Source organism: Methylobacterium sp. GC_Met_3, assembly GCF_026540775.1.
Taxonomy (GTDB): domain Bacteria; phylum Pseudomonadota; class Alphaproteobacteria; order Rhizobiales; family Beijerinckiaceae; genus Methylobacterium.
Map to the genome: position 1 here is coordinate 56,537 of NZ_JALNUL010000003.1, position 54,546 is coordinate 111,082.

Genomic DNA, 54,546 nt, shown 5'->3' on the forward strand with positions numbered 1-54,546 from the left:
GGCGGGCGGCCATGGTGGGTGCCGATGTCCTCCACGGCCATGGCGCGAAGGGTGGCGCCTATGCTAGGCTCGCCCGGAGCAGCGCAGCGATCCGCAGCTACACGCCCCATGGCGGCAGCTACAACTATCGGCCCGGCACCGCGTTGCACCGCCTCTACATGGGCGCCGAAGCGGTCCTGGCCCGCCGGACCGACGCGTTCCTGTTCGAGAGCGAGTACGTCGCCGGTCGCCACCGACGCTTCGTCGGCGGCCCGGAACAGGTGACGCGCATCGTCCATAACGGCCTCGCCGACGCCGAGTTCGAACTCGTAGCGCGGGTCGAGGACCCCTTCGATCTGCTCTACGTCGGTGAGCTGCGGGAGGCGAAGGGCCTGCCCTACCTGCTCGAGGCCCTCGTTCAGCTTCGGGCGGAAGGCCGGGCGTTGCGCCTGCTGATGGTCGGGTCCGGGCCGGACGCCGAGATCCTGCGGCAGAACGTCGACCGTCTCGGATTGGGTGAGGCCGTCTCGTTCGAGCCGCCGCAGGCGATCCGATCCGTCTTGGCGCGGGGCCGGATCCTGGTGGTCCCCTCCCTCGCGGAATCGCTGCCCTACGTGGTTCTGGAGGCCGCCGCCGCTGGGCAGCCGCTGGTCGCCACCCGGGTCGGCGGGATCCCCGAGATCTTCGGGCAGGCGGCGGGCGATCTCATTCCGCCTCGCGACCCCGAGGGCCTCGCCTCCGGCATCCGTCGGGTCCTCGATGAAGCGCCGGAAGCGCTCGACGCCCGGGTGCAGGCGCTCAGCACGTCGGTTCACCAACGCTTCTCCCTGGAGCGCATGGGCATCGAAGTGATCTCGGGCTACGCCGCCGCGTTCCAGGCCCGCGCCGACCGTCGCACCGTCAAGGTTCCGGAACTCGCGGCGCCACGGACAGCCTGACCCGCGGACTGGGTCTGCGTGACCAGCCACCCGCGCCCCGACGATCAATAACGTCGCGGGTGGCGTGGTCTTAAGTCTTCCGACAATGCCCCGTGCCACGCTGTGATTGAGGAAACCGCCGGCTGGCGCGGAAGAGGGCCGTTCGATGAGTGCGTTCGACATCCGCGATCTTCTCGAGGCCGCCACTCCTCTTGAAGCGCAACCCCACCATCGCGCCGACGCTGTGGTGCCGCTGGCCGAGACAGCCGTTCCGGGCCGCACTGCGATCTCGCCGGTCGTGGTTGCCGGGCTGGTCCGTGCGCTGGAAGGTGCCCTGATCTACGGCCTCGGTGCGTTGCTCCACCTCGTCATGCTGTATGGGCGGGTGGCCTTCGGCGTGACCTATGCCGGGGCGATCGGGTGTATCGCCGTGATCACGGTCGCCCTGCTCCAGACCGCGGGTTGTTACCGGGTCGCCGCGTTCCGCACCTTCTTCAAGAGCGCGATCCGGATCACCACCGCGTGGTCGCTGACCTTCCTGGTGGTGGCGGCGGGCTTGGTGCTCGCCAAAGTCGCCGACCATTACTCACGGCTGTGGCTGGCGACCTTTTACGGCACGGGGCTCGGCGCGCTGCTGATCGGGCGCTTCATCCTCTTTCGGGTCGTCGAGGCGCAGACCCGCGCGGGCCGGTTCGACCGGCGCACCGCGATCGTGGGCGGCGGCAAGCCGGCGGAGGACCTGATCGCAGCCCTTGAGGCGCAGAGCGACAGCGGTATCCGCATCGTCGGCGTCTTCGACGACCGCAACACGGACCGATCGTCGGACGTGGTGGCGGGCCATCCGAAGCTCGGCAATGTCGACGACCTTGTGGCCTACGCGCGGCATGCGCGGCTCGACCTGATCGTTTTCACCATTCCCATCACCGCCGAAGCGCGCATCCTGCAGATGCTCGCCAAGCTCTGGGTGCTCCCGATCGACATCCGGCTCTCGGCCCATGCGGCCAAGCTGCGTCTGCGGCCGCGCAGCTACTCCTATCTCGGCTCGGTGCCGGTGCTCGACGTGTTCGACAAGCCGATTGCGGATTGGGATGTCGTGGTCAAAGCGCTGTTCGACCGCTGCGTCGGCCTGCTGATGCTGCTCGCCTTGTCGCCGGTGATGATGAGCGTGGCGCTCGCCGTGCGCCTCAGCTCGCGCGGGCCGGTGCTGTTCCGGCAGAAGCGCCATGGCTTCAACAACGAGTTGATCGAGGTGTTCAAGTTCCGCTCGATGTATGTCGATCAGTGCGACGCGGGAGCCTCAAAGATGGTGACCCGTGGCGACCCGCGCGTCACGCCGGTGGGCCGCTTCATCCGCAAGACCTCGCTCGATGAGCTGCCGCAGCTGTTCAACGTTCTGAAGGGTGATCTCTCGCTCGTCGGCCCGCGGCCGCACGCCCTGCAAGCTAAGGCGGCCAACACCCTGTATGACCAAGTTGTCGACGGTTACTTCGCCCGCCACAAGGTGAAGCCCGGCATCACTGGCTGGGCTCAGGTCAACGGCTGGCGCGGCGAGACCGACACGTCCGAGAAACTACAGCGGCGGGTCGAGCACGACCTCTACTACATCGAGAACTGGTCGGTACTCCTCGACCTCCAGATCCTGGCAACCACGCCTTTCGCGCTGCTCAAGACCGAGAACGCCTATTGAGCGCGCCGACACGCGGCCCCGACCGAAATCCGGTCGGGGCCGCGTCATGCTTGCGACTACGGCAGCGCGCCGGCCTTCTCCTTGGCCTTCATGATCGTGTCGCGGCAGCCCTGTGCGTCGCCGGCCTTGTCCTGCTCACCTGCTTTGGCGACCAGCTTCTTGGCTTCCTCGACGCCTGCGGCGGTCGGCTTCACGGCCGCGTCCGACTGGGTCAGGGCCGGCGGCTTATCGAGCGCCTTCGGTGAATCCGAGGAGGTCACGCCGCCGGGCGGAGTCTTGCCCGTCACCATGGCCGCGCCGGCGCTATCGAGCCGCCGCTGCAGGGTGCTGACCTCGTCGGCGCAGGGTGTCGCGAGGGCGGGCGTGGCTGCGGCGAGGGTTAGGGCTGCGACGGCAAAACGGAACATCATCGAGACAGGTCTCCAGGCATTGCGGTTCGTTCGGCGCGCGAGCTCCGACAAGGGCTCAGCCGACTCACCGAGGAGACTCCGGGCGCACTGGCCCGTTCCCGAGACAGGAGGCCGCACGGCGACCTCCAAACGCAGACGGGCGCCCCGCGCGGCCCGAAGACCGCGGGAGGCGCCCGCCCCTGTCGCTTGTGGTGTCAGTACTTGCGGATGATCGGCTCCGGCGCCATCGGCACCGGATCGGCACCGAAGCGATAGGTCAGGCCGGCATAGACCGAGAGCGGCTGGGCCAGGGTCGTGGTCCGCGGGTCGTTAATCGACAGGTTGCCGGCGATCGATCCCCGCTCTGCGAAGGTGCCGAACGTCGCATAGCGGTTATTGGTCAGGTTGGTGATCAGCCCGAAGATCTCCAGGTTCTTGGTGACCTGATACTTCGTCGTCAGGTTCATCACGTAGTAGGCCGGCAGCTTGCGGTTCAGGTTCGATTCGTCGCCGCGGAAGTAGGACGACGAGAAGGCCGAGACGTTGAGGCCGAACCGCCAGTTCGGGGTGATGTTGTACTCGAACCCGGTCTTGATCTGATGATCCGGGATCAGGGGCAGCTTGTTACCCTTGCGGACATTGATGGCCCCGTCATCGGAGAACGGGTTGTTGGGCGAGGACAGCGTCTGGTTGAACTGGTAGGTGGCGTCTATCAGCGCGTAGTTGGCGTAGACCAGCAGCTCGGGGGTCACGACATATTCGGTGCTGACCTCGATGCCCTGCCGCCGGGTCGAAGGTACGTTCACGAAGTAGGCCCGCGCGGCGTTGCCGGCGACGGCGATTTGGATGATGTCGTTGGTCAGGTCGGTGCGGAAGACGCCGGCCTTGTAGGTCAGGGCGCCACCCGAGAGGAAGCTCGGGATCACGCCGCGGAAGCCGACCTCGTAGGTCTGGCCGGTGACCTGCTTGAGCGGCGGGTCGGCCACCAGCGAGTTCGGCAGCAGGCAGGGCCGATCGGGATTGGCGCAGGCGAGTTCGAGCGGCGTCGGTGCCCGGTTCGACTCGGAGTAGCTGCCGTAGAGATTGAGCGCCGGGTCGAACTGGTAGGTCAGGCCCGCCAACGGGTTGACCTTGGTGAACTCGTGCGTGCCCGTGACATCCGGCGAGAAGCCGGTTTGATCGACCGAGCGGATATGCGCGTAGTTGAGCCGGAAGCCCGCGGTGAGCGACAGGCGGTCGGTCAGGTCGAGCGTGTCGGTGGCGTAGAGCCCGAGATACAGGTTCGAGCCCTGCACCGAGCTGGGGGCGATGCCGAGTGCGCCGGCCGTCCGGATGTAAGGCGTGCCGAGACTCGGAATGGTGCCGTAATACGGGTTGTTCGGGTCCGTCGTGATCGAGAGATTCGGGTTGATCACCCCGAGGGTGCTCGACGACTTGAACGAGTAATCGGCCGCATCGACGCTGCCGCCGATCACGAAGCTGTTGGGCAGGCCGAAGATCCGGTCACGGTTGGCCGCCTGCAGCGAGCCGCCATAGCCCTGCGATTCCGTCTGCGTGGTGTCGATCGTCCCGTACGGGATGCCGGCCCGGAACGGGATCCGTTGGTTCTGCTGGCCGAGCAGCAGGAACTGGTTGCGGAACGCGTTCTGCGACTGGCCGGCGGACGGGCTGAAGCCGTCATCCTCGTAGCACAGGGAGCCGCGGAAGCTGGAGCGTGAACTGCAATTCTCGAAGTTGCCGTCGTTGCCGTCGACGTAGCGCTCGCTGAAGCGCCGGTAATACGCATTGCCGGCGAGGTCCCAAGTCGGCGAGATGTCGACCCGGCCAGTCAATTGCAGCGAACCGACCTGCGTGGTCTGCGTCTGCGGATTGGTGAAGATCGCCCGGGGATCGACATGGGTGAAATCCACCGGGGTCGCGGCCGCCGCGCCGTAGAAGCTGCGGGCGGCGAGCCCGATCAGGTGGAACTCCGAATCCTGCGAGCGGTAGCCCAGATCCGCGTAGAGTCGCCCGATCGTGCTCGGGTTCTCGTAGCGCCAGCCGCGGTCGTTCAGGCCGTCGCCGGTGAAGTAGAAGCTCCAGTTGTCCGACACCTTGCCGTATTGCAGGTAGCCGGCGGTACGCGCATCGGATCCGCCCCAGGCCGAGATCTCGGTGCCCTGCCAGGTGAAGCCGTTCTTCATCTGGATGTTAACCGCGCCGCCGATGGCGTTGAGGCCGAAGACCGGGTTGCCGGTGACCACGTCGATGCGCTGGATCGCCTGCGGCGGGATCAGGTCGAAATTGACGACGTCGCCGAAGGCCTCGTTGATGCGGATGCCGTTCTGATAGACGGCGAGACCCTGCGGCACGCCCTGCACCGGGGAGGCGGTGAAGCCGCGGTAATTGAGATCCGCGCGGTTGCTGTTGCCCTGCGAGTCGCTGATGTTCACGCCGGGGGTCGCACGGGCGAAGGTGGCGAGGATGTTGTCGGTGCCGCGGTCGACGTCGATCTGGCGGGGCGTTACCGTTTGAACTGTGCTGGGGATCTTGTTGAGCGGCTGCTCGGAGCCACGCAGGCGGATCGGGCCGGCGGGCGCGGTCGGCACGATCTGGCCGAGCGTGTTGAGGTTCTGAGCGCCGCTCGAATTGCCACCGCCCGCCCCGACCGGTGATGTCGAGACGACGCTGATCTCGCCCAGCGTTACCGATTGCTGAGCCTGTACTGCACCCGGGGCGACCGAAAGCGCCAACACTGAAGCAGACGCGAGCAAGCCGCTCCGAAGCGCCCGACGTGACATTGCATTTCCCCTGCCTTGAGATCAGCTACCGGTTGTCCCGGGCTTGGCAATACTCATGGCGGGTCGATCGGACGTTCACAATCGGACCTGATGGTCCGCGAGGCCTTTTCGGATCCATTTCGGTGCCGGGATCGTGGAACGCCCCGGCCCGTGGCGTAGTCGCAACACTTTTTCTTGATTTTTCAGCGACTTACGGACAATTCGGCAAGCCTAGGCGGGAGTATTCGGCAAAGCCGCCGGGCTCCTGATCGACCGATCAGAGCTTCGCCTGAATCATCCGAGCAATCTCACCCAATCGCTGCTCCAGCAGTTGCGGCACCTCGCACACATAGGTGAGCGACTGGCTGCGCTCCTGGAAGATGCGGCGGTCCCAGGCGAACTTCGTCTCGAGCTCCGATTGGTCCTTGGGCAGTTCGGTGGCATCCGTGGCGCTTGGCGCATCCTTGGTCTGGCTGATCTTGTCGGCCTCGTCGCGGATCCGCTCGGCCATCCGGCGCTGGCCCTGGGCATAACGCGCGATGCCGCCCACAACCTTGTCGCGTTCGCCGTTAAGTACCTCGAAGACGCCTGCGTAGACCCGGGTCAGGGCCTTGTCCTTGGCATCCTTGTCGGCGCCGAACGTGTTGGCGAAGTCATCCAGAAGCGGACCGACCTGCGACAGCTCGGTGCGGCGCGAGGCGATCTTCTGCGCCAGCACGGCGGCGTTGTTGTCGCTGCCCCAATCGCCGGCTGCCGCAACATCGGGCCCGGTCCAAAACTGGCCGGGGCTGAGCGACGAAACCTTGCGCTGGACGCAGGGCCAATCCGGGTCGGTCTTGGGCTGAGCCAGGGCCGGTCCGGCCAGGAGCGATAGGCCGAGAGCGGTGCCCAGAAGATGGCAGGCGATACGGTTCATCAAAACGGGCTCCATCAGGGGGTCTCGCCAGCCGGGCCGCCGCGCCGGGCCATGATGCCGCGGCCGGGGTCGTAGGCGACCACCGCCATGCCGAAAAACGCGAGCGTCACGCCCACAACCACGGCGCAGGCGACGGGCTCGAACTGGACGTAGAGGGCGAAACGGACGAGCTGGACCGCGTGGCTGAACGGGTTCAGCTCGCAGATCCAGTAAAGGGTCTCGGAGGATTCCCGGATCCGCCACAGGGGGTAGAGGGCCGAGGAGGCGAAGAACATCGGGAAGATCACGAAGTTCATCACGCTGGCGAAGTTCTCAAGCTGGCGCACCAGCGAGGACAGGAACAGGCCGATCGCCCCGAGCATCAGCCCCGAGGCCAGGAAGGCCGGGAGTGCCGTCAGGTAGCCGAGCGGCGGGATATCGGTCTCCCAGAAATACGCGACCGCCAGGAACGCATAGGCCTGAACGACCGAGACGGCGACGCCCGCGATCAGCTTGGCGAGCAACAGCAGCCAGCGCGGATAGGGCGAGGTCAGCAGCACCTTCATGGAGCCGACCTCGCGGTCGTAGACCATCGAGAGCGACGATTGCATGCCGTTGAACAGCTGGATCATCACGGCCAGCCCAGGCACCACGTAGACCTCGTAGAGCACGTAGGTCTGGTAGGGCGGCTCGATCGAGACGCCGAGCGTGTTACGGAAGCCCGCCGCGAAGATGAACAGCCACACGAGCGGCCGGACCAAAGCCGAGAAGAACCGTTCCTTCTGATTGAAGAAGCGCAGCAGTTCGCGGCGGACGATGCCGCCGAGGCAGATCAGGTAGCCGACTGAATCGAGGCGGCCGATCCGGGCCGAAGCGGCTCGGTCGATCACCGGCGCGACCGGCGTTGAGACGTGCGTCGGCGCCGTCATGGATGCCGTCCTCGATCCTGCGGCACGTCGCCCATCTGCATCCTCACGCCGCCACCCTCCCCGGCTCCGCCACGATGCGGCGGAACGCGTCGGCGAGCGCTTCCCCGGGCGCGCCGATATCGCCGGCCCGGCCGCGGGCGACGATCCGGCCGCGATGGAGAACGATCGCGTCGTCGTCAGGCAAAATCTCTTCGAAGATATGGGTCGCCCAGAGGACCGACAGGCCCTCCTCGCGCACCAGAGCGCGCACGATCGCGACGATATCGGCGCGCGATTCGAGATCAAGGCCGACCGTCGGCTCGTCGAGCAACAGCAGGTCCGGCCGGTGGATCAGCGAGCGCGCAATCTCGATTCGGCGCGACTGCCCGCCCGAAAGCGTACGAACCTTGTCGTGCCGCCGATCAGCGAGCCCGACCCGATCGAGGAGCACGCCGACCCGCTCCTTCCCGGCGCTGCGGGCAATGCCGTGCAGGCTCGCATGGTACAGGAGGTTCTGCTCGACGGTCAGATCGGTATCGAGCGTACGCGCTTGGAACACCACGCCGAGCCGCGCGAGCGCCCGAGAGGGCTCGCGGTCGAGCGCGTGGCCGAAGATCGAAACCCGCCCGGTCTGGTTGTTGTAGAGACGGGTAATCACCGAGAACAGCGTGGTCTTGCCCGCCCCGTTCGGCCCGAGTAGGGCCGCGAAGCGTCCGCGCCCCACGTCGAGCGATACGTCGTCCAGCGCCGCCCGGGTGCCGAAGCGGTGGCCGACCTGCTCGACCCGAAGGGCCGCCTCGGCACTCATCGGCCGAGCACCTTCCGGGCTTCGGCGACGGCGTCGAGGCACTCGTCGAATTCGCCCTCCTTCTGCTCCCGCTCGGCGACGCGCAGGGCCTTGCGGAGCTTGGGCAGTGCGGCTTCGGGCGGGTTCAGCGCCAGGGCGTCGCGAATCATCGCGATGCCTTCAGCGCAGGTTGAGGCATCATCGGCGGCGAACGCGGGTCCGGCGAGGATCAGGGTCGAGGCAAACAGGATCGCACGCATCACTTCACCGTCAACGTGCCAGTCATGCCCTTCGACTCGAGGCCGTGCGCCGTCCAGATGTAGGTGCCCGGCTTGATTGCCACGAACTCGATGGCGATCTCACCCGGATCGTCGAACTCCAAGTGATCGGGCGGGCCGCCGCCGTGGATCTCCTTGTGCTCGATCACGATCTGATTGAACCAGATGAACCGGAAGAACTCGGGCGCGTAGAATTTGTACTCCTGATGCCCCTTGGCGACGATCCGCAGACGATAGGCCTTGCCGGATTCGAGCGTGATGTCCTTGTTCTCGACGGCGAAATCATTGCCCTGATCGTCGCCGAGGACGAGATCGGGCAGGTTCTCGCGCTTCTTGGTCAGATCCAGCGCGAGGGCCGGACCGGCCGCGAGCAGCCCGGCGCCGGCGAGGGCCGCCAATCGAAACATCCGCATCGTGTCGCTTCCCACCCTCTTTGAGGACCGTGCCCGATCGCTTTGCAATAATGCGCGGCTCTTAGCGCTTTTTATTGCGCGGTCTCTTGCGCCGAACCGGTGTCCATTAATGTGGTCTCGGATCAATTCGGCGAGATCGCCACGCCCCACGGCAGCAGGCCGACCGGGATGCTCTTGATCACCTTCTCGGAGGCCACGTCGATCACCGAGACATCGTTCGAGGTGCCGTTCGTGGTGAACAGCTGCTTCTGGTCCGGCGTTAAGGCGAGCTGCCAGACACGTTGGCCCACTGGGAGATACTTCTCGACCGTGTAGGTCTTGGCGTCGATCACCGCGACCCGGTTGGCGGGGCCGAGCGCCACGAAGGCCTTGGTCCCGTCCTTGGTGATCCGGATACCGACGGGCTGGATCGCCTCGTCATTCACGCTCGGGATCTTGAAGGTGATCTTCTTGATCACTCGGCGCTGGGCCACGTCGATCACGCTGACCGTGCCGCCGACCTCGGCCGAGACCCACAGGAACTTCCCGTCGGCCGTGAACTCAGCGAAGCGCGGCCGCGCATCCACCAGCACGTTGTCGATGACCTGGAAGGTCTTCGTGTCGATGAAGTGGGCCATGTTGGTCGTCTCGGAGGTGTTGACCAGGATCTTCCCGTCCGGCGACAGGCCCATCCCCTCCGGCTCGACGCCGACCGGCACCTCGGCCAGCACCTTGTTCTTCTCGATGTCGATGATCGTGACCTGGCTGTCGTCCTCGTTGGCGACGTAGAGCGGGTTGCCCGAGGCATCGAGGATGAACTGCTCCGGATCCGGCCCCGAGCGGAGCGAGCGCACCACCTTGCCGGTGCTGGTGTCGAGCACGTCGATCCGGTCGTCGTCGCTCGCGCAGACGAACAGCTCCTTGCCGTCCTTGGACACGGTAACGCCGCGGGGGCGCCGGCCGACCTTCCACGTGGCGGTCACCGCCATCGTGTTGGCGTCGATGACGCTGACCGAGTTGCCCTTTTCGTTGGTAACATACGCGGTGAAGGCGGCGGCCGGCCCGCATAGGGCGAACCATGTACCGAGGGCGACAACGCTCAGTCCTGCCTCGATGCGGCGGCTCATGCCATTCCCTTCCCTTGCGTCGTCCCGGCGCCCCGTGTGAGCGCTCTGCCCGGGGACGTTCTCGCGGGCCAATAGTAGTGCGATATCCGCGCGTTGCGAGGGTCCGGCGCGCTCGTCAACGCCGCAGGCGCTCGGTCACTTGAACTTGCAGGTGGTCTCCGGAAGATCCACACCCAGCGTATCGAGCGGCGTTCGCTGGTGCAGGAAACCCTGCTCGGGCGCCACTGAGACCAGCGCCTTCGGCTGCACCACGATGATCGCCTGCCGCAGCTGATGGTCCCAGGGGCGGAAGCTCAGCGGCACGCCCTTGTAGGCTGGCAGGGTGAATGCGGGCTCCGCGAGGTACGGCGCGATCACCGCCGGATCGTTGGTCTTCCTGGCGGTCACGGCCTCGCCCACCGTCCGCACCGCAGCCCAGACCTGATAGTCGAGCGGCCGCATCAGCCGTCCGGCGAGCCTGCGGAACCGGTTTTGCGCCTGCGCGGCCCCCCAGGTCTCGAGAACCGGGGACCACGTGGTCGGAGTCAGTGCCTGCGTGCCACCGACCGGCCGCGGGTCGACCGTGCGATAGGGAACGTAGTCGCCCCAATCACCCTCTTCGTCGGCCACGATCGCCATGTCGTAGTCGAGGCCCCGGGTGAAGACCATCGCTTCCGCGCGGGTCGGGGTGTCGCCTCGCGCCTTGGCCAGGGGCCCGAAAGTCCACGGTTTTTCCGCCGTGATCTTGAGGGCGAATTTTCGCGCGGAGTTGCGCACGGCGTCCGCGTAGGCCTTGTCGGCATCGGTCGGGCCGACGATCAGGAAGATTTTCCGCCAGCGCATGGCCGTGAGGTATTGCGCCAAGGCATCGGTGAGCATCGCCCGGGACGGGAGGATGTGGAACACGTTGGCCCGGCAATCGGCACCGCGCAGCCGGTCGTCGGCGGCGCCGGCATTGAGCACCACGGCGCCCGTGTCCTTCACCGCGTCGGACACTGCCAATACCGCGTCGGCCGGCAGAGCCAGGACGAGGTAGCGGATGCCTTTCCCGACGAGGTCCCTGGCGGCGGCGATCGGATCTGGCTTGTCGTCCGTCAGCGCCACGTCGTCGAGGACGTAGGTCTGCTTGGTGAAGCGGCCGGTCGTATTGTTGTCGGCGATGCCCATCTTGGCGCCGGCGAGCCCCTCGTCCTCGGGCGCGGCCTCCGCGTCGTACGAGGATGGGGCGGGCTGAGGCCGGTAGATCAGGCCAATATGGGTCTCGATGGATTCCGTCGCCGGCTTCTGCGCCCGGGCCGCGAACGGCATCAGCGCCAGCAGGGTGAGGCCGGCCCGGAGCCAGCGCCGCCTTGCCGTCCGTCCGACGCGTCTTACGGCTGCAGGATTGTGCATAGGCACGGCCTCTATCAGTTTCCGTCCCAGCCGCTCAATTGCGGCTTGCGGTTGCGCCGTTCACGTTCCCGACGACCGGATGACCGGGTGTACTTAAGCCCGTCGTGGATCAGGCCGACGGGGAAGTACATTGCCAAAGTGTCCCGTCGCCCGACCTATGGCCCGATAGAGGTCGTCCGAAGCGGCCGGATTGTCGAGAGGAACGCCCCGCCCATGCGTCACCTGCCCATCCAAGCGGCCACGGCCTGCGGTCTCCTCGCCGTCGGCACCGTCCTGCCGGCCGCTGCGCTGGCCGCCGAGAAGGCCGCGGTGTTCCCGGTGGAGCTGTTCGAGCCGGGCGCGACCTACGGAGCCAGGGCGCGGCCGGCCGACACCAGGAAGCTGGCGCTCGTCACAGACGAACTGCGCAAGGCGCTGCACGATCAGGCAGGGCTGGAGATCGTCGACACGGCTCCGAAGGCCGACACCGTTGCCAAGGAAGGGCCGCTGTACAAGTGCAACGGGTGCGCGGCGGACATCGGCAAGAGCCTGGGTGCGGACCTCGTCGCGACGGGTTATGTGGAGAAGGGATCGGGTCAGATCTTCAACCTGAACGTCACCATCGCCGAAGCCGAGACCGGCAAGGTGGTGCGCGGCGGGCTGGTCACGATCCGGGCCGACACCGACGATACCTGGGCCCACGCGATGCGCTGGCTGGTGAAGAACCGCCTGCTTGCCGAGCCGCTGCCTGGAAAGTCCTGAGGCCCTTCACACGCTCTTCGAGTCATCCGTGCCCGCGTCCAACGTCCCGCTCAGACCCCTGCCCCGCCTGCTCGTCAGCGTCCGCGATCCGGCGGAGGCCGAGGCCGCACGGCTCGCCGGCGCCGACCTGATCGACGCCAAGGATCCCGAGCGCGGGGCGCTGGGCGCCCTCGATCCGGCTCAGGTCCGCGAGGTCGTGGCCCGCGTGGCCGGCGGGGCGGTGACGAGTGCTGTGGCCGATCCGGAGCCCGCTGCGATCGCCGCCATGGCGGCCACCGGGGTTGATTGGGTGAAAACCGGTCTCGATGCTCTCCGCCGGCGCGAGCCCGCCGCGTTCGCGGCTCTGGCCGCTGCGGCACCGAACCGGTTGATCGCCGTGCTGTTCGCCGAGGACGGTCCCGCGGCCGACCTGATCACGCAGCTGGCACAAGCCGGTTTCGCGGGCGCCATGATCGACACCGCCGGCAAGCATGGGGCACGGCTGCCCGATCTGGCTCCGCCCGGCGACCTCGCGGCCTTCACGCAGGCCTGTCGCGCCCACGGCCTGATGAGCGGCCTCGCGGGTTCGTTGCGGGTCATCGACATCGCGCCCCTGGCCGAACATGGGCCGGATTACCTCGGCTTCCGCGGCGGTCTCTGCCGCGACTTCGACCGCCGCTCAGGCATCGATCCGCTGCGGATCGCCGAGGCGCTGCGGGCGCTTCGCCCCAACCAGCGGGATGCCGCGTGATTTCGGTCATCAAGATCGGCGGCAGCCTGGAGGCGGATCCGCACCGCCGTCGCGTGCTGCTGGCCGAGATCGCGGATGGCGCGTGCGGACGCTGCATCGTCGTTCCGGGCGGGGGCACCTTCGCGGCCCTCGTGCGGGCCGCACAGGCGCGGGAGGGCTTCAGCGACGCCGAGGCGCATCGCCAGGCGCTCGATGCCATGAGCGACGCGGCCGGGATCTTTCGTGGAATCGAGCCGCGCCTCGTCCACACCCTGGAGCCCTGGGCCGAGACTGCGACCGCCACGGCGCGCGTCTGGAACCCGCGCCTGCTGCGCGCCGGGCACCCCGATATCCCGGAAACCTGGGACGTGACGTCCGACAGCCTCGCCCTCTGGCTCGCGGGACGGGTCGCCGCCAAACGCTGCGTACTGGTGAAATCTGTCGATGCGCCGTCGGGGCGTGACGCCGCCGCCCTCGCGTCCGGCGGACTCGTGGATGCAGCCTTCTCGACCTTCGCCGCCCGCTACGGCGGACCGATCGAGATCTGGGGACCGAACCGACGGGTTGCCGTCGAACCGAGGGATGCGGCGTGAGCGCGCCCGAACACATCGTCTTCGTCACCGGCCGCCTCGCCCGTGCGCGGCTGGAAAAGGTCGCGGCCGGCCTCCCCGAAAAATTTCGATGGAGCATCGCGGATGCCGGCGTGAAGGTCGCGGCTTTGATGACCGAGGAGATCATCCGCCGCAGGATCAAGTTGCCCGACGGCGCGACCCGGGTGATCCTGCCGGGCCGCTGTCGGGCCAATCCGGAGCACTTGGCCGCTCACTTCGGCGTCCCGGTGGAGCGGGGCCCCGACGAGGTGGTCGATCTGCCGGCTTGGCTCGGGCTCTCGGCCCGGAAGGTCGATCTCTCCCGACACGATCTTCGGATCTTCTCCGAGATCGTCGACGCCTCGAAGATGAGCGTCGAAGAAATCCTTGCCAAGGGCCAGGATCTGGCCCGGAGGGGCGCGGACGTGATCGATCTCGGCGGCCTGCCCGACACGCCGTTTCCCCATCTCGAAGACGCCGTGCGCGCGATGAAGGATGCCGGGCTCAAGGTCAGCGTCGATTCCTTCTCCCGCGAGGAACTCGCCCGGGGCGCCCAGGCCGGGGCCGACTTTCTGCTGAGCCTTAACGAGGACACCCTCGACCTTGCCTTCGAGACTGATGCGGTGCCCGTGCTGGTGCCGACGCGCCCCGAAGATCTGCCCTCCCTCGATCGGGCGATCGAGCGGATGCTCAAGGCCGGCCGGCCCTTCCTGGCCGATCCGATCCTGGAGCCGATCCATCACGGGTTCGTGGATTCGATCAGCCGGTATCGCGACACCCGCGCCCGCTGGCCCGACATCGCCATGATGATGGGCACCGGCAATCTCACGGAACTGACCGAGGCGGATTCACTGGGTGTCACCGCGCTGCTCGTCGGTATGTGCTCGGAGCTGACGATTCAGAACGTGCTGATCGTGCAGGTCTCCAACCACACCCGCCGCACCGTCGAGGAGCACGATGCAGCGCGGCGGGTGATGTTCGCCGCCAAGGCGGATTCAGCGCTGCCCAAAGGCTACGGCCGAGCGCTGCTGGCGCTTCACGACAAGCGGCCCTTCGTCCAGACGTCCGCCGATATCGTCTCGGCCGCCGCGGAGGTCCGCGATCCGAACTACCGGATCGCCGTCGCGGAGGACGGCATTCACGTCTACAACCGCGACATCCACAGGGTCGGCACCGACGCCATGGCCTTCTTCCCGAACCTGAACGTGGCGAGCGACGGCGCCCACGCCTTCTATCTCGGGGCGGAGCTGGCCAAGGCCGAAACCGCGTGGCGGCTCGGCAAGCGGTACGTGCAGGACGAGCCGCTGGATTGGGGCTGCGCCGCCGATGCCGAGGTCGAGGACGCCACCGCCTTCAAGAAGGTTGGTCACACCCGCCATTCCGGCCCCGACGCGCCGCCCCCCGCTACTCGGGACGCGCGTCTCGTGCAGCCCGACGCCGACGCGGAGCTACCCGAGATGATCCCGGAAACGACGGCCCGCGCCGAGGCGTCGCCGGAACTGCCGCAGGGGCCGAAGACCAAACTTGTCTGTGGCCGGCTCGTGCCGGCCGATCAGGCGTGAGCCGATGCCGCTGATCCTGGAAACCATCGTCACCACGCTCTCTCCCGCGGGCGAATTGCACCTCGTGCCGTTCGGGCTGATCGGCGAGGATGACGGCTACGTGCTGGCACCGTTCCGGCCCTCGCCGACCATCGTCAACCTGGAAGCGAACCCCTGGTTCGCGGCTTCGAGTCCCCGCGATATCCGGGTGATCGCCGGGGCTGTCACGGGGCGGCGCGATTGGCCGACCGTTCCCTGCGCGGTCATCGCGGGCCGGTGCCTCGCCGACAGCTTCGGCCATGCCGAGTTCGAGGTCGCGGTCGTCGAGGATCACGAAACCCGGCCGCGCTTCCGCGGCCGCATGGTTCACAGTGCCGCGAAGGCGCCGTTCATCGGCTATAACCGCGCGCAGGCGGCGGTGTTGGAAGCCGCTATTCTTTCCACCCGGCTCCACATGCTGGAACCCGAGAAAGTCTTGACGGAGATGGCCTACCTCGCCATCGCCGTGGGCAAGACCGCCGGACCCCGCGAACGCGAGGCCTGGGGTTGGATCGAGGACAAGGTCGCGGCGGTCATCGGCCCCGCGGCGCGGATCCTCGGTCGCGACGACCGCTGATCGCGGGAGGAGAAGGACAAGATGAAAAAAATAACCCTGGCCTTGGCGGCCACCGCGGCGCTGGTCGCCGCGACCGCGCAGGCCCATGGCCCGACCCGTCGAAAGATCAACGAGTCGATCGAGATCAACGCTCCAGCCGACAAGGTGTGGGCGGTGATCGGCGACGTGAAGAACGCCGATTGGATGCAGAACGTCACCAAGACCGAGCTGAGCGGCGATCCGGCCGGTAAGTTCAAGCGAGTGCTGACGCTCAAGAACGGCGACCAGATCTCCGAGACCAGCAACAAGTTCAAGCCCGAGGACAAGCTGTTCTCGTACTACATCGACAAGGTCGACGTGAAGGATCTGCCGGCCAACGACTATTCGGCCACGATCACGGTCGAGCCCGCGGGCGATGCCAAGTCGAAGGTCGAGTGGAAGGCCGCCTTCTACCGCGGCTACATGAACAACGATCCCCCGCCCGATCTCAACGACGAGGCGTCCGAGAAGGGCGTCGGCGACTGGATCAAGGCGAGCCTCGCCAACCTGAAGGCCAAGGTCGAGAAGGGCTCGTGAGCCCGGGCCGGGCGGCGCTCGCCGCCGCCCTCGCCCTCACGGTCAGCGTCGCCCGCGCCGAGCCGGCGCGGGAGGCCATCATCACCGCCCAGCTCGGCGGTGCGGTCGAGGTGGTGGACCTCGCTGCCGGCAAGGTGGTGCGCCGCATACCGGTGGATGGGGCCCCGGCCGGGATCGTGCTATCGGCCGATCGCCGGCGTGCCTATGTGACCCGCCCGGAGGGGCACGGCATCGCCGTGATCGATCTCGCTGCCGGCAAGCTTCTCGCCGAGGTGCCTTTGCCCGGTGGGCCGCTCGGCATCGCGGCGGATCCGCAAGGCGGCCGGGTCTACGTGGCCGATTGGTACGGGCGCCGTTTGTTCGTGCTGTCCGAGCATGAGGGCACTCTGGTGCCGGATGGCGAGATCGCCGTCGGGGCCTCCCCCTCGGGGATCGCCATAAGCCCGGACGGGCGGACGCTCTACGTGGCCAATCGCGAGGCCGATACCGTCTCGGTGGTGGACGCGTCGGCCCGTCGCGAGATCAAGACCATCCCGGTGGGCCAGCATCCGTTCGGCATCACCCTCGACGCCGCTTCGGGCCGCGCCTACACGGCGAATGTCACGAGTGACGACGTCTCGGTGATCGACATTCCGGCTGGCCGCGAGATCGGCCGGATCGCCACTGGTCGACGGCCTTACGTCATCGCGCTCAGTGGCGGGCGCGGCTTCGTCACCGACCAATATGCCGGCAGCGTCACCGTCTTCGACCTCACGACGCTCAAGCCGATCACCGATATCGACGTGGGCGATCACCCAGAGGGGATCGAAGCGGATTCAGAGGGCCGTCTCTACGTCGCCAACTGGGGTGACAACACGTTGAGCATCCTCGATGCTGCGACGCTCAAGGTGACGGCAACCATCCCGACTGGTAACGGCCCGCGCGCGTTCGGGACCTTCCTTCGGTGACGATCCCCGGCCCCGAGGCCGCTCAGAGCGATTGGCGCCCCGGCCCCCGCCGATAGGCGACACGGGCGGCAACCAGGGCGCCGCCCACCTGCAGGAAACCGGTCTCGCCGAGGTCGGGTGAGCCAAGATGGGCCTGGATCAGCAGACGCGTGAGCGCGTTCAAGGCAAGCAACGTCAGGCAGAAAGCTGCTGCGGCGAGCAGGCTGGCGACGAACTCGGGCATCGACTCGCTCCCGTTCCGAACGAGACCAACCTAGCAAGCCATGCGCCAAGGCCAAGCTGCTGTGAAATCCGCTCAGCGCCCGCGGGGAGCGGCAGCGGCCGGCTTGGCTTGCGCGGGCGGTTTGGCCTGAACGGCCGGAGCTGGGCGCGGCGTCTCGACGAAAAGCCGCTTCACCGGCCAACCGTCGCTCCAGCGCTCCATATCGGCCAGCCGCGGATTGCTCTTCAGCGCCGTTGCATCCGAGCCCAAAAAGGCCGCTGCGGCTGCGAGATCGAAGGTCTTCCAGAAGCCCAGGTAATCGATCGCATCCACGCGGGCGAGGTTGACCTGCGCGACAAGCGTCTGCTGCTCGCCTGTGAGGGCCATGTCGGCGGACCAGCGGAAGGGCACAGGCTTCGGCCCGTCCTTCGGTGCATCCTTGGGCTCCGCCGCAGGCTTGATGGCGCCGCCATCGTAGGCCGTATCCAGGCCGGCCGGCGACGCCAGGGTCGCGGTGAGCGCCGGGAAGCCGTGATCGTCCGAAAGGACCCGCACGAACAGCTTGCGATCCAGGGGAACCGCGCTCGCCTCGCGCAGCAGACGTTTGGCGGCCATGTCGGCGGCCCGGGTATCCTTGTCGCCCACCATGGCAACGATGATCGTCGCCGGGTCGACCGTCGACAGATCGCCGAGCGTGATGCCCCGCGACTTCGGTCCGCTGGCAATGCCGCCGGGTGTCATGGCGAAGATCAGTTTCGGCACAGGCAGGCCCCGCGCCTTGGCATCGGCGGCGAGATCCAGGGCCAGGGGCGCACCGGCCAGATGGCCGACCATCGCGACGCGGGTGAGATCCGGTTTGGCTTCGGCGTCCGAGGCGAGGTCCGCCAACGCGCTCTTGAGAAGCGTCTCGGCGATCGCCGGCGCATCTGCGGGCCGCGTCCGGTTCACCTCCTGGAAGCGCGGCAGGACCACGAGCCAACCCTGGCGGACCAGATGATCGATCCAGCCGCCGTAGCTCTGAGGATTCACGATCCCCCAGCCATGCAGAAATATCGCGACGGGCCGCCCAGCCTCGGGTGCAGCCCCAGCGGCGAAGAAGGCGTAGCTGCTCGCAGTGCCGCGTCCGAGGAGGCGCTTCACCACATTGGCCTTCCGGTCTCCGACGCCACCCGGCCCTTCGGCGGGTTGGGGTGGCGGCGTGGCTGCCTCGACCGCCGTGGAGCCGGCCAGGATCGTGATCGCGACCGCTGAGAGCGACCCGCGAAGAGCGGTAAGACGCATGAAGGGCTCGATTGAGAAACGCCTGCGCGCGCAGGATTGAGGCCGCTGAATAGCAGATTCTTACGCCTTGGCGACCCGATGCGGCATAGCCGGCCTCTGCTGTGCACCGGGCGTCTTGCATCGTCGACGAGATGAGCACCAGGGAATTCCCTTAACGCGATGGAATCACGCCTGGACCTGGTCGGAGTCCGTCTAAAATTGGTGTATCCACGACGCTATAGTAGGTCTTTAAGATCAATATCGCTGGCCAGTTATAAAGAGAACTAGAGTAAACCCAGCAATGTCAGGTCAGGGTCGTCCGGTGCGCAATGCATCAATCGTTAGCTTGGCGCCTTCTGGCTCTCACGCAATGCAATCGCCGGTGCTCGAATGCACAGAATCGAGTTGGCGGGCCAAAACCGTCAATGAGAGCGGCACCACGGCATCCGCCTCGCCGTAAACGATGCGCAACTCGTCCCGAACCGAATCCAGAACGACTGTTTCAATAGCTTCGTCAGACGCCCACCCACCAGTGCGACTGAGGGAATCGGCGTGATTGGCAGCAACGATCTTCATGGCGACGCCTGTGATCCCTAGTCGTGCAGAGAATGCCGGCGCCGGGTCCGGGTGTGGCGTACAACGACGACCCTGCTTCAAGTTTCCAGGCCGGGGCTGATAATTTTACCACCCGGACCAATAATCGCCGGACCGGTGCCGTCGGAAGGACGACCCGCGGCCTGCTCGACCCAGGCCAGGATGTCCTCGGCGCGCCAGGGCTTCGGGATGAAGGTGGCGGAAACCCTCAGGTCGCTGGGCTGATCACCCGCATCGCCGGATGTCAGGAGAACGCGCACCCGTGGCCAGGTCACGCCGATTATCCGCGCCAGCTCGAAGCCCCCGATCGGACCGGGCGTGCGGACATCCGAGAAGACGACGCTGACCTCGTCCCCGCGATCATTCAGAATGGCGAGCGCGCGGTCGGCGGTTTCGGCCTCGATGACGGTGAAACCGGTATCCTCCAGCAGCGTAGCCGCGAGGAATCGCTCGTCGGGCTGGTCCTCCACGACGAGGATCACGGGCTTCCGGCCTGTCTGTACCGAGTCGTTCATAGGCCAGGACACTCTACAGGGGCTGAACGGCGGCCGACGCAATCGGTTCAACGCTTTATCGCGGCGATGGACCGGAGCCGCGCAGGCACCGAGCCTCCTGTGATCCTTGCACAATAGAGAAGTTGTTTTTGTGTCCTGAGTAACACAGCATTCCAGGAACGCCCGGATACGACCGAGGATTCGGCTTCCGGGCTTCAGGTGCCGGTGTCAGCCGACGCCATGCGCCTTCAGGAAGGCCAACGCCCGCGCCCATCCATCTTCCGCAGCCTCCCGCCGGTAGCTCGGCCGATAATCCGCGTGGAAGCCGTGCGGCGCGTCGGGATAAACGACCAGCTCGACGGTCTTTCCGGCAGCCTTTGCCCGGTCGCGCGCCTCCTCGACCGAGGCGACGGGGATGCCCGTGTCGGCTCCACCATAGAGCGCAAGCAATGGCGCATTGATCTCCGCGGCGACATCGCCGGCCGTGCGCGGCTGGATCTCCGTCCGCTCACCGCCGACGGGGCCGTACCAGGCCACGGCAGCCTTCAGGTCGCGCCGGTGTGCAGCATACAGCCATGCGTCGCGTCCACCTCGGCACCATCCCATGACCCCGAGGCGCTGCGGGTCGCCCTTGGCGGCCGAAACGGCCCAGGCCGCCGCCGCGTCGAGATCGCCGATCCACTGGGCATCCGGCGTCTTCGAGATGACGTCTCGGATAATGATCTTCGGATCCGTCATCGTCGAGAGGTCGCCCTGCCGGGCATAAAGTTCGGGCGCGACCGCGCAGTATCCGGCCTTGGCCAAGCGGCGGCAGATATCCTTGATGTAGTCGTGGACGCCGAAAATCTCCTCGATCACCAGCACGACCGGGAACGGGCCAGCCCCGTCGGGAACGGCGTGATAGGCCGGCATGGGCCCATCGGCGGCCGGAATCTTCACCTCGCCCGCCTCGATGCCGGCCGTGTCGGTGTGAATGACCTGTGCCTCGACCCGGGTGGTCGCGAGCGTCAGCCCACTCATCAGGCTGGTCATGACGAAGCCGCGCCGCGACAGAGGCGCCGTGATCAGCCCCTCAAGCCCTTCGGTGCTACCGGCCGTGCCCTGCTCCGCCATGCTGGTCTCTCCCTGATCACTTTGGGAAGAGGTAACGCGTTTGGTGGCGACCGTCTCGTCGATGGAGGCTTACGCGTCGTCTTGTCCGAGAATCGCGGCCATCATCCTGATCAAGGCCGCCCGCCGCATCACGCGCTCGCGGCACTGAGCGCGCGGATCGCAGGCCTGGACGCGACCCGGCGCGTCGCCGGTGCTTCACGCGGCTGCAGCATGTCGGCCAGGGTCACGAAGGTCTCGGCGGCCGGTGAGACGACTGCGCGGATCCCGTAGCCGAGGGCGAAGGAGCGGATCAGCTCGGCGTCGCGGGCGATGCCGAAGCGGTCGAGGGCAGCAAGGAACGCCTCGCGGAACAGGCTGGGCCGGCACCAGCGCTTCTCGGCCATCTGGAGCGGCCAGTCCCAAAGGCCCTCGGCGCGCCGGCTCGCGAGCGCGTCGCGCGCGATGAAATATCCGGTGTCCCGGTGCTCGATCCCGTCCGCCTGTACGGACCAATCATCGTTGCCGAACAGCTCGGCCTCGGCCACGTCGCTCATCGGGTTCTCCGCGCCGTCCCGGCGTTCCGAAGCATCGGAACAATGCTGGAACATTGGCGCGGATCCCCGCGTTGGTCAAGCCGTTTGTTCCCGGTGCGTTCGCGGTGCGCCCGAGGTGTCAGCGCGCTCGGAAGAGGGCGTGCTCCACGCGGTCTCCGGGCTGAATCCCGAGCTTGGCCGCTGTGCCGGCATTGAGTTCCAGCACGGCGACGACCGGGCCCCCGGAGGGGATGATGGCGGTGGACAGCGGCTCCGTGTCGGCCGCGATGTGGCTGACAGTGCCGTCCGGCCGAATGAAGACCATATCGAGCGGAAGATAGGTGTTCTTCATCCACATCGTGACGGGCTCGTCCCGCTCGAAGTCGAACAGCATTCCATGATCGGCCGCCATGTGCCGACGGAACATCAGGCCGCGCGACCGTCCGGCATCGTCGCGCATCACCTCGACGGCGAACCGCTTCGGTCCCGCCTTCGTGGTGATCGTGAGCGGTTCCGTCTTGGCAGTTGCCGCTTGGACCGGCGCCTGCGCGCAGACCACCGAGACCGGGATGACGGCAATCAAGCCGAGGCCGATTATGGCTGCGGCCGCCGCAAGATGGGACGGGATTCTCACAGGCTGAAGCCTCTCGTGGAGCGATGCGCGGGGGATCTGCGGCTCGGCGCTCACATAGGCCAGGAATGCAGCGGAGGGAATCCGCGGTCACTCAACGGGCGAACGCGGCTTCGCGCTTGAGCGCTCTTCCGCCGATCTAGCCGCTGGTTCGTCGGAAGAGCGCGCGTCAGAACCGAGACTGCGAGCCGGGCTCGGCGCTAGTGCGACGCCGGGAGTGTCCCATCGACCAGTCGGACCTCTGCGGCCATGACGCCCTTCGAGCCGTCTCCGTAGCGTACCAGCACGGCCTCGCCCGGCTTCAGTTCGGCGATCCCGTACCGGCGCAATGTCTCCATGTGGACAAAGATGTCGGGCGTCCCGTCGCCCCGGGTGAGGAAGCCGAAGCCGCGCAGGCGGTTGAACCACTTCACCACGGCGGTCTCCAGCCCGCTGGTCGGCGTCACGGTCACATGCGTCCGCGGCAGCGGCATCTCCGAGGGATGGACCGCCGTCGCCTGATCGAGGGAGATCACCCGGAACGCCTGCCAGCCACGGGGCCGCTCCACCGCCTCCACGACGATGCGCGCGCCCTCGCTCGCGGCCTGGTAACCTTCCCGCCGCAGGCAGGTGACGTGAAGCAGGATATCCGGGGCGCCGTCATCCGGCACGATGAAGCCGAACCCCTTCGCAACGTCGAACCACTTGATGTGTCCGGCGACCTCGATGAGGTCCAGAGCCTCGTCGTCACGCAGGCCCATTTCGGCGCTGCGCGCATTCGTTCCCTGATCGAGGGTTTCCGGCCCGGATCCGCGTTCGTCAGACATGGCCGAAAAACCTACCCTGAATCACGCCGCGCCGGTTCCCGGCAAGATTAACGAAGTCCTGACACGCGGGAAGCCCGTTTCGCCGGCAAGGGAGCTATGCCGAGTTGCAATCTCGGCAGGTGTATGCGCGGCGGCAACAGTCGATCTGTCGCAGTCGGCGCACGCAAACGCGCATCGGCGCCCGCGCCGCCATGCGGAACGCCCGATCGGGCGGCGTCGCCTCACGGTCTATGGGCCAGTCTCGGCTTTGATCACGTTTCCGAGAGGTCGGCTTGCCCCCCGGCGCCACACTTAAGCCCAGTGGTCAGCCCTTGGCAGGTCCCAGACCGCCGTGATTTGGGTTCCCTACCATGTCAGCCGATCCAACCCTCACCGTTCGCTCCATCGCCGCTCCGGCCGAAGCCCGAGGGAATCGTCTGCCGGTCATCGATGCTGCGCGGGCTGCTGCGCTCCTCGCCATGGCGAGCTATCACAGCCTGTGGGACCTCGGGTATCTGCGGCTGACCGCCGAGAATTACGCCGTCACGCCGGGCGGCCATCTGGCCGCCGAGATGATCGCCGGTTGCTTCCTCGTGCTGGTCGGCGTCGGGCTCGTGCTGATGAACGGTCGGGGTATCCGGCCCCGGCCCACCCTGCTGCGGCTCGCCCGCGTCGGGGGCGCCGCCCTCCTGGTGACCCTGGGCACGTGGATCACGTTTCCGGACGCCTATGTGTTCTTCGGCATCCTGCACTGCATCGCCGTGTCGAGCGTGCTGGGGCTCGCCTTCCTGTTCTTACCGGTCCCGGTCACCGCGCTCACGGCGGCGCTGGTGCTCGCGGCACCGCATGTCGTGCAGGCCGCGTTCCTCGATGCGCCCGTCTTGTTCTTCCTGGGCCTCGGCTCCACGATGCCGCGGACCAACGATTACGTGCCGCTGTTTCCGTGGTTCGGGCTGGTGCTCTCCGGAATCGTGCTCGGCCGCATCGGGCTGCCGAGGCTCGCGCGGTCCCGACTCGGCGCTTGGAGCCCACGCTCATCCCTCGCGCGGGCCGCGACCTTTGCGGGGCGCCACAGCCTCGTGGTCTACCTGATCCATCAGCCGCTACTGCTCGCAGCGCTCACGGGCTTGGTGACGGTCACCGGCGCCAATCCGCGCGCGGGCCTGCGGGCGTTCAGGGCCGATTACGTCACGATCTGCACCCGAACCGGCGGCGAGACGCCGCTCTGCCGGATCGCAGCGCGCTGCACGTCGGATGCCTTGCTGCGCGAGGATCTGTTCCGCGAGGACGGACGGCCGTTCAGTCCACCGGAGCGGCTACGGGCACAGGCACTCTCGCAGGGCTGCTACGCAACCCTCGAGAATGCGGCGCACGCACCACGCTGAGATCGGCCGCGGTGGTGCGCGACCGGCTAGGCTCGATCAGTCCTTCGCACGCTCGACGTAGGCCCCGTCGGCGGTCATGACGACGACGCGCGTTCCGGCCGCGATGTGCGGCGGCACGGTCGTGCGGACGCCGTTCGACAGCGTCGCCGGCTTGTAGGACGACGATGCCGTCTGTCCCTTCATGGCCGGCTCGGTCTCGGTGACCTCAAGCGTCACGCGCTGCGGCAGCTCGATCGTCAGCGGCACGTCGTTGTGGACCGAAAGCATGACGGCCATGCCCTCCTGCAGATAGGGGGCGGCGTCGCCGACCACGTCCGCCGGCACGGCGATCTGCTCGTAGCTCTCGGGGTTCATGAAATGGAACCCCTCGCCGTCGCTGTACAGGAAGGTGTGCTCGCGATCTTCTACGAAGGCGCGCTCGACCTGCTCGGTGGTCCGGTAACGCTCGGAGACCTTCACGCCGTCGGTGATCCGGCGCATGTCGAGCTGGGTCACCGGCGTGCCCTTGCCGGGATGGATGTTCTCGGCGAACAGGATCACGTAGAGCTTGCCGTCCTTGTCGACGACGTTGCCCTTGCGGAGCGTTGAGGCGATCACCTTCACGGAATTGCGTCCTGCATTGACATGGGTGGCGGCACGCGCCAAGCGCGGTCGCTGTATTGTCGGACCCCGCCACTATCGCATCTGCGTCCCGGTTTCCAGCGGCCGGCCGAATCGTCGTTGTGAGCCGCCGACGGGCCATGTCGTGTCCGCGCCGGGACGGGAAATGAGAATGGGCCGGATCGAGCCGTTCATGACAGGCGCCCCGTCTTCGCCCTCTCTCGAGAGCCCGTCGTGGTGACGGCACCCTCCTCCCCCTGGTGGGCCACCGATCGACATGCCGATCGCCGGCCGGCGCTGATCCAGCGCAACCGCCTCACCGCGGCCTTCCGGTCTTGGTTCGCGGAGCGGGAATTCGTCGAGGTGGAGGCGGCGTGCCTGCAGGTCTCGCCGGGCAACGAGGCGCATCTCTCGGCCTTCGCCACGGAGGCAGTCGGTATCAGCGGCGCGCGCACACCCCTCTATTTGCACACCTCGCCCGAATTCGCCTGCAAGAAGCTCCTGGCGGCCGGAGAGACACGGCTCTTCAGCCTCGCTCGGGTGTTCCGCAATCGCGAGCGAGGGCCGCTGCACCACCCTGAATTCACGATGCTCGAATGGTACCGGGCCGGAGCGCCCTACACGGACCTGATGGCGGACTGCACCGATCTGCTGAGGCTGGCTGCCGTTACGACCGGTTCGCGCCGTTTCACATATCGCGGCCGCGACGCGGATCCCTGCGCAGAGCCGGAGCGGCTGACCCTCGCCGAGGCCTTCGACCGCTTCGCCGGGATCGATCTGTTCGCGACACTGTCGCGGACCGGCGAAACCGACCGGGAAGCCCTCGCCCGCGCCACCGCCGCCGCGGATCTGCGGGTCGCGCCGGACGATACCTGGGCCGATCTGTTCTCGCGGGTCCTGGTCGCGCGGATCGAGCCGCATCTCGGCATCGGCCGACCGACGATCCTGTGCGAGTATCCGGTCAGCGAGGCGGCTTTGGCCCGGCCAGCACCCCATGACGGCCACGTCGCGGAGCGCTTCGAACTCTACGTCTGCGGGGTCGAACTCGCCAACGCGTTCGGCGAGCTGACCGATCCGGCCGAGCAGCGCCGCCGCTTCGAGGACGAAATGGCGGAAAAGCTGCGCGTGTACGGGGAATGTTACCCGATCGACGCAGAATTCCTTGCGGCCCTGGCGGTCATGCCGGACGCCTCCGGGATCGCGCTCGGCTTCGACCGCCTCGCAATGCTGGCCTGCGGCGCCGGCCGCATCGACGATGTCATCTGGACCCCGGTCGCGGAGACCCAGGCGTGACCCAGGCTCTGCGCAACACCGACGATCTCGCTGCTGCTGGATTGATCTCCGGCGCGGAGGCCGACCTACTGCGCGTGGTTCTCGCCCGCTATGCGGTCTCGGTGACGCCCGACATGGCCGAGCTGATCGATCCGACCGACCCGGACGATCCGATCGCCCGGCAGTTCGTGCCGTCCGTGGAGGAGTGCCGGACCGAACCCGAGGAGCGCGCGGATCCGATCGGCGATGCCGCCCACGCGCCAGTTACCGGCATCGTTCACCGCTACCCTGACCGTGTCCTGCTCAAGCCGCTGCACATCTGCCCGGTTTACTGCCGCTTCTGCTTCCGCCGCGAGATGGTCGGGCCCAACGGGCTCGGAACGTTGAGCGAGACCGAACTGGAGGCGGCGTTCGCCTATATCGCGCAGGATCCTCGGATCTGGGAAGTCGTGCTCACGGGCGGCGATCCGTTCGCGCTCTCGGCCCGACGCCTTGGCGATATCGCGGAGCGGCTCTCGTCCATCGAGCATGTGCGCGTTCTGCGGATCCATACCCGCGTGCCGGTCGTCAAACCCGACAGCGTGTCGGGCGACCTCGTGCGGGCCCTGCGCCGTTTCGGGCGCGCCGTCTTCGTTGCCCTGCACGCGAATCACCCACGCGAATTCACGCCGAGCGCCCGCGCCGCCTGCGCCCGGCTGATCGATGCCGGGATCCCGATGGTGAGCCAGACCGTGCTGCTGCGCGGCGTCAACGACGATCCTGGTACCCTGGAAGCCCTGATGCGGAGCTTCGTCGAGAATCGGATCAAGCCCTATTACCTGCACCACGGCGATCTCGCCCCGGGCACCAGCCATCTGCGCACCAGCCTCGCCGAGGGGCAGAGCCTGATGCGGGCGCTCCGCGGGCGGCTCTCCGGCCTCGCACAGCCCACATACGTGCTCGACATTCCCGGCGGCCACGGCAAGGTGCCGGTCGGACCGAACTACCTGACCGACACCATCGACGGGCAGCGGGTGACCGATCCGGACGGATGCGATCACGCCTATCCACCGAAGGCGGGAGACTGAAGGCGTGACGATGCGCAGGCTCTGGGGGCGGCTCACTTCGGTGAACGTGCAGAAGGCGGTCTGGGGGCTCGACGAAGCCGGGCTCGCCCACGAGCGGATCGACGCGGGCGGTGCCTTCGGCGTCGTCTCCGATCCCGCCTACCGCGCCCTCAACCCGAACGGCCTCGTGCCAACCCTGGAGGAGGACGGCTTCGTCCTCTGGGAGTCGAACGCGATCCTCCGTTATCTGGCGATGACCGGCCCGGACCTGGCGCTGCCCGAGGATCCCCGGGTGCACGCGGAGGTCGATCAGTGGCTCGACTGGCAGGCGACGAGCTTCACGCCGGCCATGCGCGACGCCTTCTGGCAGCTCTACCGTTCGCCGGAGCCCGACCGTGCCCTCATCGCCGAGTCGTTGAGGAAAACCGAGGCTCATGCGGCGATTCTCGACGCCCATCTGGCTGACCGGGATTACGCCGTCGGCGATCGCTTCGGGATTGCCGACATCGCCCTTGGCTGCGCGGCCCATCGCTGGCTGAACCTTCCGGCCGAACGCATCAAGCGCCCGGCCCTGCGCCGATGGTATGCGCGCATTTCCGCCCGGCCGGGGGCTGCCAACGCCCTGGGCGAGCCCATCGGCTGAGCGCTCCGACGGACTTGCCGTTGCGCGCGCCGGATCCACCTTGGCAAGCGTGCGACGCGGATTGCACCGCTGAAGGAAGCCACGATGGCGATCGACCCAACCCTGCGCGATGCGCTCTCCGCCGTGACATCCGCAAGCCTCGCCCGCGCTCTGACGCGGGCCGGCGTCAAAGCGTTCAGCCCGCGGGGTCTGTCGGCTGGCAGCGGAACCGCGATCGGGACCGCGTACACCCTGCGCATGATCCCGGCCCGTGACGATGCCGCAGGCGATCTCGCCACCGCGATCGAGGCCATCCCCGAGGGGGCTGTCGTGGTGATCGACGCTGCCGGATCGGGCTTGGCACTCCCCTTCGGTTCCATTCTGTCGGCCCGGCTTGCCCAGCGCGGTGCCGTCGGTCTCGTCACCGATGCCGCATTGCCTGAACCTGTGGGCTTGCCGCACTGGAGCGCGCCGCAGGGCGCGACTGGCGCACTGGCCGTGGTCGCCACGCAGCAGCCCGTTTCGTGCGGCGGTGCCGCAATCCATCCGGGTGACATCATCGTCTGCACCGAGGCCGGGATCGTCGCGCTACCTGCTGCCATCGCCGAGCGGGTCGCGCTGGAAGCCGTTGAGCAGCAGCGCCTCGATCTCTGGATTCAGCGCGAGGTGGAACGGGGTGAGAGCCTCGCCGGCCTCCTGCCCCCCGATGCGGCGGCGCTGGAGCGGTTCCAGACGGAGACGAAGACGGCGTGAGCACCGCCTTCTTCCCGCTTTCGAAGGTCATCTACTTCCTGATCACCCCTTCGAATTTCTTCATCTTCGCGGTTCTGATCGGCGTCCTGCTCCACGTGACGCGGCTTCGCCGGACCGGCACCGCCCTGGCGCTCCTGGGTGCCACCGGATTGGCCCTCGGGGGATTGGCGCCCCTCTCCGAGGCCGTTTTGCTGCCGCTCGAACAACGCTTTCCCGCCTTCCCGACGGACGGGCCACCGCCCACCGGCATCATCGTGCTCGGCGGCGGGATCGAGTCGGGACTATCCGAGGCGCGGGCGCAGGTCATCGTCAACGATGCCGGAGAGCGGCCGATCTATCTCGCGGATCTGGCGCGGCGCTTTCCAACGGCGCGGCTTGTCTTCTCGGGCGGCAGCGGCTTCATTGGGGGTGGCATCTCGGAGGCCGATATCGTCAGCCGGCAGGCCGACACCATCGGTGTCCCCCGCACGCGCCTGATCCTGGAGAATCGCTCGCGCAACACCCGCGAGAATGCGATCTTCACAGCGGCGCTCGTTCTGCCCAAGCCCGGCGAGCGCTGGCTCCTCGTGACCTCGGCCTGGCACATGCCCCGGGCGGTCGGCTGCTTCCGGCAGGCCGGGTTCACGGTCGATGCTTTCCCTGTCGACTACCGGACGCGCGGCTGGGGCGACTTGACCCGTCTCAATGGCTTCGCCTCGGACGGACTGCTCCAGCTCGATCTCGGCGTGAAGGAGTGGATCGGCCTCTTCGTCTACCGATGGGCGGGCTACACGCCGGATTGGTTGCCGGGGCCGGAGGCAGCGGCGGGTAGCGCCAACCGGTAGATTCCGCGGAAATCGTCCGGGTCCACGGGCTTTCCCTTGCGCAGGATCGCGACGCGGCCCGCATGGGCGAGGCGCACCGCAACCCGGCGCACCGGCTGCATCAGGGGCCCCCAGCCGTCCGGATGCGGGCCGCCCAAGGCCCGGGCCACTTCGGAGGGGCAGATGGTCTTGCCTGCGTCCCGTGCCGCCACGAGGCCCAGCATGGTTGTCTCGATCGCCGCGTCGTCCGGTCTCGCCTCGGTCATGTCCGTGCCTCTTGGAAGTGCGGCAGGAGCGAACCCTCGTGGGGGCCCTCGCCCGCCTCGAGCAGCGCCGTGCGGATTTCGGATGCGAATTGCCGTCGCCACATGATGATCACGACAGCCGATGTCGAGACGAACAGCACGTAGGGGCTGATGAACCAGCCCAGATACGCCAGGGCGAAGAAGAAGGCCCGCTGCCCGCGCGCGAAGTGCCGCCCGGCGCTGACGTTCATCGCTGCGAGCCGGCGCACCGCTCGCAACATCTCGGTCTCGCTCGCCCCGGACCCCTTCGACGGCACCGCGCCGAGCAGGATCGCCGCATAGTTGAACAGGCGATAGGCCCAGGCGAATTTGAAGAAGGCGTAGACGAAAACCAGCGCGAGGCCGGCGACCTTCAGCTCCCAGGTCAGCCGGCTGGCCACCATGCCGAACGGCAAGGTGGCGAACAGGTTCAGCACGTCGTCGCCGGACCGCGACAGCGTCAGGACCGATCCGAGCGCGATCAGCGAGGTCGACGCGAAGAAGGCGGTGCCGTTCTGCAGGGACGCGTTGATCTGCGTGTCGACCACCCGGTTGTCGCGGCCGATCACCTGCCGCGCCCAGTTGGAGCGATGGCCGTTCATGATCTGGCTGAGGGACACCATCCGGCCCCGCAACCGGCCGACGGACAGCCCGTACGCCACCCAGGCCAGGATGAAATACAGGAGTGCCCCAAGATCCAGGGGCGAGAACGCAGCCTGGCCGGCGGATAGATCGGTCATGCGTCTCGAAATGCGTGTTCGCGGAAGACCGCGACGCCATACCAGCCGAAGGGCCGGCGCAGAAGCCGCTCGAATCGCCGGGGTGACCGCCAGCTCAGCCGCGCAGGATCTCGAAGCCGCTCAGGCTGGGCGCATCCGCGTGCTCGCGGAGGGTGAGATCGGTGACGTGAGCGCTCGGAGGCCCGGACCGGCACAGCGTCAGCATCTCGGCCACGGCCTCCGGCGCGCCGCTGAAAACGGCTTCCACCGCACCGTCGTCGCGATTGCGGACGGTGCCAGTCAGACCGCGGGCCCGTGCCTCGCTCTCGGTCCAGGCCCGATACGAGACCCCCTGAACCCGACCCTCGATGACGACGGAGACCGTCCGTGTCTCACGCATCCAGAACTATACCTACCCGAAGGACCCGCACGCCGGACGTGCGGGTCCGGATTGCTTCACTCGGCAGCGATGGGCCGACGCACGTTCGCGCTGATGGTCGCCGACCGGGACGCACCGGTCCGTACGTGGGTCGAGTAGAGCATCAGGCCGGTGAAGGCGAGGCCGCCCACGATGTTGCCGATGAGCGTCGGGATCTCGTTCCACAGCAGGTAGTCCATCACGGTCAGATGGCCGCCCATGAGGATCGCCGACGGGAACAGGAACATGTTCACCACCGAGTGCTCGAAGGTCATGAAGAAGAACACCGTAATCGGCATCCACATCGCGATCACCTTGCCGGGCACCGACGTGGACAGCATGGCGCCGATCACGCCCGTGGAGACCATCCAGTTGCACATCATGGCGCGGATGAAGAGCGTCAGCATGCCGGAGGCGCCGTACTTCTCGTAGCCAAGCGTCCGGGCCTCGCCGATGCCGGCAATCAGCTTGCCAACGGCGTTCGGCTCAGTAGCGAAACCGAAGGTGAACACGATCGACATCATGACGGCGGTCGTGAGTGCGCCTGCGAAGTTGCCGAAGAAGACCAACACCCAGTTGCGCGCGACGCCGGCAACGGTCACGCCGGGCCGCTTGTCGATCAGCGCCAGCGGGGTCAGCACGCAGACGCCGGTGAACAGGTCGTAGCCGAGCAGGTAGAGCATCGAGAAGCCGACCGGGAACAGCAGCGCGCCGATCAAGGGCTGGCCGGTGGCTTGGTTCACCGAGACCGCGAAGGCCGCGGCCAGCGCCAGGATCGCACCGGCCATGTAGCCCCGGATGAAGGTGTCCTTGGTGGCCATGAAGACTTTCGATTCACCAGCATCGACGGCCTTCTTCACGAAATCGGCGGGCGCCAGATACGACATGCAAAAACTCCCTCGCAGACGCAGGCCAATCGCCGTTGATCGACGGACGTGCTGCGCAATAACAGACGGCTGGCCGGACGCGGTGAGGCCCCTCGCCCGCCAGCTCGATCGTGGGCAAGCATGTTGCGTACCAATTGAGCTCCGCTCAGATCGGAAAGCCGCGCGACCAGCTGCCGAGTTCCCGGAGATAGGCTGACGGCAACTGCGCAGCACGTGCCGCCGCCAGGACGGTGTTGAGGTATCCAGGCCGCGGGCGGCCGGGCGCGATGGAGCAGCCGAGGTAGATCAGAGCGCGCTTGACCCCCTCCGGGGTCCGGACCGGCAGGGTCGCCTTCGTGTAGAGGCCACCCGCCACGCCCTCGTAGCGATCAAGGGCTGGGATATCGTCGCTGGCCAATTCCCACACCACGCCCCAGACAATGCGCGCCGGATCGCGCACCACCGAGGCGTACCCCTCGCGCATGATAATAAATCGGTATCCCGGCAGATGCCCGCCGCCGATCAGCCGCGAGACCGGGCAGCGCAGGGCCATTGCGGCGGCATCCATGTTGGCGCCGTAGGCGAAATAGAGGGGCATGCCGAAGCGATGGGGCGTATTTACTCGCCCGCAGCGGGGTCGAGGTGGCGAGCCGCACGCTCGTTCGTACGCACGGCGGCATAGGCGATCACCAACGTGATCGCCGGAATACCGAACGTAACGAACAGCCAATCGAAATTCACGGCTTCATGCTCGGGTGGGCACGTCTCGCCGCGTAATGTAGTGTGCAACCGGTCCACAGCCAAACGACTGTGAAGACCGCATTTTCGATCCGTATCGCCGGTGCACTCGCGACACCGAAGCTCGCAGCCGTCATCGGGGTGACGAAGCCGATGACGACGTAGGCGAAGGCGATATTATTCAGCGCCGTGGCGAGCAGCTTCGTCTGCTCGTTGTGAACCGCACTCACGACGAAGGCGATCCCGCCTCAGGCGAATTCGAGGATCACCGCGTCGACCGCGAGGCTCTCGCCCTCCTTGGCGTGGATCTTCCCGACAGTCGCGTCCCTCTCGGCGCGGAGCACGTTCTCCATCTTCATCGCCTCGACGATCGCGATCGGCTCGCCGGTCTTCACCTCCTGGCCTTCCGCCACGAGGATCTGTTTCACGAGACCGGGCATCGGGCAGAGCACCTGCTTGCCCGAGCCCGCCTGCTCCTTGACCGGCATCAGCGCGGCGAGTTCGGCCTCGCGGCGGGTATAGACCCGGGCCTCGGCGGCGGCACCGGCATGCTGCAGGAACACGCCGTTCAGCAGGCCGCGCACCTGGATGGCCACCCGCTCTGACCCGATCGTGCCGATCCAGACCGGCTCGCCGGGACGCCACACGCTCGCAACCGACAGCGACTTGCCGTCTTCCTGGGTCACCAGCAGATCCTCGCCCTCCGGCTCCACCGTGACGGCATAGGACTGCCCGGCCAGGATCACCACGCGATCCCGCTCGAAGGCGAACAGTCCCGGCGCGCGCATTTGGCCGGAGATGCCGCGCTTGCGCTGGTTGAGCTTGTGGTCGATCGCCGCTGCAGCGGCCATCATGCGGCGCGCCACGTCGCCCGCGGGCTCCGGCGCGGTGAAGCCTTCCGGAAACTCCTCGGCGATGAAGCCGGTGGACAGACGGCCCTCCTGCCAGCGCGGATGCGCCATCAGCGCCGACAGGAAGGGGATGTTGTGGCGGATGCCGTCGATGGCGAAGGCGTCGAGCGCCTCACCCTGCGCGGCGATCGCCTCGGCGCGGCTCGGCGCCCAGGTCACCAGCTTGGCGATCATCGGGTCGTAGTGGATGGCGATCTCACCGCCCTCCTCTACACCGGTATCGTTGCGCACGATCGCCTTGCCCTGCTGCCCCTCCTCCGGCGGCCGGTAGGTGGTCAGTCGGCCGATCGAGGGCAGGAAGTTGCGGGTCGGATCCTCGGCGTAGACGCGGCTCTCCACCGCCCAGCCGTTCAGTTTCACGTCGTCCTGGGTGATTGGCAGCTTCTCGCCAGATGCGACCCGAATCATCAGCTCGACGAGATCGAGACCGGTGATCATCTCGGTCACCGGATGCTCGACCTGGAGCCGGGTGTTCATCTCAAGGAAGTAGAAGGACTTGTCCTGCCCGGCCACGAACTCGACCGTGCCGGCGGAGTCGTAGTTCACCGCTTTCGCCAGCGCGACGGCCTGCTCGCCCATCTTGCGGCGGGTCTTCTTGTCGAGGAGCGGCGACGGCGCTTCCTCGATCACTTTCTGGTTACGACGCTGAATCGAGCACTCGCGCTCACCGAGATACACGACGTTGCCGTGCTTATCGCCAATCAGCTGGATCTCGATATGGCGCGGATCGGTGATGAACTTCTCGATGAAGACGCGGTCGTCGCCGAATGAGGAGGCCGCCTCTGACTTGGCGCGGGCAAAGCCCTCCGCCACCTCGTCGCCGGAATGAGCGATGCGCATGCCCTTGCCGCCGCCGCCCGCGGAGGCCTTGATCATCACCGGATAGCCGATCTCGTCGGCGATCGTCTTGGCGTGCTCGGGGGACTCGATCACGCCGAGGAAGCCCGGAACGGTCGAGACCTCGGCTGCGGCGGCTGCCTTCTTCGACTCGATCTTGTCGCCCATGGCGGCGATGGCGCCCGGGTTGGGGCCGATGAACACGATGCCCGCGGCTTCGAGCGCCTTGGGGAAGGCCTCGCGCTCGGACAGGAAGCCGTAGCCGGGATGGACGGCCTGGGCGCCGGTCTGCTTGCAGGCCTCGACGATCTTCTCGATCACAAGGTACGATTCGGACGCGCTCGCCGGGCCGATATGCACGGCCTCATCCGCCATGGCGACATGCACGGCGTCGCGGTCAGCATCCGAGTAGACCGCAACGGTCTTGATGCCCATCTTCCGGGCGGTCTTAATGACCCGGCAGGCGATCTCGCCCCGGTTGGCGATCAGGATTTTGTCGAACATCGCTGGCGCACTGCTTCCGAGATCGCCGGATTGAACACCGGCTTGACTGTCCCGATAGATCAGATGCGTCCCGGACGGAAGCTGCGCCTTGGTCGGAGGCTCAGGCGGCGAGCGCGAAAGTCATGCGCGCGGGCTGGACTGCGTCCCGGATCCGGCGATTGGCTTCCAGCGCGAAGGCCATCAGTGATTCGGCGCTGCCCTGGGCCTCCTTGACGACTTCCATGGCGATCCGCGCTCCGACGACGCTGGGGCCATCGCGGCCACTGAGCGATGCGGCGAGCCAGACGGCCATATCCGCGTTGATGTAACCGGTCGGCCGGCATCCCCAAACGGCGAAGTCGACCACGGAGGCGACCAGGAAATCCGCGAACGCGTCGGAGCCGATCACCGCGCGCTCGAGGGCGATCAGCAGATCGGCATCGTCGCGGCTCTTCAGGCCATCCGGGATAACCTCACGCTTGAGGACCAGCAGATCCTCGTCGCTGATCAGGCCCGTCGAAACGGCATGGTTGCAGAACTGTTGCACGGAAATCATGGTCATGGTCGCCTGCCTCCCCGACCTTTGCTGTGGTCGGCGCTAGTCCCTGTGTGTCTTCAACTTACGGGACAGCTTCCCTGCCAAGAGTTAATGGCCAGATCTGAATGGCAGTTCAGGTAAACACCTCACGAGCAAGCAGGCTTATTGGGACGTTGACCAGTTGCGTTACCGAACGATGACCGAGGCGCCCACGGGGACGCGATTGTAGAGGTCGACCACGTCGATGTTGCGCATCCGGATGCACCCCGACGAGACCGCCTGCCCGATCTTCTCGGGCTCGTTGGTGCCGTGGATCCGGTAGAGCGTGTCCCTGCCGTGGTCCGTCAGATAGAGGGCGCGGGCTCCGAGCGGGTTCATCGGGCCGCCCTGCATGGCGTGGACATGCGGCCAGCGCTTGATCATCTCGGCCGGGGGATTCCAGGCGGGCCATTCCGCCTTCCGGTCGACAATGGCTTTCCCGGTCCAGCCATAGGCCTCGTCGCCGACTGAGACGCCGTAGCGAAGCGCCTTCCCGCCCGGCTGAACGAGGTAGAGCTGCCGCTCCTTGGTCTCAACCACGATCGTGCCGGGGGGCTCGTGGGTCGGATCGCTCATTTCGTACCGGGCGAAATGCGGATCGAACTCCGCATCGGGCACCAGCGCCATGAATTCTGCGTCGCGGGCCGAGAGGGTTGGGTCAGGCACAGCCTTGAAGGTGCAGCCTGCCAGAAGGCCTGCACAGACGATGATCGGGACGATGCGCAAGCTGCCAATGTTCATGCTGCCAGTCTCGGAGGAGCAGACCCGCACCGAACAGCGTTCGATAATCGGGAAAAGTCGAAGATGATTCGGGCAAGCCTAGTCGTGCTGTGCACGCGGCCGTAGTCCGCGCGTTCCGACCGTGGCACATTGCCGGCTCCTGTTGCAGGCGCGCGACAGGATCGGACCCGGGAGCGACCGTCGTGACCACACTGTACGTGAGCCATCCCGCGAGCTTCGATCATGAGGTGCCGGAGGGCCACCCGGAGCGGCCGGCTCGGATGCGCGCCGTCGAGCGCGCACTCGAGGACGAGCGCTTCGCCGGCCTCGTGCGAGCTTCGGCGCCGCGCGCTGAGTTGGAGACGGCGGCGCTCGCTCATCCCAGAAGCTATGTCGATGCGCTGGTTGCGGCGGTGCCGGAGCACGGCATGGTCGGGATCGATTCCGACACGGTCCTGTCCGCGGGGAGCCTGGAGGCAACACTGCGCGCCATCGGCGGCGCGACGCACGCGATTGACGCCGTCGTAGCCGGCGAGTGCCGCAACGCCTTCGTGGCCATGCGGCCGCCGGGCCACCATGCGGAGCGGACCCGGTCGATGGGATTCTGCTTGTTCAATCACGCGGCCATCGCGGCCCGCTACGCGCAGACGAAGCACGGCGCCGAGCGCGTGGCCCTCGTCGATTGGGACGTTCATCACGGCAACGGCAGCCAGGATATCTTCTGGGACGACGGTTCGGTCCTGTATTGCTCCACCCATCAGATGCCGCTCTACCCCGGCTCCGGGGCTGCCTCGGAACGCGGCGACAAGGACACGATCGTCAACGTACCCCTGCGTCCGAATGACGACGGCGAGGTGTTCCGCGAGGCGTTCGAGACCGGCATCCTGTCGCGCCTGGAGACGTTCCGACCGGACGTCATCGTTATCTCTGCCGGATTCGACGCGCATCGCCTCGATCCCCTGGCCAATTTGCGGCTCGAGGCAGAGGACTTCGCTTGGGCGACCCGCCGTTTGATGGAACTCGCCGAACGCTGCGCGGGCGGGCGGATCGTCTCGGTCCTAGAGGGCGGCTACAGCCTCGAAGGTCTCGCCAAGTCGGCCGCCGCGCATGTCGACGCGCTGATGGGGCGGTAGGCGCGAGCAGGCGGTTGCAGGATGCCCAGATCCGTCCTTAACCTGAGGCTTTCGGGGATTGGACTCGTGGCGGGGCCATCGATCGCCGCCGATCGGGATTTGCGTAATGACGGCAACCGGCTTCCTGGCGTATGCGCTGGCGCTCGGCTTCGCCGCCGCGATTCCGGGACCCGGCGTCGTGGCGCTCGTCGCGCGGGCGCTCGCTTCGGGGTTCTGGGCCGGCATGGCGTTCGCCGTGGGCCTGATCCTGGGCGACCTGACCTATCTCGCTGCCGCGGTCTTCGGGCTGAGCCGCATGGCCGAGGCTCTGGGTGACGTGTTCGTCGTCGTCCGGATCGGCGCCGGCCTCTATTTAGGCTACCTCGCCGTCCAGCTTTGGCGCAGCGCGGCGCGCACGCAGACCGTGACGGGCCGCCAGGGCGACCGTCCCTGGGCGAGCTTCCTCGCCGGGCTCACCGTGACGCTCGCCAACCCCAAGACGATCGTCTTCTATCTCGCAGTGCTCCCGACCCTGCTGGATCTGCGCGTAGTCACAAGGAGTGACTTCGCGACGCTTGTCGCCGTCACGGCCCTCATCCTGATCGCGGTGATGACGCCCTATGCGGCTCTGGCTTCGCGGGCGCGGCACACCTTCCAGGGCTCGGCCTTCCACCGACGGCTCAGTCGCGGCGCTGCTGCCATCATGGCGGGCGCCGCAATCTGGACGGTCGCGCGGCGCGCCTGAGACGGCGGTCAGGCCTCGAGCGGTTCGTCGCCCAGGTGCTCGATACCGAAGCCCGATAGGCCGACATAGGCGCGCGACGAGGTCGCGAGGTTGCGGAACGAGGCCACGCCGAGATCGCGCAGGATCTGTGCCCCGAGGCCGACCTCGCGCCATTGGCGGGCGCGCAGCGCTTCCGTCCCTTCGTCGGTGGCACTCATCACCGGCACGCCCGCCGTTCCATCCCGGAGATAGACCAGCACGCCACGCCCGGCCTCCGCGAAACGCCGCAGCACCGCATCGATCTGCCTGCCGCCGCCGATCACGTCGGCGGCGACGTTGGAGCGGTGGAGGCGCACGAGGATGTCCCGGCCATCGCCGATTTCACCCATCACGAAGGCGAATTGCTGGATCGTCTCGAAGGGCGTGGAGAACACGTAGGCGGTCATGTCGCCGTGGTTCGACCGAACGGGGAAATGACCGACCCGCTCCACCAGCCGGTCCCGGGCCTGGCGGTAGGCGATGAGATCGGCCACCGAGACCTGCTTGAGCTTGTGCTGCTCGGCGAAGGCCTCGATCTGCGGCCCCTTCATGACGGTGCCGTCGTCGTTGGCGAGTTCGCAGATCACACCGACGGGGGGTAGGTCCGCCAAGCGGCAGAGGTCGACCGCGGCCTCGGTATGGCCCGAGCGCATGAGCACGCCGCCATCGCGGGCGATCAGCGGGAAGACGTGCCCGGGGCGTACGAAGTCGCCCGCGCCCATGTTGCCGTTGGCGAGCGCCCGGACGGTGTTGCAGCGCTGCTCCGCCGAGATGCCCGTGGTCAGCCCGTGCTTCGTGTCGACGGTGACCGTGAAGGCGGTCCCGAGCGGCGCGTCGTTCGAGGCAACCATCGGCGCCAGGTGCAGGCGCTTGGCCTCGCTCTGCGTGATCGGCGCGCAAACGATGCCGCAGGTGTTACGGATGATGAACGCCATCTTTTCCGGCGTGCAGAGGGAGGCCGCGACGACGAGGTCGCCCTCGTTCTCGCGGTCGTCGTCGTCGGTGACGACGACGATCTCGCCCTTGGCGAAGGCCGCGATGGCCTCGGTGACGGTGCAATGGGGCACGGGCATTCTCGAATCGTTGAAGGCGGGGCCGGGATCAGGGCTGCTGCCCGACCTGTCCACGATGGCGCAGATAATGATCGGCGAGCACGCAGGCCATCATGGCCTCCGCCACCGGCACGGCCCGGATGCCGACACAGGGATCGTGGCGGCCCTTGGTGATGAGGTCCACCTCGGCGCCGTCCCGGGTTACGGAGCGGCGCGATGTGAGGATCGAGGATGTGGGCTTCACGGCGAAGCGCACCACCACCGGCTCGCCGCTGGAAATGCCGCCGAGGATCCCGCCCGCGTGATTGGCCAGGAAGCGGGGATGGCCACCATTGCCGGCGCGCATCTCGTCGGCATTGTCCTCGCCACGGAAAGCTGCTGCCGCGAAACCGTCGCCGATCTCGACACCCTTCACGGCGTTGATTGACATCATCGCGGCAGCCAAATCCGCGTCGAGCTTGCCGTAGATCGGCGCACCGAGGCCCGGCGGGACGCCTTCGGCCACGACCTCGATCACGGCGCCAACGGAGGAGCCGTCCTTTCGGATGCCGTCGAGATAGGTCTCGTAGAACGCGGCGGTCTCGGCATCGGGGCAGAAGAACGGGTTGTTGCCGGTCTCGGCCCAATCCCAGCGCGACCGGTCGATGGCATGCGGGCCCATCTGGACGAGGGCCGCCCGGATGGTGATGCCCGGGATGACTTTACGGGCCACGGCACCGGCGGCGACGCGGGCCGCGGTCTCGCGGGCGGAGGAGCGCCCGCCGCCGCGATAATCGCGGATGCCGTATTTCGCATCGTAAGTGTAGTCGGCGTGGCCGGGCCGGTAGCTGTCGCGGATCTCGGAATAATCCTTCGAGCGCTGATCGGTGTTCTCGATCATCAGCGCGATCGGCGTGCCGGTGGTGAACTGGCGTCCGTCGGTTCGGTCGTCGGCGAAGACGCCGGACAGGATCTTCACCTGATCGGGCTCGCGGCGCTGGGTGGTGAAGCGCGACTGTCCGGGCTTGCGCCGGTCGAGTTCCGCCTGGATCTCCTCGGCCTCCAGCGGCAGGCCGGGCGGGCAGCCATCGACGACGCAGCCGAGCGCGACCCCGTGGCTCTCGCCGAAGGTCGTGACGCGGAACAGGTGGCCGAAGGTGTTGTGCGACATGGCGCGGCTGCCTTAGCGCGGGAGCGGCGGGGGCACAAACCGGGGGACGCGCCGGGACGCTAAGCCGGCTCGGATTGCGAGATCGGCTGGACGCTGAGCCGCAAGCCGATCGCCTTCAGGACGCTCACCAGCGTGTCGAGTTGCGGATTGCCCTTCTCCGACAGCGCGCGATAGAGGCTTTCCCGCGATCTCCCGGTCTCGGCCGCGATGTGAGCCATGCCGCGGGCGCGCGCAACATCGCCGATCGCCGCCGAGATCAGGGCCGGATCGCCATCCTCGAAGACCGCTTCGATGTAGAGCGCGATGCGCTCGGGCGTGTCGAGATGGTCCGCGACGTCCCAAGGCTTGGTCTTCATCGTCATGACAGTTGCTCCTGCCGGTTGATCGACTGAGCCTCACGGATATCCCGAACCTGCGTTCGCTTATCTCCGCCGCAGAGCAGAAGCACGATCGCGCTGCCGCGTTGCGCGAAGTAGATACGATACCCGGGACCATAATCGACCCGAAGCTCGCTCACGCCCTGTCCGACCGCCCTGACATCTCCGAAATTGCCGAGTGAAACGCGCCGGATCCGGGTGTCGATCCGAGCTCGCGCCCGCTCGTCACGCAATCCGGCGAACCATGCGGCATAGACCTCGGTTTGTCGGATCGTCGGCATGATCGATGAGTAGCTTATAGGCTACAGACCTTGTAGCGCCGTCATACCCTGTCGTCCAGGCCGCCGCGCGCCTTCAAGACCCGATAGGCTGCGAGACCCGTCGCCAGATCGGCGCGCAGCCGCCGCTCGTCCCCGAGTTCGTCGCACGTGTAGGTCAAGCCGAGGATGTGGGCCGCCTCGTAGCCCTCGGGCAGCTCACCGACTGTGCCCAACGCGATGGAGCGGTTCGGGAGCCGGTCGGCGAAGTCGGCGAGCCGCAGCCGGAGGCCGTCGCCGCTGGCGCGCAGATGAGCGCCTGCGCCGGTCCCATGCTCGCGGATCGCCGCCACGGTGCCCTGGACAAGCGACAGGTGCACCGCCTCGCGATGGGTCGGGAACAGGTAGACGAGGTAATAGCCCCGGGTGGCGCTCGTAGTCACGGCGGGGTCGAACATTGCGATCCAGGGGACGGCCGCCCAGTGGCTTCCCCGCCCGGGGCTGCCCTTCACTAAGAACGGACCGTCGATCGGCACCAGGGCCGCGCGCAGCTCGTCGGGCGCGCCGCGCCGGATCAGGGCCGCGACCGGATGTCCGGCCGGCGGGTCGAGACGTGCGAGCGGGTATTCCTCAATGATCCGCCGGAGCGCGTAGCCCAGGCTCACCGGCTCGGTCGGGCCAGGACGCCACCGGTCAAGGGCTCGCGCACGCCGGTGGTGGACGGCAGCGTGATCGGCAAGCCGCGCAGCGAGCGCACCGCCAGATACGCGAAGGCCTGCGCCTCCAGATAGGCCGAGGACCAGCCGATCGCGTCTGCGGTCGTGATCTCGGCGCGCAGGTGGTAGTTCAGCAGCCGCACCAACTCGCCGTTGCGCGCCCCGCCGCCGGCCACGATCCAGCGGGTGGGGATCTCGGGGGCATGGTCGAGGGCGCGGGCTACGGCGCGCGCCGTGAAGGCGGTCAGCGTCGCGGCGCCGTCCTCGGTCGAGAGCTGGCCCGCGAGCTTGTGCGAGAACCAGTTCCGGTCGAGCGATTTCGGCGGCTTCCGGAAGAAGAACGGGTGCGTCAGCAGCCACGCAAGGAGCTGCTCGTCCGGCCGGCCACGGGCGGCGGTGCGGCCACCATCATCGAGGTTCTTGCCCTCGCGATCCTGCATCCACTCGTCGATCAGGGCATTGCCCGGTCCGGTGTCGAAGGCGATCACGCCGCCTCTCGAATCGATCAGCGTCGCGTTGGCAACACCGCCGATGTTGAGGATGCCGAACGGCCCGTCGAAGCCCGACGCCTCGGCAAGCGCTTTGTGGAACACCGGCACCAGCGGCGCCCCCTGTCCGCCCGCCTCGATGTCGGCCCGGCGCAGGTCGGAGATCACCGGAATGCCGAGACGTGTCGCCAGGGCCTGCCCGTCGCCGATCTGGATCGAGATGCGCTGGTCGGGGCGGTGTATCACGGTCTGGCCGTGGAAGCCGATCACGTCGATCTCGGAGGCGTTCAGGCCGTTTTCTTCCAGGAAGCGCTCCACGGCCTCGGCATGCGCCTGCGTGACGAAGGCCTCTGCCTCCGGCAGGCGGCCGGGCCGGTCCGCGGGATGGAGAACGGATTCGGCATCCTTGGTCGCCCCACGCAGGAGCGCTTTCTCGTCGTCGGCGTAGCCGCGGTAGCCGGTCGGCCCGAGCGGTTCGAGGAAATTGTTGTGGCCCTTCACGACATGGACCCGCTCGCCGTCGGTCTCGATCAGCGCGATGTCGACGCCGTCCAGCGAGGTGCCGCTCATCAGTCCGATCGCGCGCATCATCGCCATGCCGCCCTGCCTCGTGCCTTTCGGCCAACGCCCTGCTAAGAGCGCGCCGTATCCTGAACCCAGCGCGAGCTAGCATGCGGGGCCTCGGCCTGTCGCGCCAGCACGCGACCCGAGATTGTAGCCATGACTGCCGAGAGCTTTGCGCCGAAATCCGATTTCCTCCGGATCCTGACCGAGCGCGGCTATATCCACCAGACCTCGGACCTCGCTGGGATCGACGCGGCCGCGCTCGAAGGCCGGCTGACCACCTATGTCGGCTACGATTGCACGGCGCCCTCGCTCCATGTCGGGCATCTGCTGTCGATCATGATGCTGCACTGGCTGCAGGCCACCGGGGGAAAACCGATCGCCCTGATGGGCGGCGGCACGACCCGGGTCGGCGACCCGTCCGGTCGCGACGAGACCCGAAAAATTCTCACCGTCGAGCAGATCGACGCCAACAAGGCCGAGATCCGCCAGACCTTCGACCGGTTCCTGCGCTTCGGCGAGACTGGCAACGACGCCGTGATGGTCGACAACGCCGAGTGGCTGACCAAGCTCAACTACATCGAGATGTTGCGCGATGTCGGCCGCCATTTCTCGGTGAACCGCATGCTGTCGATGGACAGCGTGCGCCTGCGCCTGGACCGCGACCAGGAACTCTCGTTCTTGGAATTCAACTACATGATCCTGCAATCCTACGACTTCGTGGAGCTGAACCGCCGCTATGGCTGCGTGATGCAGATGGGTGGCTCGGACCAGTGGGGCAACATCGTCAACGGCATCGATCTCGGCCGCCGCATGGGCGCGCCGCAGCTCTACGCGCTGACCTGCCCGCTCCTAACCACATCGTCGGGCGCCAAGATGGGTAAGACCGCCGCGGGCGCCGTCTGGCTCAACCCGGACATGCTGAAGCCCTACGATTACTGGCAGTTCTGGCGGAACACGGAGGATGCCGACGTCGCCCGCTTCCTCAAGCTGTTCACCCTGCTGCCGATGGACGAGATCGCCCGGCTTGCGGCGCTCGCCGGATCCGAGATTAACGCCGCCAAGATGGTGCTGGCCACGGAGGCCACGGCGCTGATGCACGGCCGCGAGGTGGCCGAAGCGGCGGCCGAGACCGCGCGGAAAACCTTCGTTGAGGGCACGCTCGCGGCCGACCTGCCGACCGTGATCGTTCCGGCGACCATTTTAGAGGCCGGCCTCGGGGTGCTCACGGCCTTCGGGCCCGACATCGCCAAGCTCGTGCCCTCGACCAGCGAGGCGCGACGCCAGATCAAGGGCGGGGGCCTGCGGATCAACGACGTGCCGGTCACCGACGAGAAAGCTACGCTCGGCCAGGGCGACCTTACGAGCGACGGCGTCATCAAGCTGTCCTTCGGCAAGAAGCGGCACGTGCTGCTGCGGGTGGAATGACCGCCTCAGCCAGCATCCTGGTCATCGACGACGAGCCGCCGATCCGGCGCCTGCTGCGGACCGGCCTTGGCACGCAGGGCTACGCGATCGTCGAGGCCGGCGACGGTGCCGCAGCGCTCGCGAGCTTAGAGACGGGTGGCATCGATCTCGTGATCCTCGATCTCGGGTTGCCCGACATGGCCGGCCATGCGCTGCTCGCGGCGATTCGCGAGCGTTGGCCGGATCTGCCGGTCCTGATCCTGTCGAGCCGCGACGACGAGCGCGGGAAGGTCGAGGCCCTGGATCTCGGGGCGGACGATTACGTGACCAAGCCGTTCGGCATGAACGAGCTGCTCGCGCGCATTCGCACGGCGCTCCGGCATCGCTTGGCCATGCAGGGCGAGCGGCCGGTGTTCCGCCTCGACGAGTTGTCGGTCGATCTCGTGCGCCGGATCGTGCGGGTGGGCGAGCGCGAGGTAAAGCTGTCGCCGCGGGAATATGAATTCCTGCGCGTGCTCGTGCAGCATGCCGGCAAGGTGCTGACGCACGCCCAACTTATGCGCCACGCGCCGGCCTCCTCAGACCCGCAATACCTGCGCGTCTATATCCGCCAGCTGCGGCAGAAGCTGGAGCCCGACTCGGAGCGGCCGCGCTACCTGCTCACGGAGACCGGCGTCGGCTACCGACTCCGGTCTCCGGACTAAGCCGGGAACGCCCTACGGATCCAACCCCTCCTCGACCCGCCGGGCCGCGCGCAGCTTCTCGACGCGGGCCACCGAGAATATGGAGGCCTCGTAAAGGATCAGCATTGGCAGGGCGAGCGAGAGCTGAGAGATCACGTCGGGCGGCGTGAGCACGGCCGCGGCGACGAAGACCAGCACGATGGCGTAGCGCCGCTTTTCGCGCAGGAACGCCGCATCGATGATGCCGATCTGACCCAGCAGGGTGAGGATGACGGGCAGCTGGAACGCGATGCCGAAGGCGAAGATCAGCGTCATGATCAACGAGAGGTATTCGTCGACCTTGGGCATCAGCTTGATCGTCGGCTCGCCGGCCACGCCCACCTGCTGGAGCGAGACCGAGAACTTGATCAGCAGCGGCATCGCCAGGAAGAAGACCACGAGCGCGCCGAGCAGGAAGAAGATCGGCGTTGCCACGAGGTAGGGCAGGAAGGCCTTGCGCTCGTTGCGGTAAAGGCCTGGCGCCACGAAGGCGTAAATCTGGGTGGCGATTACCGGGAAGGCCAGGAACGCTGCGCCGAAGACGCTGAGCTTGATGTTGGTGAACACCTGCTCGAGAAAATGGGTCGCGATCAGCTCCGCGTTCGCCGCCCCCACCACCGAGGTGTAGGGGTAGACCAACACGTTGTAGATGTCGCGCGAGAAGAAGAAGCACGCGAAGAACATCACCACGAAGGCGATGAGAGACTTGATCAGGCGTGCACGCAGCTCGATCAAGTGTTCAAGCAGCGGAGCCCGGGAGGCTTCGATCTCGGCCTCATCGGCGTCGGTGCTCATTGGGCGGCGGCGCCGTTCTTCGGATCAATCGGAGCGTCATGGCTGGCGACCGGCTCCGCCGGCGACCCGAATGGGTCCTCGACCGAGCCGGGCACCGGAAGCGGAACATCCGCGGCTGCCGCGTGCGAAGCCGGGTGCGTTCTGGTCTCGGCTGGCGCCGGTTCGGCCAAGGCAGGAGCAGCGTCCTGCTCGGCCTTCAACTGCGCCGTGGCCTCGGCCAGCGAGCGCGTGTCGGCTTCGGGCAGCGGGGGACCGAGCTTTTCCGGTCCGACCTTGGTCCGGCCTTCGACGGCGCCCTTCAACTCGTCGCGGATCGTCTGGACAGGATTGAAGGTCGAGCCCGCGCCGCGCACGGTGTTGCGAATCCCGTCGACCTCGCGGCGAACCTCGTCGAGTTCGGCCTCGCGGATCGCCTCGTTGAACTGCATCTGGAACTCGCCGGCCATGCGGCGCAGCTTCGACGTGATCTGCCCCACGGTACGCAACGCCTTCGGCAGGTCCTTCGGCCCGATGACGATGAGGGCGACGCCGCCGATCAGCATCACCTCGCCCCAACTCATGTCCAGCATGTCGTCGACGGTCCTGCTGCCCTGGGAACCGAACCGCAGCCCGGCCCCCGTCAGGCTCTACACCAGCGAACGCTTCAAGACAGTCCCAAAGACCGTCCCGCCGCTCAGACCGGCTTGCGTTCGCCGCCGGGAATGTGGCTCGCCGGAATGGCGGTGCCGGGGCTGGTCTCGGCGGTGTGCGGGATCGTGCGGACGGGCTCGCTCGGCGGCACCACGGTCGGGCTCGCCGGGGGCGTCTCGTCCTCGGCCATGCCCTTCTTGAACGCCTTGATGCCCTTGGCGACGTCACCCATCAGGTCGGAGACCTTGCCGCGCCCGAAGAGCAGCATCACGATGACCGCGACGATGACCCAGTGCCAGATACTCATGCTGCCCATGGCAACCTCCTGCGTGCGCCCCGACGAAGCGGGAGCGGGACGCCACGTCCGGGTGAGGAATTCGGGGCGAACCTAGGGATCACGCCGCCCGAACACAAGCACGGGCGGTGCCAGGGGTGGTGGAAGGCCGCGGTTCAGGCGGCCGCGAGGGCCGCCGCGAACTGCGCCCGCGCCTGCGGCACGTCCAAGCCGTCGCCGGTTGGAGCGAGGCGCCCCAGGGCAGCGGCAGCCCGCTCAGCGGCGCGCCTAGCCAGGAGCGGGGCCGCCTCGGCGACCGCACGCATTTCGTCCATCGCACCGTTGCAGTGGAGCCCGATATCGATACCCGCCGCGAAGGCACGCTCGGTTCGTTCGCGGAACGTCCCGGTCAGGGCATACATCGACAGATCATCGGTCATCAGCAGGCCGTCGAAGCCGATCGCGCCGCGGATCACGTCTCGGATGACAGTAGGGGACTGCGTGGCCGGCCGCTCGGGATCGATGGCGGTGAAAACGACGTGCGCACTCATCGCCATCGGCAGATCGGCGAGTGCCCGAAACGGCCGGAAGTCCTGTGCCGCCAGCGCCTCGCGGCTGGCCTCTACGATCGGCAGCCCGTGGTGGCTGTCGCACGCGGCGCGGCCGTGCCCCGGGATATGCTTCATCACCGGGAGGACGCCGCCGGCCATCAGGCCCTCGGCGACCGCCCGCCCAATTGCGGCGACGGAATCGGGATTCGTCCCGTAGGCCCGATCTCCGATGATGTCGTGGGAGCCCGGCGCCGGAACGTCGAGGACCGGCGCGCAATCCACGTTGATGCCGACCTCCGCGAGATCATGCGCCATCAGGCGCGCTCCGAGGCGCGCGACCGCCGTGGCGCTGCCATTTAGCCGACCGTAGCGACCGCCCGCTGGATAGGCTGGCCAGTGCGGCGGCCCCATCCGCTGGACCCGGCCGCCCTCCTGGTCGATCAGGATCGGCGCCAGCGTGCGCCCCAGGCAGGCGCGCAGGGCGTCCGTCAGGGCCCGCACTTCCTCGGGCGTGCCGATATTCCGCTTGAACAGGATGAAGCCCCAGGGCTGGACGTCGCGGAAGAACGCCGCCTCTTCGGGGGAGAGCGACTTGCCGGCGCAGCCGAGAATAAGAGCACGGGAGGTCATCGGGACGTCTCGAAAGAACTCGGTGAATGGCGACGACGAGACACGCTGGATCGGGCCGACCCGATCGGCCCAGACTCGGGCGGGAACGAGGAGCCGGCAAGTCGAATCGGCGGAAAGACACCACGATCGAGCGCGCGAGCCGCAGGTGTTGCCGCCGGGACTCGGAGCGGGCGACGCGTACGGCGCGGGTATTCGAGACCGCTGCGGCGCGGCCCGGGCTACCGCTTAATCAGACCCCTTTGATCCGACGAGCCTAACCTGCTCGGATCGGGGATCGCCTGTCGGGCTCGGCGTCGACGACGTCCGCGTCAGAATCGGCCCTGGCCCCTTTCCGCCCCATCCCGACGTTCTGCGGAATGGGGCGCATTGGCGTGTCAGTTCTTCGCGACGAAGCATTGGCCGCCGGCACTCTGCAGCGAGCTGCACAGGCTGGACGCCGCAGCCTTTTCCAGCGGCCCGACGCGCACCCGGAAGATCGTCTTGCCGCCGACCTCCGCCTGGCGGATCAACTCCGGCTTGCCGGCGAGCTGGCTGTACTTACCCTGCAACTGATGCAGAGCGGCCCGCGCCTCCGCGGCCGAGCCGCGGACTCCGAGCTGAACCGAGAACCCGCTCACCGAGCCGCTGGTCACGGGCGCATCGTCGGCCGCCGTGGTGCTGGCCGTCGTATCCGGGATGGAGGCCGGACCCGCGGTGGCGACGCGCTGGGCGGCCTTCGGCGGCGGCTTCACGGCCACGGGCTTGGACGGCGGCGCCTCGACGGGCGTCGGGGCTGGCGCAGCTTCGACGGGGGTGGACAGCGCCGGCGGCGCGCTTGCGGCTGCCTGGCGTCCGGGCTTGGCCCTGGACACCGGGGGAGCCGGCGGCTCGTCCGTGGGCAGCACCATTGTGGGGATAGGCGACGGGCCCGCATCGGCCTGTGCCTCGCGGGCCGGCGCCGCGGGCGGCCCCTCGGGCTTCACCGCGACGGTGCGCACCCGCCTGGGTTCGCCGAACGCCTCGAACGGGCTGTTGCCCGGTGTCGTTCCGCCCTGGTTGGCTCCGCCGAGCGAGGGGCCCTGCGCCGCGCGCGCCGCCTCAGCGACGTCGAGGGGCTGCTCCTCGCGGTTCACGATCTTGATCTGGCCGTCCTTCTTGCCCTTCGGATCGTAGATCTGCCGGTTCTGATCGGGGATCTCGACGCCGTCGGCGACCTTGGGCGCGACCTTCATGGGGGTCGTATCGGCCTGCACGACCGGCACACCCCCGTGCCCGGTGTTGTTCAGACCCTTGTAGGTGAGCGCCCCCGTCACCGCGACCGCCACGACGGCGATCCCGGCGCCGACGGACAGCAGCCTGCGCCGCGGGTTAGTGCGCCGCAGCGGGCGGTCCTCCGCGTAGGCGTCATCGGCGACATCCGCAGCGGCCACGCCGGTATGGGCGTACGGCGCCTCCTCATGCGTGTCGCGCTCGACGGAGGCGAGATACTGATCGAAGGCGTCGGCCGGCGAGGCCTTGACGGGCTCAGGGGCGAAACTCGGCTCGACCCGTCCGTTCCAGGCATGCTGCGGCTCAACGGGTGCCACGGCACGCATCTGATCGCGGGCGGCCAGGAGCGCGCGGAAGGGATCGTCCTGCCCGACGATCCGGGCCAGTTCGGCCAGGGGGTCGACCTTGCCCGTGCCCTGCCCCCGGGGATTCTCCGGGTGCAGATCGCGCGCGAGGGCGTCCAAATCGACCTGAGCGCGCGAAGCGTTCGTCATGGCAGCATCCTCACATCAGCGCCGGTCGGAGGCCCGCTGGTATCGGGCCTATCGCATCTCGTCCGGCGCGGTCACACCAAGTACCGCGAGGCCCGCGGCGAGCGTGCTCCGAAGTGATTCGGCGAGCGCAAGCCGGGCCCAGGTGGACTTTCGATCGGTTGCATTAACAAACCGTAATTGCGGCAAGTCTTTGCCCTTGTTCCAGAAACTATGAAGCGCAGACGCGATTTCGTAGAGGTGGAAGGCAATTCGGTGCGGTTCATGGGCGGCGGCGGCCGACTCAAGCACCCGCGGGTACTGGGCGATCAGCCGCATCATCTCGGCCTCACCGGAATCGGTGAGCAGGTCGAACGCCGCCTCGCCGAGGAGGCCGGACGGGGACAGGTCGGCGTCCGGAAACGCCTCGCGCGCCTGCCGCTGGACCGAACGCACCCGGGCGTGGGCGTACTGCACGTAGAAGACCGGATTGTCCTTCGACTGCTCGACCACCTTGGCGAGGTCGAAATCCAGCGTCGCGTCGTTCTTGCGATAGAGCATCATGAAGCGGATCGCGTCGCGACCGACCTCGTCGATGACGTCGCGCAGGGTGACGAACTCGCCGGCCCGCTTCGACATCTTCACCGGCTCGCCTGCGCGCAACAGCCGCACGAGCTGGCAGAGCTTTACGTCGAGCGTCGCCTTGCCGTCGCTCACGGCCTTCACGGCAGCCTGCATGCGCTTGACGTAGCCGCCATGGTCGGCGCCGAGCACGTCGATCAACTCGGTGGCGCCCGCGAGGTACTTCGCCCGGTGATAGGCGATATCGGAAGCGAAATAGGTGTAGGACCCGTCGGACTTCAGCAACGGCCGATCGCTGTCGTCGCCGAATTCCTTGGTGCGGAACAGCGTCTGCTCGCGATCCTCCCAATCCTCGGGGAGCTGGCCCTTCGGTGGCGGTAGACGGCCCTCGTAGACCAGCCCGCGCTCACGCAATTCCTGGAGGAGCGCCTTCACGGCGCCGCTGTCCTGAAGCGTCCGCTCCGAGAAGAACACGTCGTGCCTGATGCCGATCGCTGCCAGATCGCCCCGGATCATCTCCATCATCATGGCGAGCGCCGTCTCGCGCACCACCGGCAGCCATTCCGCCTCGGACTGGTCGAGAAGGGTGCGCCCGTGCGTTTCGGCAAGCTTCGCGCCGACGGGCTTCAGGTAATCGCCCGGATAGAGGCCCTCCCCGATCACGAAGGGTTCACCCAGCGCCTCGCGGTAGCGCTGGTAGGCCGAGCGGGCCAACACGTCGACCTGCGCGCCCGCGTCGTTGATGTAGTATTCCCGCGTGACCGTCCGGCCGGCGGCGACCAGCAGGTTGCACAGGGCGTCGCCGAATACGGCGCCCCGGCCGTGGCCGACATGCATCGGCCCGGTGGGGTTGGCCGAGACGTACTCGACATTGATTGGACCACCTGGCATCTGCGCCCGGCCGAACGCCTCCGGCGCCGTGAGCGCGCTGCGCAGCACGGCGTGGAAGATCGCGGGATCGAGCCGCAGGTTGATGAAGCCGGGGCCGGCGACGCTGGCCTCCACGATGCGCGAATCGGTCCGCAGTTCGGCAGCCAGCGCCTCGCCGAGGGCCTTCGGGTTGGTCCGCGACTCCTTGGCCAGGACCAGGGCCGCGTTGGTGGCGAGGTCGCCATGGGCGGAGTCGCGCGGTGGCTCGACGACCACGCGGCCGAGATCCAGTCCCTCCGGCAGCTGGCCGGCGCGCGTCAGCGCCTCGACGGCCTCGCGCACGCGCGCCTCGAACAGGGCGAATATGTTCATCGGTCTCGGTCTCGCTCGCGGGGAACCCGTCGCCCGGCTCGATCGGGCTGGGGCCGCTCCGGCCGTCTAGCAAGGGGGCGGGAGGGTGTCACGGCACCTGGGGTGAGCCGGGGCCCGATCGCGGACGGCCGGCACGCGGCTCGCTGGGACAGGCCACCCTGCGCGGTGATTACCGACGGTGCGGAAAAGGTCTTGTTTCACTGCACTTAAGGCGGTGTCATCGCGGTCGATCGCGAACCCCCGGTCGTGGAGACATCGATGAAGACCCTGACGATTGTCGGCTCTGCGGTTTGTGCCCTCTTGCTGGCCGCGCCGGCCGCGGAGGCAGGTGGATTCCGGGGCGGCGGGTTCCACGGCGGACATTATGGCGGCGGCTACGGCGGGCTCCGCGCCGGGGGCTACGGTACCCGCGGCGGTTTCTACGGCCGTCGCTATGGCTACGGCTATGGACGCGGGTACGGCTACGGTTACGGACGCGGTGTCGGGTATGGGCTTGCGGGTGCAGGACTCGGCCTTGGACTGGGCCTCGCTGCCGGCGGCCTCTACGGCGGTTACGGCTATGGCGGCTATGGCGGCTACGGCTACCCTGCGGCCTATGGAGGATATGGCTACGATTACGGCTATCCGGCCACCTACGGCGGTTACGGCTGCGGCTGCTGATCTGGATCAACGCCGCGCTATCGGCGGATCGTTGAACCGCGCCGTGACCGGGATACGGACGATCCCGGTCAGGACCGCGTACCGCCGTCGCTCGGATCTGAGCATCCGAAGGCAACCCACGTCCGTGACGATGGGCTGCCCTGAATAGCTGTGCCGCGCCCGCACCAAATCCATCAGGGCTCAGCGAGCGGTAAGCCCCGGCTTGGCAATTCCCAATGCAGATCCGGTGTCGCGTCGTAGAGCTTGCGATGGGCGAGCACCGCATAGGTATCGGTCATGCCGGCGATGTAATCGGCGACCCGGCGGCCGATCCGGGCGGTCGAGGCATCGGCGAGGCCGGCGCTCCATTCTTCGGGCATGCGGGACGGATCGGTCGTGAATGCCGCGAACAGGTCGCGGACGATGGCGTCGGCTTTCTTGCGCACGGCCACGACGCCGGGATGTCGGTACATCCGCCCCCACAGGAAGCGCATGATGTCGGCGTCGGCCGCGGCGATCTCGGACGAGAATGCGATCACCGGTTCGCCGGCCCTGCGGATGTCCTCGACGCTGCGCGGGTCGAGCGCCGCGATCCGGCGGCTGCCCTCGCGGATCACATCCTCCACGAAACGGGTGATCACGCGTCGCGCCAGCTCGTGAATCTTGCGGGACGGCTCCAGGCCGGGATGAAGCCGGTCGATCTCTCCTAGCAGGTCGGCCAGGAAGGGGACGCCTTGCAGCTCCGGGATCTCGAACAGCCCGGCCCGCAGGCCGTCATCGAGATCATGGGCCGCATAGGCGATATCGTCGGCGAGCGACGCGGCTTGCGCTTCCGGACCAGCCTGACTCCACAGGTCGAGGGGATTCAGGGCGTCGTATTCGAGGATTGCAGCGGGAATGCCGTGCTCTCTGTAGCGCGGCGTCGGCCTGCCCTCGGGGTCGAGCAGCGGGCCGTTGTGCTTGACCAGTCCCTCCAGCGTCTCCCAGGCGAGGTTGAGCCCGTCGAACCCCGCGTAGCGCCGCTCCAGGCGCGTCACGATCCGTAGGGCCTGCGCATTGTGGTCGAAGCCGCCATGGCCGGCCATGCAGGCATCGAGGGCGTCCTCGCCGGTGTGACCGAAGCAGGTGTGGCCGAGGTCGTGACTCAGCGCCAGCGCCTCCGCGAGATCCTCATCGAGCCCCAGCGCCCGCGCCAAAGCCCGGCCGATCTGGCTGACCTCCAGGGTATGGGTCAACCGGGTCCGGTAATGGTCGCCCTCGTGATGCACGAAGACCTGCGTCTTGTGCTTCAGGCGCCGGAACGCGGTCGAGTGAATGATCCTGTCCCGGTCGCGTTGGAAGTCGCTGCGCGTCGGCGAGCCGGCCTCCGGGATCAGCCGACCCCGGGTCCGAGCCGGATCCGTCGCGTAGGGTGCGCGCCAGCGCTCGCCGTTAGGCCGCACGGAACGCGTCCGCTGTCTCGCGCAAACTGGTCATGCTCTCTCCTCGTCCAACGCGTTGCGGCGCAGGCTCAGGATCCATATCTTGTCTGCGATGACGCCCGGGACAACATTCCGGCGGCGTCCACCGAACGATTGCGTGGCCGTGAGACCAATGGCTGATATCACCCTGACCGATCGCGCCGCCAAGCGCATCAACGAGATCATGGTCGCCGAGCCCGCCGGCTCGTCGCTGCGGATCAGCGTCAACGGCGGCGGCTGCTCGGGCTTTTCCTATGCCTTCGACATCGTCCGGAGCCGCGAGGCCCAGGACTTCGCGATCGAGCGCAACGGTGCCACCGTGGTGGTCGATCCGGTGTCGCTGGAATACATGAGCGGCTCGACGATCGACTTCGTGAACGACCTGATCGGCCAGTCCTTCAAGATCGAGAATCCGCTCGCTACGGCGTCCTGCGGCTGCGGCACGTCCTTCTCTTTGTGAACGTGCCGACCCGGGGATCTGAGGCCCCGGCCGTTGCCGGCTTGCGACACCCGTCTGGGCTCGGCGCAGTGATCCGACGGGCGCGATTGCCTCGCCTGGCAAAACGCGTCAGGCCTGTCGGACTCGCGTGAACGCTTTGGTCCGGACCCTGTCATGATCCATCCGAAGGCCCGATCCTCCGTCTGGTCGGCCTTGGTGGCGGCCGGCGCCTCGGCGCTGCTCGGCCTTGTCGTCCTTCCAATGCCGCTCGCCGCGCAGGAGGGCGCCGCCGCGGTTCAGGACGTGACGGTGACCGATGTCGTCCTGCCCCTCGGCGGCACGCTCCTCAAGGCGCCGAAGCTGACGGCGAGCGGAACGCGCCTTTCGAAGGATGAGCTGGCCGCGATCCTGCGCTCGGACTCGGCGGTCCCGTGGAGCGAGCGCTTGGCGCGGCTCGATGCCGGCAGCCTGACGGTTCCGGTGCTCACCTCCGAGAATGCCGGGCCGGGGGACAACCGCCAGACCGTGACCTACCGCGACGTCGTCGCCCGGGATGTCCGGGCCGGCCGCGTCGGTGAGCTGACGGCCGCGGGTGCGACCGTCAGTGTTGTCTCCGGGCCGAACCGCGGTTCCGGAACCTACGGTCAGTTGCGCGCCACGGATCTCGACCTCGCGGCGCTCAGCCGGCTCTACACCGTCGCCGGGGATGGCAAGGGCCCGATCCAGCGGGTCTATGGAACCATTCAAGTCGCGGATGTGACCTACGCGGATGCGCGTGGGACCACCGTGAAGATCGCGAGCCTGAACGGGCGCGATCTGGGCGGCCGACAGATCCCCGATGGCTGGAACGGCGCCTTCGCCATCGTGGCCGGGGGAGTCCAGGATGGCGTCGATCGCCGTGCCGTCGCAGCCTCGGCTGCCGATTTGATTGAGGCGACCACGGTGGGGAGCCTGGAGATGCAGGGCCTCAGCGTCAGCGATGCCGATCCGAAGGGGCCGTTGCTGTTCGAGATCCGCCGGGTCGCCTATGCGTCCGAGGGGCCGGAGGCCGGCACGCGGCTGGAGGATCTGTCCCTGTCGCGGGGCAGCCTGCGCACGCAGCTGGCCCGCCTGACGCTGACCGGTGCCTCGCTGGCTCCCACGGTGGCTGCGCTGCAGGGCATCG

Annotated in this window: 63 protein-coding genes (2 of these 63 only partly in view); 22 read left to right on the plus strand and 41 right to left on the minus strand. The window is 67.5% G+C overall.

Features of this window, described 5'->3' with window-relative positions:
* Positions 1-917 carry the 3' portion of a glycosyltransferase family 4 protein gene (locus OXS27_RS05660; protein ID WP_267354896.1) on the plus strand. Its footprint begins 283 nt before the window's first position, so only the last 917 of its 1,200 coding nucleotides appear in the window; its start codon lies off the left edge, out of view; it ends in the stop codon at positions 915-917.
* Between the two features lie 145 nt (positions 918-1,062).
* Positions 1,063-2,583: an undecaprenyl-phosphate glucose phosphotransferase gene (locus OXS27_RS05665; protein ID WP_267354898.1), complete on the plus strand. Its 1,521-nt coding sequence runs from the start codon at positions 1,063-1,065 to the stop codon at positions 2,581-2,583.
* 56 nt (positions 2,584-2,639) lie between these two features.
* Here OXS27_RS05665 and OXS27_RS05670 read toward each other — a convergent pair whose 3' ends face one another.
* From OXS27_RS05670 to OXS27_RS05710, 9 genes are all read right to left on the minus strand, one after another.
* Positions 2,640-2,993 (minus strand): hypothetical protein, encoded by a 354-nt coding sequence (locus OXS27_RS05670; RefSeq protein WP_243919439.1) that lies wholly within the window; start codon positions 2,991-2,993, stop codon positions 2,640-2,642.
* Between the two features lie 194 nt (positions 2,994-3,187).
* Entirely contained in the window at positions 3,188-5,752 is a 2,565-nt protein-coding gene (locus tag OXS27_RS05675; protein WP_267354900.1) for a TonB-dependent receptor, read from the minus strand.
* A 256-nt stretch (positions 5,753-6,008) separates the two neighbouring features.
* A complete protein-coding gene (locus OXS27_RS05680) occupies positions 6,009-6,647 on the minus strand; it encodes a hypothetical protein (RefSeq protein ID WP_243919443.1) in 639 nt (212 codons plus the stop codon).
* A 14-nt stretch (positions 6,648-6,661) separates the two neighbouring features.
* Positions 6,662-7,555 carry an ABC transporter permease gene (locus OXS27_RS05685; protein WP_243919445.1) on the minus strand — a complete coding sequence of 298 codons (894 nt, stop codon included), beginning with the start codon at positions 7,553-7,555 and terminating at the stop codon, positions 6,662-6,664.
* Between the two features lie 43 nt (positions 7,556-7,598).
* Positions 7,599-8,342: an ABC transporter ATP-binding protein gene (locus OXS27_RS05690; protein WP_267354903.1), complete on the minus strand. Its 744-nt coding sequence runs from the start codon at positions 8,340-8,342 to the stop codon at positions 7,599-7,601.
* Positions 8,339-8,581 carry a hypothetical protein gene (locus OXS27_RS05695; RefSeq protein ID WP_243919449.1) on the minus strand — a complete coding sequence of 81 codons (243 nt, stop codon included), beginning with the start codon at positions 8,579-8,581 and terminating at the stop codon, positions 8,339-8,341. Before OXS27_RS05695 ends, OXS27_RS05690 begins: the two co-directional genes overlap by 4 nt.
* Complete coding sequence (locus OXS27_RS05700; RefSeq protein ID WP_267355305.1) at positions 8,581-9,006, minus strand: hypothetical protein; 426 nt, start codon at positions 9,004-9,006, stop codon at positions 8,581-8,583. Before OXS27_RS05700 ends, OXS27_RS05695 begins: the two co-directional genes overlap by 1 nt.
* 128 nt (positions 9,007-9,134) lie before the next feature.
* Positions 9,135-10,118: a YVTN family beta-propeller repeat protein gene (locus OXS27_RS05705; protein ID WP_267354905.1), complete on the minus strand. Its 984-nt coding sequence runs from the start codon at positions 10,116-10,118 to the stop codon at positions 9,135-9,137.
* A 135-nt stretch (positions 10,119-10,253) separates the two neighbouring features.
* Complete coding sequence (locus tag OXS27_RS05710; RefSeq protein WP_243919675.1) at positions 10,254-11,405, minus strand: ABC transporter substrate-binding protein; 1,152 nt, start codon at positions 11,403-11,405, stop codon at positions 10,254-10,256.
* A gap of 297 nt (positions 11,406-11,702) precedes the next feature.
* Here OXS27_RS05710 and OXS27_RS05715 point away from each other — a divergent pair, with 297 nt between their 5' ends.
* Genes OXS27_RS05715 through OXS27_RS05745 form a run of 7 tightly spaced genes read left to right on the plus strand, consistent with a single transcriptional unit; the run spans position 11,703 to position 17,188 of the window.
* Positions 11,703-12,230 (plus strand): DUF3280 domain-containing protein, encoded by a 528-nt coding sequence (locus tag OXS27_RS05715; protein ID WP_267354907.1) that lies wholly within the window; start codon positions 11,703-11,705, stop codon positions 12,228-12,230.
* A gap of 28 nt (positions 12,231-12,258) precedes the next feature.
* Positions 12,259-12,960 (plus strand): (5-formylfuran-3-yl)methyl phosphate synthase, encoded by a 702-nt coding sequence (locus OXS27_RS05720; RefSeq protein WP_267354909.1) that lies wholly within the window; start codon positions 12,259-12,261, stop codon positions 12,958-12,960.
* Positions 12,957-13,532 carry a uridylate kinase gene (locus tag OXS27_RS05725; RefSeq protein WP_267354911.1) on the plus strand — a complete coding sequence of 192 codons (576 nt, stop codon included), beginning with the start codon at positions 12,957-12,959 and terminating at the stop codon, positions 13,530-13,532. The genes OXS27_RS05720 and OXS27_RS05725 overlap by 4 nt, the downstream gene beginning before the upstream one ends.
* Positions 13,529-15,091, plus strand: a complete 1,563-nt coding sequence (locus OXS27_RS05730) for a DUF6513 domain-containing protein (RefSeq protein ID WP_267354913.1) — start codon at positions 13,529-13,531, stop codon at positions 15,089-15,091. Before OXS27_RS05725 ends, OXS27_RS05730 begins: the two co-directional genes overlap by 4 nt.
* 4 nt (positions 15,092-15,095) lie before the next feature.
* Positions 15,096-15,686: a DUF447 domain-containing protein gene (locus OXS27_RS05735; protein WP_267354915.1), complete on the plus strand. Its 591-nt coding sequence runs from the start codon at positions 15,096-15,098 to the stop codon at positions 15,684-15,686.
* 21 nt (positions 15,687-15,707) lie between these two features.
* Positions 15,708-16,241 carry an SRPBCC family protein gene (locus OXS27_RS05740; protein WP_243919467.1) on the plus strand — a complete coding sequence of 178 codons (534 nt, stop codon included), beginning with the start codon at positions 15,708-15,710 and terminating at the stop codon, positions 16,239-16,241.
* Positions 16,238-17,188, plus strand: a complete 951-nt coding sequence (locus tag OXS27_RS05745; protein WP_267354917.1) for a YncE family protein — start codon at positions 16,238-16,240, stop codon at positions 17,186-17,188. Before OXS27_RS05740 ends, OXS27_RS05745 begins: the two co-directional genes overlap by 4 nt.
* A gap of 22 nt (positions 17,189-17,210) precedes the next feature.
* Here the strand turns inward: OXS27_RS05745 and OXS27_RS05750 are convergent, their stop codons facing one another.
* The 8 genes from OXS27_RS05750 to OXS27_RS05785 form a co-directional block, all read right to left on the minus strand.
* Positions 17,211-17,411, minus strand: coding sequence for a hypothetical protein (locus tag OXS27_RS05750; protein WP_243919469.1), 201 nt, complete (start codon positions 17,409-17,411; stop codon positions 17,211-17,213).
* A gap of 72 nt (positions 17,412-17,483) precedes the next feature.
* Positions 17,484-18,671, minus strand: coding sequence for an alpha/beta hydrolase (locus OXS27_RS05755; RefSeq protein WP_267354919.1), 1,188 nt, complete (start codon positions 18,669-18,671; stop codon positions 17,484-17,486).
* Positions 18,672-19,013: 342 nt separating this feature from the next.
* A complete protein-coding gene (locus OXS27_RS05760; protein ID WP_267354921.1) occupies positions 19,014-19,226 on the minus strand; it encodes a hypothetical protein in 213 nt (70 codons plus the stop codon).
* A 77-nt stretch (positions 19,227-19,303) separates the two neighbouring features.
* Positions 19,304-19,759: a response regulator gene (locus OXS27_RS05765; protein ID WP_243919474.1), complete on the minus strand. Its 456-nt coding sequence runs from the start codon at positions 19,757-19,759 to the stop codon at positions 19,304-19,306.
* 207 nt (positions 19,760-19,966) lie between these two features.
* Complete coding sequence (locus OXS27_RS05770; protein WP_267354923.1) at positions 19,967-20,851, minus strand: dienelactone hydrolase family protein; 885 nt, start codon at positions 20,849-20,851, stop codon at positions 19,967-19,969.
* A gap of 128 nt (positions 20,852-20,979) precedes the next feature.
* Positions 20,980-21,384, minus strand: coding sequence for a hypothetical protein (locus OXS27_RS05775; RefSeq protein ID WP_267354925.1), 405 nt, complete (start codon positions 21,382-21,384; stop codon positions 20,980-20,982).
* Positions 21,385-21,502: 118 nt separating this feature from the next.
* The gene (locus tag OXS27_RS05780; RefSeq protein WP_267355309.1) at positions 21,503-21,934 is read right to left on the minus strand and encodes a DUF192 domain-containing protein; all 432 of its coding nucleotides are present in this window, start codon (positions 21,932-21,934) and stop codon (positions 21,503-21,505) included.
* A 260-nt stretch (positions 21,935-22,194) separates the two neighbouring features.
* Entirely contained in the window at positions 22,195-22,800 is a 606-nt protein-coding gene (locus tag OXS27_RS05785; protein WP_346732980.1) for a cold-shock protein, read from the minus strand.
* 350 nt (positions 22,801-23,150) lie between these two features.
* Between OXS27_RS05785 and OXS27_RS05790 the strand changes: the two genes are divergently transcribed.
* Positions 23,151-24,164, plus strand: coding sequence for a heparan-alpha-glucosaminide N-acetyltransferase (locus tag OXS27_RS05790; protein ID WP_267354927.1), 1,014 nt, complete (start codon positions 23,151-23,153; stop codon positions 24,162-24,164).
* Between the two features lie 36 nt (positions 24,165-24,200).
* On the opposite strand, the gene efp is transcribed toward OXS27_RS05790, so the two are convergent.
* Positions 24,201-24,767, minus strand: coding sequence for an elongation factor P (gene efp / locus OXS27_RS05795; protein ID WP_243919478.1), 567 nt, complete (start codon positions 24,765-24,767; stop codon positions 24,201-24,203).
* 234 nt (positions 24,768-25,001) lie between these two features.
* On the opposite strand from efp, the gene epmA reads away from it, so the two are divergent.
* The 5 genes from epmA (at position 25,002) to OXS27_RS05820 (ending at position 29,281) form a co-directional block, all read left to right on the plus strand.
* Positions 25,002-26,057, plus strand: coding sequence for an EF-P lysine aminoacylase EpmA (gene epmA / locus OXS27_RS05800; protein WP_267354929.1), 1,056 nt, complete (start codon positions 25,002-25,004; stop codon positions 26,055-26,057).
* On the plus strand, positions 26,054-27,103 hold the full coding sequence (locus OXS27_RS05805; protein ID WP_267354931.1) for a lysine-2,3-aminomutase-like protein: 1,050 nt from the start codon (positions 26,054-26,056) through the stop codon (positions 27,101-27,103). The genes epmA and OXS27_RS05805 overlap by 4 nt, the downstream gene beginning before the upstream one ends.
* Before the next feature lie 10 nt (positions 27,104-27,113).
* On the plus strand, positions 27,114-27,725 hold the full coding sequence (locus OXS27_RS05810) for a glutathione S-transferase family protein (protein ID WP_267355313.1): 612 nt from the start codon (positions 27,114-27,116) through the stop codon (positions 27,723-27,725).
* 84 nt (positions 27,726-27,809) lie between these two features.
* Positions 27,810-28,457 (plus strand): dimethylmenaquinone methyltransferase, encoded by a 648-nt coding sequence (locus OXS27_RS05815; protein WP_267354933.1) that lies wholly within the window; start codon positions 27,810-27,812, stop codon positions 28,455-28,457.
* Positions 28,454-29,281: a YdcF family protein gene (locus OXS27_RS05820; RefSeq protein ID WP_267354935.1), complete on the plus strand. Its 828-nt coding sequence runs from the start codon at positions 28,454-28,456 to the stop codon at positions 29,279-29,281. Before OXS27_RS05815 ends, OXS27_RS05820 begins: the two co-directional genes overlap by 4 nt.
* On the opposite strand, the gene OXS27_RS05825 is transcribed toward OXS27_RS05820, so the two are convergent.
* The 10 genes from OXS27_RS05825 to OXS27_RS05870 form a co-directional block, all read right to left on the minus strand.
* On the minus strand, positions 29,224-29,526 hold the full coding sequence (locus OXS27_RS05825; RefSeq protein ID WP_267354937.1) for a DUF3253 domain-containing protein: 303 nt from the start codon (positions 29,524-29,526) through the stop codon (positions 29,224-29,226). The two genes, OXS27_RS05820 and OXS27_RS05825, sit on opposite strands and share 58 nt — an antisense overlap.
* Positions 29,523-30,284: a DUF599 domain-containing protein gene (locus OXS27_RS05830; RefSeq protein ID WP_267354939.1), complete on the minus strand. Its 762-nt coding sequence runs from the start codon at positions 30,282-30,284 to the stop codon at positions 29,523-29,525. Before OXS27_RS05830 ends, OXS27_RS05825 begins: the two co-directional genes overlap by 4 nt.
* Before the next feature lie 94 nt (positions 30,285-30,378).
* Positions 30,379-30,663 carry an acylphosphatase gene (locus OXS27_RS05835; protein ID WP_267354941.1) on the minus strand — a complete coding sequence of 95 codons (285 nt, stop codon included), beginning with the start codon at positions 30,661-30,663 and terminating at the stop codon, positions 30,379-30,381.
* A 56-nt stretch (positions 30,664-30,719) separates the two neighbouring features.
* A complete protein-coding gene (locus OXS27_RS05840) occupies positions 30,720-31,568 on the minus strand; it encodes a formate/nitrite transporter family protein (protein ID WP_243919493.1) in 849 nt (282 codons plus the stop codon).
* 145 nt (positions 31,569-31,713) lie between these two features.
* Entirely contained in the window at positions 31,714-32,145 is a 432-nt protein-coding gene (locus OXS27_RS05845; protein WP_267354944.1) for a gamma-glutamylcyclotransferase family protein, read from the minus strand.
* A 20-nt stretch (positions 32,146-32,165) separates the two neighbouring features.
* Positions 32,166-32,288, minus strand: coding sequence for a hypothetical protein (locus OXS27_RS05850; protein ID WP_267354946.1), 123 nt, complete (start codon positions 32,286-32,288; stop codon positions 32,166-32,168).
* Positions 32,285-32,515: a hypothetical protein gene (locus tag OXS27_RS05855; RefSeq protein ID WP_267354948.1), complete on the minus strand. Its 231-nt coding sequence runs from the start codon at positions 32,513-32,515 to the stop codon at positions 32,285-32,287. Before OXS27_RS05855 ends, OXS27_RS05850 begins: the two co-directional genes overlap by 4 nt.
* 18 nt (positions 32,516-32,533) lie before the next feature.
* Positions 32,534-34,537, minus strand: a complete 2,004-nt coding sequence (locus OXS27_RS05860; RefSeq protein WP_267354950.1) for an acetyl/propionyl/methylcrotonyl-CoA carboxylase subunit alpha — start codon at positions 34,535-34,537, stop codon at positions 32,534-32,536.
* A gap of 100 nt (positions 34,538-34,637) precedes the next feature.
* Positions 34,638-35,078, minus strand: coding sequence for a hypothetical protein (locus OXS27_RS05865; protein WP_267354952.1), 441 nt, complete (start codon positions 35,076-35,078; stop codon positions 34,638-34,640).
* A 162-nt stretch (positions 35,079-35,240) separates the two neighbouring features.
* Positions 35,241-35,819, minus strand: coding sequence for a L,D-transpeptidase (locus tag OXS27_RS05870; RefSeq protein ID WP_243919679.1), 579 nt, complete (start codon positions 35,817-35,819; stop codon positions 35,241-35,243).
* 197 nt (positions 35,820-36,016) lie between these two features.
* On the opposite strand from OXS27_RS05870, the gene OXS27_RS05875 reads away from it, so the two are divergent.
* Together OXS27_RS05875 and OXS27_RS05880 are read left to right on the plus strand one after the other, a co-directional pair.
* Positions 36,017-36,946, plus strand: a complete 930-nt coding sequence (locus tag OXS27_RS05875) for a histone deacetylase family protein (RefSeq protein ID WP_243919503.1) — start codon at positions 36,017-36,019, stop codon at positions 36,944-36,946.
* Positions 36,947-37,052: 106 nt separating this feature from the next.
* Positions 37,053-37,670 (plus strand): LysE family translocator, encoded by a 618-nt coding sequence (locus OXS27_RS05880; RefSeq protein ID WP_267354955.1) that lies wholly within the window; start codon positions 37,053-37,055, stop codon positions 37,668-37,670.
* Positions 37,671-37,678: 8 nt separating this feature from the next.
* Here OXS27_RS05880 and ribB read toward each other — a convergent pair whose 3' ends face one another.
* Genes ribB through OXS27_RS05910 form a run of 6 tightly spaced genes read right to left on the minus strand, consistent with a single transcriptional unit; the run spans position 37,679 to position 42,325 of the window.
* Positions 37,679-38,755: a 3,4-dihydroxy-2-butanone-4-phosphate synthase gene (gene ribB / locus OXS27_RS05885; RefSeq protein ID WP_243919681.1), complete on the minus strand. Its 1,077-nt coding sequence runs from the start codon at positions 38,753-38,755 to the stop codon at positions 37,679-37,681.
* Between the two features lie 34 nt (positions 38,756-38,789).
* Positions 38,790-39,890 (minus strand): chorismate synthase, encoded by a 1,101-nt coding sequence (gene aroC, locus OXS27_RS05890; RefSeq protein WP_243919508.1) that lies wholly within the window; start codon positions 39,888-39,890, stop codon positions 38,790-38,792.
* A gap of 59 nt (positions 39,891-39,949) precedes the next feature.
* Positions 39,950-40,252: an addiction module antidote protein gene (locus tag OXS27_RS05895; protein ID WP_243919509.1), complete on the minus strand. Its 303-nt coding sequence runs from the start codon at positions 40,250-40,252 to the stop codon at positions 39,950-39,952.
* Positions 40,249-40,548: a type II toxin-antitoxin system RelE/ParE family toxin gene (locus tag OXS27_RS05900; RefSeq protein ID WP_267354957.1), complete on the minus strand. Its 300-nt coding sequence runs from the start codon at positions 40,546-40,548 to the stop codon at positions 40,249-40,251. Before OXS27_RS05900 ends, OXS27_RS05895 begins: the two co-directional genes overlap by 4 nt.
* A 41-nt stretch (positions 40,549-40,589) precedes the next feature.
* Complete coding sequence (locus tag OXS27_RS05905; protein ID WP_267354959.1) at positions 40,590-41,189, minus strand: DUF3578 domain-containing protein; 600 nt, start codon at positions 41,187-41,189, stop codon at positions 40,590-40,592.
* Complete coding sequence (locus tag OXS27_RS05910; protein ID WP_267354960.1) at positions 41,186-42,325, minus strand: anhydro-N-acetylmuramic acid kinase; 1,140 nt, start codon at positions 42,323-42,325, stop codon at positions 41,186-41,188. The genes OXS27_RS05905 and OXS27_RS05910 overlap by 4 nt, the downstream gene beginning before the upstream one ends.
* A 123-nt stretch (positions 42,326-42,448) precedes the next feature.
* Here OXS27_RS05910 and tyrS point away from each other — a divergent pair, with 123 nt between their 5' ends.
* Positions 42,449-43,720 (plus strand): tyrosine--tRNA ligase, encoded by a 1,272-nt coding sequence (tyrS, locus tag OXS27_RS05915; protein ID WP_243919513.1) that lies wholly within the window; start codon positions 42,449-42,451, stop codon positions 43,718-43,720.
* Positions 43,717-44,403, plus strand: coding sequence for a response regulator transcription factor (locus tag OXS27_RS05920; protein ID WP_267354963.1), 687 nt, complete (start codon positions 43,717-43,719; stop codon positions 44,401-44,403). The genes tyrS and OXS27_RS05920 overlap by 4 nt, the downstream gene beginning before the upstream one ends.
* Before the next feature lie 12 nt (positions 44,404-44,415).
* Here the strand turns inward: OXS27_RS05920 and tatC are convergent, their stop codons facing one another.
* The 6 genes from tatC to argS all read right to left on the minus strand — a co-directional run bounded on the left by tatC (position 44,416) and on the right by argS (position 50,843).
* Positions 44,416-45,216 carry a twin-arginine translocase subunit TatC gene (gene tatC / locus OXS27_RS05925; RefSeq protein WP_243919521.1) on the minus strand — a complete coding sequence of 267 codons (801 nt, stop codon included), beginning with the start codon at positions 45,214-45,216 and terminating at the stop codon, positions 44,416-44,418.
* The gene (gene tatB, locus OXS27_RS05930; protein ID WP_267354965.1) at positions 45,213-45,785 is read right to left on the minus strand and encodes a Sec-independent protein translocase protein TatB; all 573 of its coding nucleotides are present in this window, start codon (positions 45,783-45,785) and stop codon (positions 45,213-45,215) included. The genes tatC and tatB overlap by 4 nt, the downstream gene beginning before the upstream one ends.
* 104 nt (positions 45,786-45,889) lie before the next feature.
* On the minus strand, positions 45,890-46,162 hold the full coding sequence (locus OXS27_RS05935; RefSeq protein ID WP_243919529.1) for a twin-arginine translocase TatA/TatE family subunit: 273 nt from the start codon (positions 46,160-46,162) through the stop codon (positions 45,890-45,892).
* Between the two features lie 134 nt (positions 46,163-46,296).
* Entirely contained in the window at positions 46,297-47,301 is a 1,005-nt protein-coding gene (nagZ, locus tag OXS27_RS05940; RefSeq protein ID WP_267354967.1) for a beta-N-acetylhexosaminidase, read from the minus strand.
* Positions 47,302-47,675: 374 nt separating this feature from the next.
* The gene (locus tag OXS27_RS05945) at positions 47,676-49,043 is read right to left on the minus strand and encodes an SPOR domain-containing protein (RefSeq protein WP_267354969.1); all 1,368 of its coding nucleotides are present in this window, start codon (positions 49,041-49,043) and stop codon (positions 47,676-47,678) included.
* A 48-nt stretch (positions 49,044-49,091) separates the two neighbouring features.
* A complete protein-coding gene (gene argS, locus OXS27_RS05950; RefSeq protein WP_267354971.1) occupies positions 49,092-50,843 on the minus strand; it encodes an arginine--tRNA ligase in 1,752 nt (583 codons plus the stop codon).
* A 258-nt stretch (positions 50,844-51,101) separates the two neighbouring features.
* Here argS and OXS27_RS05955 point away from each other — a divergent pair, with 258 nt between their 5' ends.
* Positions 51,102-51,503: a hypothetical protein gene (locus tag OXS27_RS05955; protein WP_267354973.1), complete on the plus strand. Its 402-nt coding sequence runs from the start codon at positions 51,102-51,104 to the stop codon at positions 51,501-51,503.
* A gap of 173 nt (positions 51,504-51,676) precedes the next feature.
* On the opposite strand, the gene OXS27_RS05960 is transcribed toward OXS27_RS05955, so the two are convergent.
* Positions 51,677-52,924 (minus strand): deoxyguanosinetriphosphate triphosphohydrolase, encoded by a 1,248-nt coding sequence (locus OXS27_RS05960; RefSeq protein ID WP_267354975.1) that lies wholly within the window; start codon positions 52,922-52,924, stop codon positions 51,677-51,679.
* Positions 52,925-53,075: 151 nt separating this feature from the next.
* Here OXS27_RS05960 and OXS27_RS05965 point away from each other — a divergent pair, with 151 nt between their 5' ends.
* Positions 53,076-53,402, plus strand: a complete 327-nt coding sequence (locus OXS27_RS05965; protein ID WP_243919543.1) for an iron-sulfur cluster assembly accessory protein — start codon at positions 53,076-53,078, stop codon at positions 53,400-53,402.
* A gap of 153 nt (positions 53,403-53,555) precedes the next feature.
* On the plus strand, positions 53,556-54,546 hold the 5' portion of the coding sequence (locus OXS27_RS05970) for a hypothetical protein (RefSeq protein WP_267354977.1). 941 nt of this gene lie beyond the right edge of the window; 991 of the gene's 1,932 nt are visible here — the first part of the coding sequence; its start codon is at positions 53,556-53,558; the stop codon falls past the right edge of the window.

Excerpts from the sequence above, each read along its gene's own strand:
- OXS27_RS05845 (WP_267354944.1), bottom strand. The coding sequence starts at position 32,145 with ATGCCCCTCTATTTCGCCTACGGCGCCAACATGGATGCCGCCGCAATG.
- OXS27_RS05735 (WP_267354915.1), top strand. The coding sequence starts at position 15,096 with ATGCCGCTGATCCTGGAAACCATCGTCACCACGCTCTCTCCCGCGGGC.
- OXS27_RS05750 (WP_243919469.1), bottom strand. The coding sequence starts at position 17,411 with ATGCCCGAGTTCGTCGCCAGCCTGCTCGCCGCAGCAGCTTTCTGCCTG.
- OXS27_RS05680 (WP_243919443.1), bottom strand. The coding sequence starts at position 6,647 with ATGAACCGTATCGCCTGCCATCTTCTGGGCACCGCTCTCGGCCTATCG.
- OXS27_RS05765 (WP_243919474.1), bottom strand. The coding sequence starts at position 19,759 with ATGAACGACTCGGTACAGACAGGCCGGAAGCCCGTGATCCTCGTCGTG.
- OXS27_RS05935 (WP_243919529.1), bottom strand. The coding sequence starts at position 46,162 with ATGGGCAGCATGAGTATCTGGCACTGGGTCATCGTCGCGGTCATCGTG.
- OXS27_RS05865 (WP_267354952.1), bottom strand. The coding sequence starts at position 35,078 with ATGACCATGATTTCCGTGCAACAGTTCTGCAACCATGCCGTTTCGACG.
- OXS27_RS05785 (WP_346732980.1), bottom strand. The coding sequence starts at position 22,800 with ATGTCTGACGAACGCGGATCCGGGCCGGAAACCCTCGATCAGGGAACG.
- OXS27_RS05695 (WP_243919449.1), bottom strand. The coding sequence starts at position 8,581 with ATGCGTGCGATCCTGTTTGCCTCGACCCTGATCCTCGCCGGACCCGCG.
- OXS27_RS05665 (WP_267354898.1), top strand. The coding sequence starts at position 1,063 with ATGAGTGCGTTCGACATCCGCGATCTTCTCGAGGCCGCCACTCCTCTT.
- OXS27_RS05920 (WP_267354963.1), top strand. The coding sequence starts at position 43,717 with ATGACCGCCTCAGCCAGCATCCTGGTCATCGACGACGAGCCGCCGATC.
- OXS27_RS05690 (WP_267354903.1), bottom strand. The coding sequence starts at position 8,342 with ATGAGTGCCGAGGCGGCCCTTCGGGTCGAGCAGGTCGGCCACCGCTTC.
- aroC (WP_243919508.1), bottom strand. The coding sequence starts at position 39,890 with ATGTCGCACAACACCTTCGGCCACCTGTTCCGCGTCACGACCTTCGGC.
- nagZ (WP_267354967.1), bottom strand. The coding sequence starts at position 47,301 with ATGACCTCCCGTGCTCTTATTCTCGGCTGCGCCGGCAAGTCGCTCTCC.
- tyrS (WP_243919513.1), top strand. The coding sequence starts at position 42,449 with ATGACTGCCGAGAGCTTTGCGCCGAAATCCGATTTCCTCCGGATCCTG.
- OXS27_RS05705 (WP_267354905.1), bottom strand. The coding sequence starts at position 10,118 with ATGAGCCGCCGCATCGAGGCAGGACTGAGCGTTGTCGCCCTCGGTACA.
- OXS27_RS05810 (WP_267355313.1), top strand. The coding sequence starts at position 27,114 with ATGCGCAGGCTCTGGGGGCGGCTCACTTCGGTGAACGTGCAGAAGGCG.
- OXS27_RS05895 (WP_243919509.1), bottom strand. The coding sequence starts at position 40,252 with ATGACGATGAAGACCAAGCCTTGGGACGTCGCGGACCATCTCGACACG.
- OXS27_RS05675 (WP_267354900.1), bottom strand. The coding sequence starts at position 5,752 with ATGTCACGTCGGGCGCTTCGGAGCGGCTTGCTCGCGTCTGCTTCAGTG.
- OXS27_RS05710 (WP_243919675.1), bottom strand. The coding sequence starts at position 11,405 with ATGCCGTTCGCGGCCCGGGCGCAGAAGCCGGCGACGGAATCCATCGAG.
- OXS27_RS05740 (WP_243919467.1), top strand. The coding sequence starts at position 15,708 with ATGAAAAAAATAACCCTGGCCTTGGCGGCCACCGCGGCGCTGGTCGCC.
- OXS27_RS05835 (WP_267354941.1), bottom strand. The coding sequence starts at position 30,663 with ATGCGTGAGACACGGACGGTCTCCGTCGTCATCGAGGGTCGGGTTCAG.
- OXS27_RS05825 (WP_267354937.1), bottom strand. The coding sequence starts at position 29,526 with ATGACCGAGGCGAGACCGGACGACGCGGCGATCGAGACAACCATGCTG.
- OXS27_RS05770 (WP_267354923.1), bottom strand. The coding sequence starts at position 20,851 with ATGGCGGAGCAGGGCACGGCCGGTAGCACCGAAGGGCTTGAGGGGCTG.
- OXS27_RS05715 (WP_267354907.1), top strand. The coding sequence starts at position 11,703 with ATGCGTCACCTGCCCATCCAAGCGGCCACGGCCTGCGGTCTCCTCGCC.
- OXS27_RS05790 (WP_267354927.1), top strand. The coding sequence starts at position 23,151 with ATGTCAGCCGATCCAACCCTCACCGTTCGCTCCATCGCCGCTCCGGCC.
- OXS27_RS05860 (WP_267354950.1), bottom strand. The coding sequence starts at position 34,537 with ATGTTCGACAAAATCCTGATCGCCAACCGGGGCGAGATCGCCTGCCGG.
- OXS27_RS05775 (WP_267354925.1), bottom strand. The coding sequence starts at position 21,384 with ATGAGCGACGTGGCCGAGGCCGAGCTGTTCGGCAACGATGATTGGTCC.
- OXS27_RS05945 (WP_267354969.1), bottom strand. The coding sequence starts at position 49,043 with ATGACGAACGCTTCGCGCGCTCAGGTCGATTTGGACGCCCTCGCGCGC.
- OXS27_RS05830 (WP_267354939.1), bottom strand. The coding sequence starts at position 30,284 with ATGACCGATCTATCCGCCGGCCAGGCTGCGTTCTCGCCCCTGGATCTT.
- OXS27_RS05700 (WP_267355305.1), bottom strand. The coding sequence starts at position 9,006 with ATGTTTCGATTGGCGGCCCTCGCCGGCGCCGGGCTGCTCGCGGCCGGT.
- OXS27_RS05880 (WP_267354955.1), top strand. The coding sequence starts at position 37,053 with ATGACGGCAACCGGCTTCCTGGCGTATGCGCTGGCGCTCGGCTTCGCC.
- OXS27_RS05965 (WP_243919543.1), top strand. The coding sequence starts at position 53,076 with ATGGCTGATATCACCCTGACCGATCGCGCCGCCAAGCGCATCAACGAG.
- OXS27_RS05955 (WP_267354973.1), top strand. The coding sequence starts at position 51,102 with ATGAAGACCCTGACGATTGTCGGCTCTGCGGTTTGTGCCCTCTTGCTG.
- OXS27_RS05840 (WP_243919493.1), bottom strand. The coding sequence starts at position 31,568 with ATGTCGTATCTGGCGCCCGCCGATTTCGTGAAGAAGGCCGTCGATGCT.
- argS (WP_267354971.1), bottom strand. The coding sequence starts at position 50,843 with ATGAACATATTCGCCCTGTTCGAGGCGCGCGTGCGCGAGGCCGTCGAG.
- OXS27_RS05910 (WP_267354960.1), bottom strand. The coding sequence starts at position 42,325 with ATGGCGATGATGCGCGCGATCGGACTGATGAGCGGCACCTCGCTGGAC.
- tatB (WP_267354965.1), bottom strand. The coding sequence starts at position 45,785 with ATGCTGGACATGAGTTGGGGCGAGGTGATGCTGATCGGCGGCGTCGCC.
- OXS27_RS05755 (WP_267354919.1), bottom strand. The coding sequence starts at position 18,671 with ATGCGTCTTACCGCTCTTCGCGGGTCGCTCTCAGCGGTCGCGATCACG.
- tatC (WP_243919521.1), bottom strand. The coding sequence starts at position 45,216 with ATGAGCACCGACGCCGATGAGGCCGAGATCGAAGCCTCCCGGGCTCCG.
- OXS27_RS05685 (WP_243919445.1), bottom strand. The coding sequence starts at position 7,555 with ATGACGGCGCCGACGCACGTCTCAACGCCGGTCGCGCCGGTGATCGAC.
- OXS27_RS05670 (WP_243919439.1), bottom strand. The coding sequence starts at position 2,993 with ATGATGTTCCGTTTTGCCGTCGCAGCCCTAACCCTCGCCGCAGCCACG.
- OXS27_RS05900 (WP_267354957.1), bottom strand. The coding sequence starts at position 40,548 with ATGCCGACGATCCGACAAACCGAGGTCTATGCCGCATGGTTCGCCGGA.
- OXS27_RS05815 (WP_267354933.1), top strand. The coding sequence starts at position 27,810 with ATGGCGATCGACCCAACCCTGCGCGATGCGCTCTCCGCCGTGACATCC.
- OXS27_RS05760 (WP_267354921.1), bottom strand. The coding sequence starts at position 19,226 with ATGAAGATCGTTGCTGCCAATCACGCCGATTCCCTCAGTCGCACTGGT.